This is a genomic window from Rhodococcus wratislaviensis, assembly GCF_041228765.1.
GTDB lineage: Bacteria > Actinomycetota > Actinomycetes > Mycobacteriales > Mycobacteriaceae > Rhodococcus_F > Rhodococcus_F wratislaviensis.
The window spans coordinates 463,316-520,986 of the sequence record NZ_CP150488.1 but is presented as its reverse complement, the minus strand read 5'-3'; the positions used below and the strand labels follow the sequence as shown (position 1 = coordinate 520,986).

The window sequence follows — 57,671 nt, the reverse complement described above, 5'->3', positions numbered from 1 at the left end:
CGCAGCCTCGACACCGCATCGATCGAGCGGGCCCGGTCGCTGATCGGGTTGAAAGGCTATGTCACCAACATCCCCGCCACCCTGATGGAACCCGGCGAGGTGATCGGCAAGTATCACGACCTCTGGCACGTCGAGCAGTCGTTCCGCATGTCGAAAACTGACCTGAGAGCCAGGCCGATCTTCCACCGCACCCGCGACGCGATCGAAGCGCACCTGACCATCGTGTTCGCCGCCCTGGCGGTGTCCTACCTGGCCCAACACCGCAGCGGACTAGCGATCGGCAACGTCCTCAAACGACTCCGACCTCTCCGCTCGGCCACCATCGCGATCAACGGCACCCGACACACATTCCCACCCGAACTCGACCCCGACACCCGCGACCTCATCGACAAGATCACCGGACCCGGACTCACGCACTAACGAAATGAGCCAACTCAGGAGACTTGATGAGTGGGCTCGACCCGTCGAGCCCACTCAAGCGGATGCGCTGCGCGCTGAGTATGTCAGCGGATGGTACGCGGGCGGATGAGGAATGTCCGAAGACCTCCCTCGCGATTTCAACGAATCGGTCCTTGGACTTCCTCGTTCCTGCGTCTGGATCCCAGTCCTCGGTTTCGTTCAGGACTGCAGCTTCTGGAACTTTGCCATCCAGGTAGTAGGTGTTGTCACGTGCCCACAACAGTATGTCGCGAAGATTTCTCACCACGCTATCGTCATCGACATCCTTCCCTTTGGTATTGGCGAAGTGCTTAGGCACGCAACCAAGAAGGTTCTTGGCCAGTTCTTGCCATCGTTCGCGGTTATCTCCCGTAGCAGGAATCCGGTCGCATTCCGTCCAGTCGGCGGTGTCGATGCGCTGATCACCGTCGAGGAGTAGAACGACATCGGTGGCCTTGGCAAGCGCGAGGGCAGGAAGAGAATGCATCACAAGGTTTCCGGAACCTCCGGGGAAGATCACCGGCGAAATTGTGCCGCGCAAATCGTCGCAGTGGATGGTGATCGCACGGGAGACGATCTCGGCGGCAAGAGCGTCCTCGACCATGATCCGCTTTGTTTTCAGCCCTGTCGTATGACCGATATGGAAGAAAGCCTGGCTGGGGTGGGTCTCGTCCGAGATCAAAGAGACCTCGCCCGTCACGGGATCTGCACCGAGGAGCTTGATCGCTTCCGCGGGGAGCTCTTCAACGATTGACGGGGAATGAGTCGAGAGGACGACTTGAGTCCCCTTCTTCACAACTTGGTCTCGCAGAAACTCGATGAGACACTTCTGGGCGCCGGGGTGGAGGGAAACTTCGGGTTCGTCGAGCAGTAATAGTCCGTTTCTCTCCATCTTGGAGATTGCGTCGACAAGTCGGACAATCGCGAACTCGCCACTGCCGGCATGTGCTTCGGAGTACCCGCCGTCGGCCAGACGCATCACCGCGGAAAACCCGGTCGAGGAGTAGAAGGTGTGCTCGACCAGCTTGATGGATGCGAAGCTCTTCCCGAGGATTCGGGAGATGTTCTTGACCACATCTGGCTCGAGCTCGCGAACTCCCTCGACGATTGATTCTCGGTCACGAGCGCGGGGCTGGCCGGCGAAGGCGCGAGCAAGCCCTGCCGACTTTCTCAGGATTCGGAACTTCTTGCCATTGGTCATTCTTGTCCATCGGTCCACGGGCGCGTGGTACAGATACTTGTCGTACGCCGACAGTTCCGATCGGAAGTCGAGGTACTCGACCTCCTTGGCGACGGGATTCCAGCGGTCCTTTGTGTCGGAAACCAGATTGGCTATCGCATCGTCAACGGGAATCTCGGCCATGGCGTCGACTGCGACGCGCTTCGTCGGCTCCCAGTAGTCGGGATCCTTTTTCTCCGCAAAGTCGCTGGGCACGTCCGCTTGGCGATACTTCTTTCGTCCACGTGCCTTACGGCATTCGCCGATAACTGGGCCCTGCTTTGTATGTATCCGATACTTGTAGATGAAGCGCTGAAGGGTGTTCTTGTCGGCGCGAATACGACCGTCGATGTCATCCATGGCTGTTGAGAACCAGAAGTCGGACAGGCTTTTTCCTGCTGGGGCGCCGTAGAGGGCATGAAGTATCGAAGACTTGTTGGATCCGTTCGGTCCGACAAGTGCGGTGATAGGGAAGGAAAACGTGATGGTCAGATTCGGGGCCAGCGCCTTATAGCGTGGAAATCGGATCTCGGTGATGACGGGATCGACCGCCTTGTCGGCGAACCGCTTCCGAAGGTCATCGTTACTTGGAGCCCCCATGCCCGTCAATTCCTTGTCTCGTTCTCGTTCAATTAACAGCTCGTCGAATCTAGCAGTGGTGGGCACACGTCGCGCCGTTCGTTGACCCGCGTTCGAGTACCGGCGGTATAGCTCACGCCGAATCGGAAGGCTGACCATTGTGTGGCCCAGGCTTTGATCGTCTGCGCGCCGACCGGGTGTTCAGACGCTCGGCAGCAGCATGTGCATATACCCACCCGCGGGTGGCAAGTGCTCGTCCACCGTCAAGCGACATTGCTGAAGTGTCGCCGCACCCCGGCCCTGTCGGAAGGACATTCCAGTCTGCTGGAATGTCAGGGCGTTCGCCGACCCATTTCTGGTACCCGCGCAGATCGTCACGCTGAAAGCCGGTCTGAACCTCCGGAGGCGAGCCGGCAGTGACAAGGTTGAGCACGCGGGCGAGGTCGTTAACGTCGTCTGCGGACAGCACCGTCTCGCCGTCAGTTGGGGAGACCACGTCGACCAGAGCGAGCGCGAGTGAACGACAACGCACAAGGGGACGGTGAAGGTAGCTGTTTGGCAAGTCCTGTCGGATGAAGGCGCGGACCACCGGCTCGTAGTCGGCGCCGTTGCGGAACAGCTCGGCGCCCCACCACAAGCGTGCGAGTGCCTGCTTGTGTATCTCTCCGCGCCAACGGTTCTCGGCGATGCCTTTGCGGCCCTCCCAGCGCCACTCGATGTATGAGTGAAATCGGACAGCCAACCACGCCCACACGTCGGGATCCGATGCTTCGGCGCGGCTCAGGCGCAGCGCGAAATGGATGCGCGGCGCAAGCCACCTGTCGCTGGTGGACGGGTCCGCCCAGCCGTCGAGTCGGTCGGAGAACTCCTCCATCAGCGCAGTGAGCACGGCGATGTCGATTGTGGTGCCGTCACGGCGTGTGACGGACTCCGAGTCACTGTGCCACGCATAGTCTGCGATGAGCTGCGATCGGGTTAAGGGGTCCAGTCGGCGAACGTAGCGCCGCAGTATCTCGTCAGCCACGCCGGATCTCCTCTGTCACCATCGCGAGCGTGTTCGGAATGCCCGCGAGGACGTCAATCGCGACGTCGATGTGGGTCCACAGCTCCGCGGATTCGGCGCGTTTGCCGTGCGAGTCGTGGAGTCGGTGATACAGCTCGTCAGTGGAGGCGAAGTGAGGGATGGTGTCTGCAACTGCCTCGCACACCTGACGGAACAACGGGTCGGATGGCGGCACTGGCTCGTCGTCTTCGCTCGCGATTTCCACTGCGGCTGCCCGGAACAGCGTCGCCAGCGTGTACCGGGCGATCTGCGACCCGAGGAGCTCCCGCGTCCGACGGCGTTCCAGCTTGGCCGTCTCCGATGACAGCAGATCCTGGAATCCGGGTATCGCGCTGTTCAGCAGCAGCATCGGTTTGGCTGCGGACAGGTCCAGCACAGACGGAGCCTCGGGACTCTGCCGCGCAATAAGCGGCGAATCGAGCGCACCGAAATCGATCCACGACTGAGAAATCGGCGGCTGACCTGGCTTGACGGGCGCCGAGCCGGGCTCGATTACGATCGTCCACGGAATCGAGCGACCCACGATGCGGGGTGCGCCGCGGTACTCCGCCGCGATCTCTGCTATCAGAGTTGCTGTTCCCGCGACATCGTCCCGCGAGATGTCGATAGTTCCGTGTAGTTCGTTCGGGGTCTCGCCGCGTGCGGCGAGAGGGAACGGAATGCGGATTCTCGTGGAAGTGCATGACAGCAGGGCATACCCGGTCAGTTCGCTGTCGAGGCCCTGCGGGCTCTTCTCGTCGGTACGTGCGGTGAGCGTGAGCGACAGTGTCGCCCAGTCGCCCACATCAGCGAGGCTCACGCGGAACGAGTCTGAGTCGATCGCCGGCTCACGAGGAAGGTCGAGGTCTACTTCGGTTATGCTGCAGAGCCATTCACCGTCGTAGGTCGGCCACGCATAGCGCGCAGTCACGCAGTCGCTCCCTTCCTACGAGTGTTTGTCACGTTCCGGAGCTGGACGTCGACTGCGGAATCCTCCGCGGGGATCGGCAGGTCCGCCACCGACACGCCGGTGACCGTCGCCTGCACGAACCTGCCCTTTTCCTTCGCTTCGAGTAGCACCGCGCCGTCCTCGATTCGGGCATCATCCGAGCGCAAGCTGTCCCACGCGACTTCCTGACCCCCGCCGTCCAGTCCGATGAAGTAGAGGGCAGGGCTCAGTGCCCAGCCTCCGGGTTCGTTACGGGCCTTGACGCGGAACGTCAGGTGCCAGTGACCGTCGACGACCTTCCATTCGGTTATGTCGATGGTCGGCTTGCGGCTCGTCGTTCCGGTGGCGCCGCCCTCGCCGGCCTCGCCTCGCAGGAAGCTGAGGTGTTTGAACACCGCGGTCGGGGGTTTGCTGCCCGTCGGCGGGGGAGCTCCGAACAGATCGAGCAGCTGTTCGGCGACACTCTTCTCGATCGCCTGCAAATTTGGCACCCACGGTGCGACATAGTGCGCGCTCAGACTCGACTGCGAGCTCTTGTTCCGGCCGCCCCGAGGAATCCACTGATCGTGAGCGGGTGGTTCCGCGAAGCGTAGGAAGTCGTCCGCCCATCGATCCTCCGCCGACGATGAATCAGGATTGACCGCACCGCCTGCGAGCAGGAACGCGTGGTAGGTGTGGTTCTCGAACGTCCGGTCGAGTGTCTGCACCACCATCTCTGGCTGACGCAGCAGGCATACCTTGTTCTCCAGGGGGTCCTTCTGCTTGTCGGACTTGGTGACAACTAGCTTCGCGTTGTGAACGAACTTTGCGTGACCGGCGCCGGATTTGCGTTTCGAGATCGAGATCGGGATATCTCGAGCAACAACCGAATACGTCTCGTCGAGCGTCTCGTCGAGGTCGCCGCTGTCGAAGCGTCTCAACGCGCGGACGAGTTCCGTGTAGGTGTCCTCTGGATCGACGACGGTGTCGAGTTCACGAGCGCAGTCGTTGACCACCTCGATCCGCACCTGCAGTCGCCGGCGGGCCAGGAGTGGCCAGAAGCTCTCCTCGATCCCGGAACGTAGCTCCTCCGCCATCTTGATCAGACCATCGACGGTGTCGCCGCGATCGGGTTCGTCGGGATCGTAGAAGCCGACGATCATCGCCGACGTTCCGGGACGGTTCCCGGCGCGCTGCAGATGAAGGGACTCGACGACGCTTTCACTCGCCCACGTCGACGTGACGCTTCCCTTCTTGCGGGGCACGCCAAAGTATCCGCGGCCCTGGAATGACTTCGTTCCCACACGATGAACGACGCCTTGATTGACGCCGAACAGTCGATTACGGGTGTTGCCGTCCACCGCATCCGAATCCGCGACCATCGAGTTGAAAAGCACCGTCTGGATGCGAGAGAACCGCCAGTACACGGCTTTGCCGAGGCCGAAGCTGCCGCCCGAGGTCTCGTTCTTCCCGCTGAACAGGTCCAGCCGGCACAGTTTGATGAAGTTGCCGAACCGTTCCGAATCGATGTCGGAGAACTCGGGACCGGTGAGCCCGCGGCAGCCGTAATCAGAAACCTTGAGCAGAACGAGGGGGTCCGGCTGGGCCATAGCCTCGAGCCCGGTCTTGATGTGGCCGGCTGTCACGGCGCCCGCCGACTCACTGCTCATCGCACGCAGATGCGGCTCGAGTTCGTCGGACCAATTCAGCGTGCGCAGGAAGTCCGATCGCGCCTCGCCGCTCAGCCGAATGAAGGTGTAGACCAAACTGGGGTTCTCCTCGGAGCGGGCGTCATTGGTGTTCTGCGTGCTCTCCCGAGCGAGCGAGGCGAGCCCAGCATTCACAGTCCACTGGTTGGCGTTTCCGTAGTTGCCGTACGTGCTGCTCTGCTTGTCCCACTCCCAGGCCAACTCGGCCACAATGCTCCCTTTGGGTCAACTCGTTTGGTGTTCGGACGGGCGGTGGACGGTGCGTCGCTACAGCAACTTCACGTTGTCGAAGTATTCCGAATGACCCGACACCTTCGCCGAGACGTTCCGATCCTTGATGTTCGTGTATTTGCACTCGAATCCCCTGAGCCCTACCGCGACACTGCCCGCCTGAGCTGCGGCGTACATGTACTTGAGTACGCCGTCCTTGGTCGAGTAGTAGTTGTTAACGGTACCGGTCACCGCTTCGCTCAGCGGCCGCCAGTCCGCCTTCTTGCCCTCCGCCGCACCGAGAAGGTGAACCGTGTCGATCCGTGGGGCGTCCTTGCTGGTCCCCATCGTCTCGGCCGCCGTGATCATGGCCCGAGCACCGAGACTGTGACCGACGAGGATGTAGCTCTCTACCTGCGTGCGGGCGAGGATGCCGGCGAGTGCGACACCGGTCCGATCGGCACGCACCACCGCGGTGTGCCAGGGGTTCGTGAGGAGGTCCGAAGCCAACAGTGCGGGTGCGATTGGACCGAGCTTCTGCGCGGCCACCTTGCCTGCCCGAGCCGCTGCACCACCTGCGGCGGCCATGGCCTGCTTCACTCCGACGTTCTTCACCGCCAGCGCCGCCAGCTTGCTGAGTTCCTTGCTTCCCCAGTGCAGCCGGTAGATCGGGGAGTCGGGATATCGCTTCTCGACCATCTGCATGGCCGACTTCCAGTTCGGGTCCTTCTCGGTCGTGAAACCCCGCGCCACGATCACCGGGATACCCGGTCCGTCCCGGAACTTCCTGATGGCGAAGGACTTGTCCTCGCTGACGTACGCGTTGGTGATGCTGGCACCGAGCGCCGTACCCAGGGCGGCGCCGGCGGCGGCAACGACATACGTCCCGCCCACCATTCCGAGCCCGCCGGCTGCTACGGCGCCGCCGCCCAGCATCGCGAGTCCGTAGCTGGCCGCCGCGGCACCGGCGTAGCCGCCGACCAGGGTGCCGATCGCGCCGCCGACTGCGGGCGCGGCCAACAAACCACCGGTGCCGACGACACCGGCCGCGAACGCACCGGCCATCGCGTACTTCGAACCGCGGCTCAGGTTGCTCTTGTCGAACACGCGGAGCTGCTCGTAGTCGTCGACCGTCGCGATCTTGTCGTCGGCGCGTTCGAAGCTGGGAAGCTCGTGGCGATGCTCCGCGCAGAACCGCGGGATACGCACCGAACCTGAGCCACGTGTGGCCATATTGTCGCACTGCGGTGCCGCACATTTCAGGGTCGGCCCTCCGCATGTCTCGCACAGGTAAGCGGAGAGGCTGATTCGTCCGGTCTTCACCTTGCGGTGAGTGGTTCGGGCGTAGCATGCCGAGCACCAACCGGGCCGGGTGTCGTCGCCGAGTCCGTCGACCAGCTTTGCGATCTCTGCTGCGACATCTGCGTGTGCATCGGCCCGCTTGCGGTAACTCTGCTTCTTCTTCTCGTCCTTGAAGCGGCGGAAGAGCTTCTCGTTCTTTGCGTAGGCCCACGCATTGTGGATCAGGGCAAGGTTGCCCGTCATCGCGGGATCACCCTCCACCGTCGGCTCGACTGCGGTGATGGTCCCCTCGAGTCGCAACAGCAGCCCGAACGGTGACCGGACCTCGCAGATCATGCCCTCGTGCGAGACCGGCTTGAAGATCACGGCATCTGTGGTCACTGTTCCCCCTGTTCATATCGGCTATTCGCAGAGAAATGAAGTTGCTCCGGCTAACCCGGGGTTGTCAGAGTCTAGGCCGAACCGCAGCGGCACAGCGGATCGTTGGACTGTCGTTTGCAGATGGCGCACGGCTGGTAGTAGAGGTGTTCGTCCACCTGCATCTGCGGCGGGTTCTTCGCGCGGCTGAAGTAGGTCGAGTTGTAGGTGTAGAGCAACTCGCCCGGAACGCAGTGGTTGTCCTTCTCCACGGTTATGTTCGCGCGCACGACGATGCTTCCGAGCTCGGCCGGGATGTTCTCAGTGTCCAGCGGGCCGGGATCGTCGGCGATACCCGCGGCCTTGTCAACCGATCCGAGGGTGATCCCGAACTCCAGGTCGTGCAGCGACGTCGCCTCACGGTGCCTCTTCAGGTCGGACATCGCCGTCGCATGGAGGACGCCGTCTGCGTCGATCACACTTCGGAGCGTGAGCCGTTCGACGAACGGTCGTGCGGCACTGTCGACGCCGAGGCTGATATTCCCGATCTCGTCACGAGGGTCCGACCGCTGAGCGTTTCCCCCCGGCCGCATCGGGGTACAGAACTGGAACTTCGCACGCCCGTCCCGCGGGTCTGCGCAATACAGCTCGAGTGCCTCGTCGGCCATTTCCTGACCCTCGAAGGGCACAGGAGTGCCTGCCTTCAGCACACGGTGGTAGGAGCCGCGGGCCAGCTGCACCTCGATGTCCTTGGCCAGCTCGAGCTGCTGCCGGTCGTAGGCAATCCACGCCGCACCCTGGGCGATCAGGGTCGCGCTGTTCTTCGACACCTCGACGCGATGCGCGCCGAGGCACTCACGCAGCCTCGCCGAGATGGCGGGCATGCGCGACATGCCACCGGTGACGAGGCACAGGGCCACCTGCGATTCGCTGATGTGCGCGGCATCCAGCAGCGACACGACGTGGTCCATCGCCCGGTCGATGAGCGGCTTCGCGAGTGTCTCGAGTTGGGAGCGCGTCATCTGATAGGTAAGCGGAGACCCTGTCGTCGGATCGAAATTCCTGATGTAGAGGGTGGCCGACTCCTCCGACGACAAGTGAATCTTCAACTGCTCGCACTTGTGGCGGAGCTGCCGGCGCCGCTCCGGGTCCACGTCGACAGCCCCCTCCGTCGCATGCGTGAGGACCCAGTTGCGGAGAGTGTCGTCGAAGACGTCGCCGCCGAGATCGCCGGTGCCACTGTTCTGCAGTTGCACGACCCGACCGTCCTCCAGACGGCACAGCGTGAGGTCCAGCGTGCCGCCGCCCCAGTCCACGACCAGGATGTTCTTGCGATCATAGCGCCGCACGAAGTCGGTTCCCATGTGAGGACGGAAGTGGCCATACAACGCAGCAAACGGCTCGTGAACGAACTGCACGACGCGAATTCCGGCGCGTGCATAAGCATCTCGGAGTGCGCTGCGACGGGGACCGTTCATGTCCACTGGAATGGTCGCCACGGCATCGGTGATGTTCGAGAGGTACCCCGCGTTACGCACGGATGCGACGGCACGTTGACGAACGTGGTCGATGACGTCCTGGGTGACGTCGATGGGACTCCTGTCGACGCCTCCGACCGAGATGGTCTCGTCGCCGAGGTACGTCTTCGGGGACTTGACGAAGTTGCCGTGCACCCCAAGCCCGATCGCGTCCAGCGCTTCCTTGGCTTCCCGCCCGACAACTGTGCGGACGCCCTCGTACTTGACCACGGACGGGACGGGTTGGCCGTCGTCGTCGACGAGGTCGTACACCCGCTCGTTGTCGACCACTGACACCAAACTGTTGGTGGTGCCGAAGTCGAAGCCTACGACGGTCATGTTGTCTCCCCCTGAGAATCAGGTGTGGTGCGTGGTTGAAGCTTGGTCAGACTGCCTCGTAGATTATTGACTGCACGTCCGACAAATTCCTCGGTGATCTGGTGCTGACCGTGGCCGAGCGCGTCGATGGCATCCTCGAGCGCGTCGATCTGCTGTGCGATGGTCCGTGCGGTATCGACGCGGAGCACCTCGAAATCGGAGGTGGCGCCCATCCGCTCGCTGACACGGGCGGACACCTCCGCCTGGAGTTGTGCACGGGCACCGTCGAGTTGCTCTCCGAGTTGATCGGCCCGCCGACGTTCGGTCTCGAGTTCCGCGGTGAGTCGCTCGACTTCGGCACGCGCGGCCGCAGTGCGTGACACCGCAGCTTCGAGTTCGTCCTCGACGACGCGGCGCTGGGCGCGCGCGTGCTCGACGATCAGCGACGCAACCTTGCGCGACGCCTTGGGGAGCGCGACCAACTTCTCACGGTGTGTGGTGGATTCGGAGACCGCGGTGCCCGCACCCCACACCTCGTCGGCGAGGGCATCGATCAGCTTCGTGGAATCCCACTTCGCCGCCGCAGCAGTAATGAGCACGGCGACATGTGCCGCGTTGTCCTGCAGGGCAGCCAATGCGGGCGGCTTGAGGCCCGACTTGCCGTCGAAATCACTGTCGAGAAGGTTTCGAAGCCGGGTGATAAGCCGGGGCAAGGTGTCGTCGTCGGCGTCGCCGGGCAGCAGGCGCGACAACCGCTCTTGGAAGACGGAGTCAGCGGAGAACGCCGAGTGTCTGCCCAGGATTAGGGCCGCGAGTTCGGTGAGATTCCGTCGCGCGAATCCGGTGAGGTCTGATCTGTCGGCGGTCACCATCAACGACAGCGGGGCCGTGAGTTTGACGTCGCGCGCAGCGATGCTGTCGATCTCATCGGCGAACTCTGCGAGGTTCGCCTGCTTAGCGATCGCGAGCCGAGCGGGTGAGCTCTTCTTCAGCTCCATCGGTTTGAGATCGCCGTCAGCGTCGACGAGAAATCTGACGAAGTCGGCAAACGACTCCACAGCCCCGATCGACATCTTCTCGGGCGGTGCCTCAGCATCCGGGGCATCGGCCGGTGCTGCCTGCCCGCGGCGCTCGCTCACAGCGGACGTATCTTCGGATGTCGGCTGCGAGTCCGGCTCGCGGACATCGGAACTCATCGAATTTTCGGCCGGGTCGGTGTCCTCACGTGATGGGGCCGAGTCCAGTTCGGCTTCACCTGAGCCCTCGGTGCCTGGCGAGTCCACGGCCTGCTCATGCCCGAAACTAGCGTTGGATGCAGCCGTGTCCTCCGGGACGGCCGGGGCCGCGTAGTCGACGGCGCCCTCGACGCGGGTTTCTGCCAGAGTTCCGGCGGCATTCGTCGGCTCGATTTTCCTAGCGTTCGGCAGCGATGCAGGCGCGCTACTCGTGCGGTCGTCGGTCATTCTCGTTCCTACTTCCACCAGGGCAGGAGTCGGGTCCACCACGACCTCCTGTGTGGTTCGGTTCCCTCGGTCGTTTCGCGGCTGACGTCGTTTTGTGTTTCGAGGGTGCTGGCGGTCTCCCACGGCGGTGTGTCGGATACCGGGGGTGTTGTGTTGGCCGGATTGGTCGGGCTCACCTGTCTGCCTGCTCTGGCGACCACCGCGGTTCCGTCCGCTCGGCTGCCCGTCGATGAAGTCGATGAACCCGCGCGGATCGGCGTAGGGGCGCCGGCGCCCCGTCCCGCTGGATTCGTTCCCGCTGCCGCGGCGACGGGCGGTGTTGTCACGCTGCCCGTTCGCGCGGCTGCCGCCGGTGCTATCGGATCGATCGGCGCGGTCCGGGGCGCTCGCGGCGTTCCCGGCTTTGGTGCTGCGGTCGTCGCGGTGCGCTGAGGGGTGGATGCGCTGGTCGGATTTGTCGGAGGTTTTGCGCTTCGGCTTGTTCGTCCCGCGATGGTGCTGCGGCGACTGGCTGCCGGACGAGGCGTCCTGGTCCCGGTTTGGGGTACTGCCGCTCGTTCCTTTGCGGGCGCCGTGGTCGCCGCTGCCGTGTGCCATATTGGTCCTTCGTTGGTGATGAGGTCGAGACGGGTGTTGACCCAGTGTTCGGGCAGACCATTCTGCACTGCAGTTCGGACAAGCTGGGATGCGCGTGGATCGCCCGTGACCAGGTGATGCTCGGAGATGAAGAGGACAGCCTTGAAGCGGTCGTAGGAATCGAGGGCGACTGTCCCGAAACCCGCGACCTGGTCTGTGGTCGCCCGGTCGAGCGGCAGGCTGCACAGCGACACGAGCGAGGCAGTCCGATCGTCCATCAAGAGTCTCTCGATGTGCGCCAGGTCGCCGTCGATTCCGGACCGCTCCGTCTGCCTAGGCGTGGCGCCGAGCATCTCTCGAAGACGTGCAGACACCGCGCGTAGGCGGGGACTGAGGGCACGCTGTTCGGCGTCGCCGAAATGGTTGAAGTGGAATGAGATCAGGCTGGTGATTGCATACGCCGCCGACCGGTCTATATCGCGGAGAAGGTCTGCCGCCCGGTTGAGTTTGTCGCGGTTGCGGGCATCCGTTTCGGGATCACTCGTGATGCCGCGGGCGGCCAACCAGTAGAGGTAGTCGGCGATGCCACCTGCGTAGTTTCGTGCCGACGAAAAGGTCTGCGCACGTTCGAAGAATCGGCTGATCGAACTCGATGTAATGTCGCCGCCCTCGATCAGGTGCACCAGCGCCGCGTCGACACCTTCGAGATCCTCGACGGTGGAGATCGAGAAGTCGAACTCGAAACGCCTCTCCGACCGATCGTTTCCGAGGAGGACGTCCACCACGCCACGCAGACCTGACAGCTGTGCGGCGAAGTCCGCGATCGGAATTTCGACCCCGTTCAGCCGCGCCCACGTGCAGTTCGTCGTTACCCACTCCGCCGGGGTGGTCGCACGCTGCACGAGCAGTCGGGCGTCACCGCACAGCCGACCGCGGTGAAGCAGCGCCGGACGCGAAATCGGGTGGTGTAGCAGAACATGCTCGCGAAGTTCCGCCAACTTCGAATAAGTTGCAGCGCAGTCTGCGCAGCGCAACTGCAGAGGTGCGGGTGGACCCGGCGGTGGGGCGAACAGTTCTTCGTGAAAGTCGGCGTAACCCGACGACCAGTGAGCCAAGGCGTGTCGATCCTTTGTGAAGGGGGGCGTGGACTGTCGCGGAGTCTCGGTCTACCTCACGGGCTCTGATCGCTGGTCACGAGCCGGCACGATACAGAGTTCCAATGCGGATCAGGCGTCCGTTCCGAATACCCAGGTCCAGGCAGGCTTCCAGTCGGTCTCGGCTGGGTCCGGCGAGGCGTTTCTGGTTGAAGACGGCCATTGTCTCCCGCATGACCGCTTCGGTGTCGAGTTCGCGGCCTGTGCAGACGGCGTTCATCGCGTTCAGGATCTCTTCGGGCGCGATGTCGTTGAGTGAACGCGTGACATCGTCCGGGGTGGTGCGGTAGCCGCGCCAGGTGATGCTGTCGATCTGGCGGGGCCACACGAAGCTGCCGAGCGGGTCGGTGTGGATCAGTTCGGCGGGCACGCAGGAGATGACGAAATCCTTCCGCGCCGCGGACACCCGGTCGAAGCCGAACCGCCGCGCGACGTCACGAGCGAGCCGTCCCAGTTCGACCGGGCCTTCGGCGTCGACGGTTTCCCTGGCCGCGTCGGTGATGACGCGGCGCACGGTCGCCGAGTTGACGCGGTCGAGGTCGTCGCGGCCTCCGAGCGGAGTGATCGGGGCCGTGGCGTAAAGAACTCCACGACCGTTCCAGTCGCGCTCCGCGACCCGCGGCGGATCAATAGTGATGTCGAGGTCGGGGTCGGTGGTCACTGCTGCCTTCGCGACGAGGCGCGGAGTGTCGGTGGGAGCGTCAGCGACGCCAACCTCGAACGTGCTGCCCCACTCGAGATCCGGTTCCGTGACGTCCGTTGCGCGGGCCGCCGACAGCGTGTCCACCTCGGCGGCGGCACGAGCTTCGGCCTCGGCGATCTCAGCGGCTCGCGCTGCCGCCGCGGCTTCCAGTTTTTCCTCGAACAGGCGCCGACGTTCCTTCGCGCATTCGACGGCGGCATCGACTCGGGTGAGAACGGTGTCGGGGTGGTCGATCCAGTCCGGCAGCCACACCCGAAGGTACGCACCCCAGTTCATCAACGACTCGAGAAGCTGGGGCGTCAGGTCGCGGTCGGACACCGTCGGGCGTTCGGCCCACTGCGGACCGTCGAGGAGAACTGCCACCTGCCAGTGGTCGGCGCCGGGTTCGCGCACGACGATGTCGAGGACGAACTCGGAGAGGCCGTAGTTCGCTTCGACCTCTTAGCCGCGTGCTTCGAGGGCAGCGCACACGCCGGCTCCCACCACGTCGTCGTCAGTGCTGCTCCTGCTGTGGCCGGCCTCAGTGCCCTGGTCGGCCATCTCGAGGTAACCACGCAGGTGGGCCAGACCGACGGACCGGGTTCGCGACAGGTCGATGTCCGACGGGTCGAAGGATGTGAACACAACCACCTTGCGGCGCGCCCGCGTGACCGCGACGTTGAATCGCTTCTCGCCACCGGATCGACTGAGCGGACCGAAGTTCAACGGCAGCTTCGGTTCACTCGGCTTCTTCGAGAACGCAGTCGTGAACAGGATCACGTCTCGTTCGTCACCTTGCACGTTTTCCAGGTTCTTGACGAAGATGCCTTCCTCGGTCTCGGGTCGAAGCTGTTCCCGCACCAGCGGGTCTTCGCACTCGTCGAGCAGGTCCTGCACGAGGGTTCGCTGCTGGGTGTTGAATGTGACGACTCCGATGCTCTGGCCGGCCAGATGCGGTGTCGACAAGCGCATCCGGATCTCGTCGACGATCGCCTCCGCCTCGACCCGATTCGTGCGGAACTCGGTCTTCTTGTTCTCCCTGTTGAAGTGGCCGTGCAGCCGCCGCCACTCCACTCCCGCGGTCGAGTCACCACCCGGGGACGGCAGGCTGGCAAGGCGGCCCTCGTAGTACTTCTGGTTCGAGAAGTTGATCAGTGACTCGTCCTGGCTGCGGTAATGCCACGACAACCACAAGCGAGGCACGCCCGACTCGACGCATTCGGTGAGGATGCTGTCGAGGTCCTCGGGAGCGAGCTCGCCCTCCTCGTCCGCCTCGTCATCATCGGCGGCGGTGACCTGACCGAATGACGTCGGCGGCATCTGCTGTGAATCTCCGACGATGATCGCGGACCGTCCCCGTCCGAGCGCCCCTATCGCCTGGGGAACCGTCACCTGCGATGCCTCGTCGAACACGACGAGGTCGAAGGTGGCCGACCCGGGCGGAACGAACTGTGCGAGTGACGCCGGGCTCACAAACACACACGGCGTCGCGGCAAGAATATGTTCTGCGTAGCGCGACATCAGATTTCGGAAGGTGGCTCCGCCACGCTTGCGGTCGAGCAGTCTTCGCAGTTCCCCGACCTCGCCCTTGAGTGCTCCGGCCTGGAACGGGCGTCGTCTCAGGAGCGCGGCGGGAAGCGCACGGACCTGCTCGGCGCGCATGGCGTTCGCCGCGCGGACGAAGTCGTCGATTTCGCCGTCACGAAGTGCGGTGTCGAAGTTCGTCAGCCCGTTCGCGTTGCGTCGTTCGGTCATCGACGCCCGCGCGGCACCACGGAGGAACGCGACCTCGGCGTCATACGACGAGATTCCGCCCGAAAGGAGTAGATCCACGAACTCGGACAGTCCAGCACGGCGAAGCGGGGCGAGAAACGCGGACATTCGGGACCAGCCGAGGAACCGTTTGCCCGCGGAGTGTTCTACCTCCTCGGTCCACGTTGCGGTGTCACGCTCCCACGCGGCGAGCCAGTGCTCGCCGTGTCGCCACCGGGCATCGTCATCGCGAGTGGTGCCGAGGCATCCACGCCACTGCGACCACGACTCCGCTACCTCCTCGAGAATCTCGGTGTCCGGGCCGGTGGGGAATCCGACCGATGCGAGCAGGTGCCACAACTCCGGCATCCCGTCGGCAAACGCCACTGTGGCAGAGATGTAGTCGATCACCGGATCGAGCTCGCGCGCACTCCCCGGTGCGAGAGGATTCCAGACCGGCGGCGCGAACGGGCCGAGGAGGCTGTGCGCGAGACCCTGAATTCTCGCGATGTGCTCGCGGGCAGTGGGAATGGCACGCAGGAGTGGGAGGACGGTGTCCGGCGTCAGATCGACGTCGGGATTGGCGAACGGTGCGATGTTCTTCTGGAACTGTTCGACCTTCTTCTTCTTGCCGAACAGGCCCTTGCCGCTCTCGTCGGCCTCCGTGATCAATGGCTGGACGTCCCCCGACTCGACAAACAGCGGAGTGAAGGTGGACAGGAGTGGTGCGCAATACTGCTGCAGCCGCCCGATCTCGGCGATCAGCGACTCGCGCGTAGCGGCGAACTGCGGACCGCGCATCCACGCAAGTGTTGCGCCGTCCGGTACGGGACGACCCAGCTGCCGCTTGGCCTGGGGCAGGAGCGAGGCAAGGACGGACGGGTCGTCGATCCGTGTGAGAAGCGCCCACACCCGTGACACGGATCGAGCTGCGTCGAAAGCCTGCGCCAGACGCACTGCCACCGAGGGGATCTGATCGCGGGCCGCGCCGTCCGGGATCTCACCGGCGATCGACCACGGGCTCCCGGAGCGCACCTCGATCGACTGTGCTGCGCGCGAGAACTGCCCCAGGGCATCGGCGATCGTCGAGAAGGACTCACCCGGATTCGCGACGTAGTTCGCGGGGATCGGCGCGGCAACCCCGTCCCCGACCGTCAGGATGTCCTCATACGAAGTCCACAGCGACTGCTCGGCACCGTTGCGGTCGTGGATTTTCGCGGGGTAGTCGGCGAGCGGACCGTAGCGGGACCGGAAGTCGGCGAGCTTTGCGGTCCACGCGTTCTGGTTGTACCGGCTCGTGTTGTCGATCGCGATCTTGAGCTGCTCGCGGATCTCCCTCGGGCTCTGACTCTTCCCGTGCAGGTCGAGGGTGAAATCGGCGAGCCCGACCTTCCCGAGGCGCTTCTTGACGACGTCCAGAGCCGCCTGCTTTTCCGCTACGAACAGGACGGTCTTGCCGTGATCGAGCGCGTGAGCGATCAGATTGGTGATGGTTTGCGACTTGCCCGTGCCGGGAGGGCCCTCCAGGACGAACGTGCGACCGGCAGCCGCCAGCGCGACGGCCCGCAACTGCGAGCCGTCCGCGGGGATGGGGACCGGAACGGACGTCTCGTCCACGTCGATGTCGTCGAGACCAAGGTCGCCGGTCACATGGGGGTCCCGGAACGATTCGCCCGCGTTGTGGGTGAGATGTCGGACGATGGGGCTCCGCTCGAGGACGTCCCAGTGGTCGGTGAGGTCCTTCCACATCCCGAAGGTGCCGAACTGGCAGATCGAGATCGTTGCCAGCTCGTCGATCCGCAGGTCTAGGTCGTTCTCTACGAGTGCCGCTCGGATACCGCGCAGCGCCTCCGTAATGTCCAGTCCGCTCTGGTCCAGCTTCGGCTTCTCCAGCGCGTCGATCGACACGTTGTGTTTGAGGCGCAGCCACTCCACGAGGCAGTAGTTCGGGGTGGCCACCTCAGAGGTGTCGACGACGATCTGGAAGGGGCTCCGCCCGGTGCCACCGGTGATCCTCACAGGCAACAGGAACAGGGGTGCGCGTGCCTCCCTACCCGTCGATGTGTGATGGATCAGTGCACCGAGCGTCAGATACAGGTTGGAACTGCCGGTCTCCTCGAGGAGCGTGCGTGCGGTTCGTCCGAGCTCCTTGAACCGGCGGGCATAGGACGACCGGGTGACGGCGGCGAACACCTGCCGATCCTTGGAAAGGTACGACAGGAGCAATTCCGGCTCGATGTCTGCGGCCTGACGGGCCCCTTGGAGCTGGTGGATGGACGACAGGTCGTCATTCGGTGCCAGCGTGATGGACTTGCCCGAGTGAATGAGGTCGTCGAGGAGCGGCAATCCCGCGGTGGGCACGTGGAGGTCGACAACCTGAGCCGAGGCCTTCAGGTTGAGGAGCCGATTCCGGGTACTGAGATCGAGCAGTGAGCGCTTCCACTTCCGAACTCGAGCGGGTGAGGTGTCCGTCGGGTCGAGCACAGCGTCGCGATCCGAGTCTCGGGACAGCAATTCGGCGGGCAGCGAGAGCGTCCGGTCGGTCAACGGCGTCGGTTCGCTCACCTGTGTGGGCGCAATCGCGTCGGCCGTGGGAAGCGGAAGCATGCCGTCCTTACGCGCGGTGGACACTCCGATCACGCCGTCGAGCGTGTGCGGAGCCGCGAAATGCCTCTTCGCGGTCGCGACAGCAGATCGGAAGTCTCCATTCGGGGAATCGTCGTAGAAAATAGCCTCCACCGGCACCGCGATCCCGGATTCGACCAGATTGACGAGCGCGTTCTGTTCTGTGATGGACGTATGCGTCAGCTTCTTGTCCTCACGGAGGAAGCCGGCGAAGGCGTGCCCCGTCGTCAAGAAGATCAACGGGTGAAGTCCGGTCGCCTCGAGACATGCCGCGTAGGTCACGGCCAGGTCGATACATGTTCCGAACTGCTCGTCGAGGACCTGCGCCGTTGTGCGGACCTTCTGGCCGGTCCGTTCGAACGAAGCCGGTGGGTTGATGTACCGAATCCCACGCGATCGGAGCGACTCATACACCGCCGCGGCGATCAGGGCGGCGCGCTCGGTGCCACCCTGGTAGCCGCCGAGGGAAGAATCGCCGGTCTGGGCGAGCAGGAGGTCCGACGCGCCATCGAGCACCGACCGAACCGATGCGGTGTTCGGCTGCACGAACGCCGCGAGCGAGTCGAAGAAGACCGGTGCGTTGAACCACTCGTTGTGAGCGAGGACCTTGATCGGCGCGGTGACGTGAATGTCCGCGCCCCACAACCGGGAAACGGTGACGGTGATCGTCGCGGGATGGCTCTCGTTCAGTGCCCGCAGATAGGGAGTCGAGGGGACGAAGTCGCGGAAGTCGTCCCAGGACGCGACGCCCTTGTCGGGCAGATCACCGTCGAACGTCTGTGTCCACGGTGGAACGAGTTCCTCGCCGTTGCCGTGGAGACCCATCGTGACCGTCAGATCGACGATCGAGACGCCGGAGTTGTTGGTGACACGCAGACTGGACAGCAGCGGAACGCTGTTGTGGACGAGGGCGAGGTTGATGGCCGGTTGCGCCAACACCTCGACGGTCAGACCGGAGTCGCCAGCCGTGGTCACGTCCCACACCGGTTCAGTCGTCACCTGTTCCTCCACAGTTTCGAGGACTTCCAGTCCACGCGGTAAACGCCGGGCAACCCGAAATGTGCCAGCGATCGGATATCGCTGCGGGCAGGGCAAATGTGACATTCGAGTCGGAATCGGTCGAAGGCGCTGCCGGTCGATCGGGCTGGTGATGCGCCGATGACCAGGCGACTCTGATTGTCGCTCGCATGCTCTCTAAACCGATCCTCGCTGCTGTGCGTGTCCGTTTTGTTCGAAGCTTCAACGATCTTCGCAGGTGGGTGAGCGGCCGTCGGGTCGGGGTCGCGGAATCGATCAGCTATGTCATGCGATCGAATGACAGGCATCTCGGATCGATGGTGCAGGTCGACGCGATCGGCACGCGCAGCGCGCCCACCAGCTGCCGGCGAAGTGGCCCTGGGCTGGCCGGCCGCACCGGAAGCCTGGCGCTGCTGGGTCGGCGGGTGAGCCGCAGAGTATTCACGACGAGGTTGGGCGATACTGTGCCCGAATGACCTCCCCGGTGAACCTCGCATCGATCACACGTCCAGCAGTCCTGCAGGCGATCGCGGAGTACGACGAGCTGGGCCAGGCAGAGTTCCTGCGCCGGCGAGGCTTCGGGGAGTCCCGCAACTTCAGGCTGGTGTACGGGGGTCGCTTCTACGACTCCAAGGCCATCGCCGGCGTCGCCCACGGGTATGCGACCGGACGGTTCGTCGACAACTCCGAGTTCTCCGGCGGCTTGGCGACGGTCGCGGAATCCCTGAACAGCCTCGGATTCGTCGTCGACCACGGTGGCAAGCACGCGCGGGGCGGACTGCTGTGGGACCTCGAGAACACCACAGTGTTCACTCGCGGCGGTAAGAGCGCCGCATACAAGTTTGTCGTATTGCGCTGGGCCGTAGACGGTCCCGACCCGCAACGTGAACCGGTTCCGCTGTCCAAGGTTCGCGTCGAACTCGCCGCGCTCCTCTCGCCGTTCGCGGTCGGCGACTCCGCGCCCCACCCTGCCGATCCCCGGGTGGCCCTGCGCAGCAGTGGGTGGTGGACGCTCGAACTCCCCGACGGCGTCAAGGAGGAAGGCCTCACCCATCAGCAGTTGCGCAGACTCGCCATCAAGGAGGACCTGGCGGCCGGGCTGAACGAGGGCGTCCGGGAGAAGCTCCGCGACCCGCTGTGGCGGGACGAAGCGACGGCGGTACTGACGCGCAGGATCAGTGAGCTGGCCGGTTCGTCTTCAGCCTGACAGTCGGAATGCTGCGTGGCGACGCCATAGGGAACTCGGGGTCGGCAACCGCGTCGAGCGCTCACTGCTCCCGATGTGTCGTGCTCTTCGATCGGCGAGCAGGTCGGGGACCGGGTTGCGCCGAAGGGGGACGGTATGGAATCCGAGTGGACCGTGATCGATCGATCGGCCGGGGCGCGGTGAGCTTCTACGTAAATCCGGAGGCACTGGAATCGCTCTCGCAGTTGAGGGCGAGTAGTACGCACTGGTGCCGCAGCCTCCGGACCCCCGCACTCCACGATGAAACCGGGCGCGGCACTCGGCGGAAGGGGTCGCGTCGGTGACCGCGTCGAGCGCGGCCCGGCTGGCGCTCCACCGCGACGGCTGCTGAGTCGTCTCCCTCGGCACCGTTCGAGGCGACTCGGGTGAAACGGGCATATCGGGAGTGGCGGCTGCGCCTAGACTCCGAAGATGGTGCGCAACGCGAAGGCTGCACGTCAGCAGCCCACCGATCAGCGTTCGGCGTTCGACAGGTTCGTCGAGCAGATCGAACTCCGGGTCAGCCAGGCGCCGTTCTTCGGGATCTGCGCGGGAGTCGTCGCGCTGTGGGTCGTCAGCATCCCGCTGTGGAAGGACCTCCACGAGTGGCAGATCGCCATCCACACCGCCGGTGCCGTCTTCACGTTGCTTCTCGTGGTCCTGCTCGAGAATGCCAGCCGCCGCGCCACGGAGGCTCTGCAGGAGAAACTGAATGTCATCGCCGAGGCGCTCGCCGCCCTGCTCGATTCCTCCGCCCAGGACAACCCGGAGCTGAAGAAGGCGGAGGAGAAGCTGCGGGAGGCCGTCGGGCTCGAAGACCGGCACTAGCCCATCCACCCCTGTGACTTGGCACACCAAGCAGGTAAGTTATGTGTAACCGCAAAAACTACTAACCAGTAGGGGTACGAAATGCCTGTTCCGACCGCCGCCACGTTCGCGCGGCTCGCCGACCTCATCGCCATCCCGGATGCGGCGGATCGCCCGACGCGGTCCGTCGTCGAGGCGTTCACGGGTAAGGAACTGGCCACCGTCCCGGTCGGTACCGCTCAGGACGCCAAGGACGCGATCGCACGCGCCCGGGTGGCGCAGAAGGAATGGGCCACGCGTCCCGTCACCGAACGCGCCGCGATCTTCCACCGGTACCGCGACCTGGTGCTCGAGAACCGCGACGCCCTGATGGACATGGCTCAGGCCGAGACGGGCAAGTCCCGCGCCGCCGCGCAGGAGGAGATCCTCGACATCTCGATGACCGCCCGCTACTACGCGCGCGTCGCCCCCAAGCTGCTGCGTCCCCGCCGCATGTCCGGCATGCTGCCCGGCCTCACCAAGACGGTCGTGCGGTACCAGCCGAAGGGCGTCGTCGGCGTCATCTCGCCGTGGAACTACCCCATGACCCTCGCGGTGTCCGACGCCGTCGCCGCACTCCTCGCCGGCAACGCCGTCGTCCTCAAGCCCGACAGCCAGACCCCGTACTGCGCCCTTGCCTGCGTCGACCTGCTGTACCAGGCCGGGCTGCCGCGCGACCTGTTCGCCGTCGTCCCCGGACCGGGCTCGGTGGTCGGCACCGCCCTCGTCGAGAACACCGAGTACCTGATGTTCACCGGGTCCTCGGCCACGGGTCAGCTCCTCGCCGAGCAGGCCGGTCGCCGTCTCATCGGCTTCTCCGCCGAACTCGGCGGCAAGAACCCGATGATCGTCACCGCAGGCGCGAACCTCCGTGAGGTCACCGATGCCGCCGTCCGCGCCTGCTACTCCAACTCCGGGCAGCTGTGTATCTCGATCGAGCGGATCTACGTCGAGGAGTCCATCGCACCCGAATTCACCCGGATGTTCGGGGAACGCGTCCGCAACATGAAGCTCGGCGCCGGCTACGACTTCGGGATCGAAATGGGCAGTCTCGTCTCCGAGGCGCAGGTCAAGGCCGTGTCCAGCCACGTCGACGACGCCGTCGTCAAGGGCGCCACCGTGGTCGCCGGCGGCAAGGCGCGCCCCGACCTCGGACCCCTGTTCTACGAGCCGACGGTTCTGACCGGTGTCCCCGAGGACGCCGAGTGCTACCGCGACGAGACGTTCGGACCGCTGGTCTCGATCTACCCCGTCGCCGACGTGGACGAGGCGATCGAACGCGCCAACGACACCGAGTACGGCCTGAACGCCAGCGTGTGGGCGGGAACCAAGGCGGAGGGAGAGGCCATCGCCGCACGGATCCACGCCGGAACCGTCAACGTCGACGAGGGTTACGCCCCGGCCTGGGGCAGCACCGGTGCGCCGATGGGCGGCATGGGAGTGTCCGGTGTCGGGCGCCGCCACGGCGACGACGGGCTCCTCAAGTACACCGAACCGCAGACCATCGCCACCACCCGCATACTCAACCTCGGCGGTCCGCGGGGACTGTCACCGAAGGTGTGGGCCAAGATCATGCCGCCTTTCGTGAAGGCGCTGCAGTGGATTCCGGGCCGCTAGGCGTGGACCGCGCGAGCATCCTGATCGACGTCCCGCCCGGCACGGTGTGGGACGTGGTGACCGACATGGAGGGCATGGGCCGGTTCAGCCCCGAGAACACCGGGGCGCGCTGGACGTCGGGCACGCCCGCGACGGTGGGGGCGCGGTTCGTCGGCGCCAACCGGCACGGACCGGTCCGCTGGAAGACCCACTGCACCGTCGTGGATGTGATTCCGGAACAAAAGTTTTCGTTCGAGGCGGACGAGCCGAAGGCGCGCTGGACGTATCACCTCGAACCCTCCGGTTCCGGCACGCTCGTCACCGAGACCCGGGAGATCTACGCGACTCCCGTGTGGTGGGTGCGGCTGGTGCAGAAGTCGAAGGTGCTGGGCAGCGACCGCGACCAACTGATGCAGGACGGGATGCGGCAGACCCTCGAGCGCATGAAAGTCGCCCTCGAGAGCTGATTTTCCACCCTGGGGTGCCGATTCTTCACCCTAGGGTGGCTGTCGCCGGCGCGCGCAGGGCCCGAGACTGAACGGTGTCCACACCTCTCGGAGGCGTCTCCCATGAATCCTCGGCCGACACCCGTCGAAGCTGGTCGGTCGTGCCCTGACGTCCGCCGTGAGGACGTATGGTTCTCCTCGCGGGGACAGCGCTGCGCCGCCTGGCTGTACCGGCGCCGGTCCGAAACTCCCACAGCAGCACCCTGTGTGGTGCTCGCGCACGGCTGGAGCGGCGTGCGTGAGCAGAGACTCGACGCGTTCGCGGAACGGTTCGCGGCCGCCGGAGTCACGGCGCTGGTGTTCGACTACCGCTACTTCGGTGCCAGCGAGGGCGAACCCCGCCAGCTGCTCGACATCGACAGTCAACTCGACGACTGGGACAGCGCCGTCGCGTTCGTGCGCAGCCGTCCGGACATCGACCCCAGCCGGGTCGCGCTCTGGGGAACGTCACTGTCCGGCGGACTCGTCCTGACGGCGGCGGCGCGGGACCGGCGGGTGGCCGCGGTCGTGTCGCAGGTTCCGTACGTCGACGGTCTGACGAACCTTCCCCGACTCGGCATCGCCGGGCTCGGTCGCATGGCGGTCGCCTACCTGCGGGACCGGTATGCCCAGCTGCGGCACCGGCCGCCGTACATGTTTCCCGTCGTCGGGCCACCGGGCTCGTTCGCGGCCATGACCACACCCGACGCGGAGGCGGGATATCACGGAATGGATCCGCCCGGTTCGACGTGGCGCAACGAAACACCGGGGCGGGTGGCGTTGCAGGCGGCGCTGTACCGGCCGACGAGGACGGTCGCGAAGATCGCCTGCCCCGTCTACTTCGCCATCGCCGACCACGACGTCGTCACGTTCACCCGCACTGCGCGGAAGGCTGCGGCCAAGACCCCGGGCGCCGAGGTGAACGTGTACCCGGGCGGTCATTTCGACCCCTACTTCGGCGAGCTCTTCGAGCGGGTGGTCGCGGACGAGACCGACTTCCTCGTCCGCCGTCTCCGTCCACCGCCCTAGCTACTCACCGCGCCGAACTGTTCGCGCAGAACACCTTTGACGACCTTGCCGCTGGCGTTGCGGGGCAGTTGGGGAAGGACCTCGACGAACTTGGGCCGCTTGTAGCGGGCGACCCGGCCGTCGAGCCAGTCCGCGAGGGCATCGACCTCGAGCGCCGCCCCGGCCCGCGGGACGACGACCGCGACAGGAACCTCACCCCAGCGCTCGTCGGCACGCCCGATCACGGCGACGTCGAGGATGTCCGGGTGGGCGGCCAGGGCATTCTCGACCTCGGCGCAGTAGATGTTCTCCCCACCCGAGATGATCATGTCCTTCTTGCGATCCACCACGTACACGAACCCGTCCGAGTCCACCCGCACGAGGTCGCCGGAGTGGAACCAGCCGCCGTCGAACGCGTCCGCGGTGGCCTCAGGGTTCCGCCAGTACCCCTCCATGAGTCCCGGCCCACGGTAGACGATCTCACCGATCTCGCCCTGCGCCACGTCGTTCATCGCCTCGTCGACCACGCGCATCGCCACGGTGTCGATCGGTTTCCCGACCGACCCGATCTTGCGCACGGCGTCCTTGCCGTCGAGCATGCACGTCACCGGGGACATCTCGGTCTGCCCGAAGAAGGCGACGATCGCGGCGTCGGGGAAGGCGCCGTACAAGCGGTCGAAGAGTGTCGGGGTGGCGGGCGCGGCTCCCCAGCCCAGCACCCGCAGGGCCAGATCCCGCTCCTCGGGGCCGGCGTCGTCGAGGATGGCCTGCCACTGGGTGGGCACCATGAACACGCTGGTCACCCGCTCACGCTCGAGCGTGTCGAGTAGCTCGGTCGCCTCGAACGCACCGGTCGGGTGGATCACGATGGTGGCGCCGATCAGCAGGAACGGTCCGACGCTGCCGAGGGCGGCGATGTGGAACAGCGGGGACGAGACCAGGTTGACCTCGGACTCGGTGTCGAACAGTCGCCATCCCCGGATGAGGGTCAGCGCCTGCGCCTGCAGATTGAGGTGCGACAGCACCGCGCCCTTCGGACGCCCGGTGGTGCCGGACGTGTACATGATGGCGGCGGGGGAGTCTTCCGCCACGTCCGCGATCGGGACGTCGGGATCGGCTGCGCGCAACTGCGTCTCGAGCGCGACGTCGTCGGAGGCGTCGCCGACCACGAGAACCGGCACGCTGTCGTCGATCTCCGCGGCGAGACCGGTGAGTGAATCCTCGACGACCACGACGGTGGCGTCGCTGTCGGCGACGATGAACCGCACCTCGCCGGGGCTGAGCCGGAAATTCACCGGGACCGCGATCGCACCCAGGCGAGTCGCGGCCAGCATCACCTCGAGGAACTCGGGGCGGTTGGTCAGCAGCAGCACGATGCGGTCGCCACGGCCGACACCGCGGGCGGCGAGGACCGCCGCGGTCCGCGCGCTGCGGTCCTCGAGCTCACGCCAGGTGGTCGAGGTGCCCCGAAACCGGAGCGCCACGGCATCGGGTTTCGCGAAGGCGTGCCGGGCAACATGATTGGCCCAGTGGATGCGCCGGGCGGCGAAGGGCTGAGCGTTCGTCGTCGCTGTCATCGGGGATGCCCTCAGCCGTGGCCGAACACGGCCGGTCGCTTCTCCAGGAACGCCGCGACGCCCTCCCGGAAGTCGGGGGCGGCGAGGAGGTCGAGCTGACCCGTGCGCTCGCGGGCGAACGCGTTGTCGAGTTCGACGAGGGTGGCGTCGTTGACCGCGTCCTTGGTGAAGTGGAACGCCTCCGACGGTCCGTCGGCGAGACGTCGCGCGAGGGCGTCGACGGTCGCGGCGAACTCGTCGTCGGGGAACACGTCGGCGATCAATCCGGCCGCGAGAGCCTCACGTGCAGGCAGTCGTTCGGCCAGAAGCGCCATCTTCAATGCGCGGGCGCGGCCGATCGACGCGGCCACGAGTGCGGTGGCACCACCGTCCGGCATCAGGCCGACCTTCGTGAACGCGAGCAGGAAATAGCTCGACTCGGTGGCGATCGTGAGATCGCAGGCCAGGGCGAGAGAGACCCCGACGCCGGCGGCGGGACCGTTGACCGCGCCGATCACGGGCCGGGGGAACGCGCGAATCGTGGCCGCCGTCCGGTTTGCAGCGTCGATCGTCGCGGCCGACGGCGGACCGGACGTCGTCTCGCCACCCAGGTCCGCGCCCGTGCAGAACGCGCGACCGGCGCCGGTGAGGACGGCGGCCCGGACCTCCGCGTCGCCCGCATGCTTGTCGAAAGCGTCGCTGACGGCGTCCAGGGTTTCGGTGGTGACCGCGTTCATGCGAGCGGGACGGTCGAGGGTGACGCGGAGGACGCCGTCGTCGACGGTCGTGTCCACACCGGGAATGTCGGAGCTCATGGGGATCCTTTGTCAGGAAGGGCGGACGGAGAGTGCGATCTTGCCGGTGGCGGACCGGGTTTCGAGCGTCCGCAGTGCGTCGACGGCGTGCTCGAACGAATAGACGGTGGGTTCGGTGATTCGAAGTGCCCCGGATTCGACGAGTGGGCTCAGGGCGGCCCACTGCCTGTTCGTGTAGCCGGGGTTGGTGCGCGCGTACTCGCCCCAGCCCGCGCCGAGTACCGAGATATTTCGCAGGAGAAGGCGATTGACCTTGACGGTGGGGATCTCGCCGCCGGTGAAGCCGAGGACGACGAGTCGCCCGTTGGGAGCGAGGCTGCGCAGGCTGTCGGTGAAACGGTCGCCGCCGACCGGGTCGAGGATGATGTCGACTCCGCGGCCTCCGGTGAGGTCGCGGACCCGGTCCTTCCAGCCGTCCACGAGGACGACGTGATCGGCGCGGTTCGCCTTCGCGATGCCGGCCTTCTCCTCGGTGCTGACCACGGCGATCGTCTCGAGCCCCAGCGCGGCCGCGACCTGCAGTCCGGCCACCCCGACACCGCCCGCGGCCCCGTGCACCAGCACGGTCTCACCGGTGCGGTAGCGGGCCCGCTCGTCGAGGGCGAAGTGCACGGTCAGGTAGTTCATCAGGAAGCCCGCCCCGGCTTCGAGCGACACCGAATCGGGCAGCGGGAACACCGAGTCCGGCTCCACCGCGACGGTCTGCTGCCACGCTCCGTCCGACGCGAGGACGGCCACCCGCTGTCCGGCCCGGAGGTCGCTGTCCGCCGGTGCACTACGGACGACGCCCGCGCCCTCGACTCCGAGCACGAACGGCAGTTCGCGGACGATCTGGTAGCTGCCGGTGGTCTGCAGCAGGTCGGGAAACGAGACTCCGGCGGTGTGCAGGTCCACGACGACGAGGCCGGTTCCGTCGGGTTCGTCGATCTCGGCGAGCTGCACTCCGGCGGGGCCGGACGCGGTGGTCAATTGCTGGGCATACACGTGGTGATCTCCTCCGTCGGTCCCTGAATATCCATACCAGACGCAACTGAACGGGCGCTAGATAAATTCGACCATTGACCGTGTCGGTGACGCCGTGGTACTAACTTTAACGAGCGATCAGTAATCATGGCGAGGCGGAGGACGAGACGTGCCAGAACAGACGGAGACGACGGAGGCAGCCGCACTGTGGGAGCGGCGCGGAGGCATCGGCATCATCACGCTGAACCGCCCCAAAGCGCTCAATGCGGTGAACGGCGCGTTGTCGACCGCAGTGGGCAATCTGCTCGAGCAGGCCGAGAACGACCCCGACGTACGGGTGGTCGTCGTGACCGGGTCCGGCCGCGCTTTCTGCGCCGGCGCCGACCTCAAGGCCCTCTCCACGGGCGGGAACATCGCTGCGGAGGGTCACCCCGAATGGGGCTTCGCCGGATACGCGCAGCACTGGATCAGCAAGCCGACCATCGCCGCTGTCAACGGCTTCGCCCTCGGCGGCGGCACCGAACTGGTGCTCGCCAGTGACCTCGCTGTCGTGGACGAGGAAGCGAAACTCGGATTACCCGAGGTCAAGCGCGGACTGTTCGCCGCCGCCGGTGGCGTGATCCGCCTGCAACAGCAGATCCCGAAGAAGGTCGCGCTGGAGATCGCGCTGACCGGCGAACCGATCACCGCGGCGCAGGGGAAGGAACTGGGCCTCGTCAACCGGGTCGCCCCGGCGGGCACCGCCCTCGACGTCGCGCTCGAACTCGCCGAGCAGATCGCCGCGAACGCTCCGCTGTCGGTGCGCGAATCGAAGGCCATGATCCACCGCACCGCAACCGAACCCGACTGGGGCGACCGGGCATGGGAGGCGAACAACGCCGCCATCGCCACCATCTTCACCAGCGCCGACGCCAAGGAAGGCCCGACGGCCTTCGCCGAGAAGCGCCAGCCGGTCTGGCAGGGCCGCTGACCCGTGAGTACTTGTTAACGCCCCGCGGTTAATAAGTACTCACGGGCGGCGCAGCCGCACACTCTCTCCTCCTCGAAAGGGAACATCATGACCAACGCTGTCATCGTGGACGTCGTCCGCCTCGCCTCCGGCAAGGGCAAGCCGGGCGGCGCGCTGTCCGGTACGCACCCGGTCGAATTGCTCGCGCACGTGCTGCGCAGCATCGTCGAACGCAACGGCATCGACCCCACCCAGGTCGACGACGTCATCGGCGGCTGTGTCGGTCAGGCCGGCGAGCAGGCACTCAACATCTCCCGGACGGCGGTGCTGTCGGCCGGATTCCCGGATTCGGTTCCCGCGACCACCGTCGACCGCCAGTGCGGCTCGAGCCAGCAGGCGGCGCACTTCGCAGCCCAGGGCGTCATCGCCGGCGCCTACGACATCGTGATCGCCTGCGGTGTGGAGTCGATGTCCCGTGTTCCGATGGGCACGACCACCATCGGGCAGGACGCGTCCGGCCCGGGCATCGCCGCCCGCTACCCCGAGGGACTCGTCAACCAGGGCATCTCCGCCGAACTGATCGCCGCCAAGTGGAAGTTCGACCGCGACACCCTCGACAGTTTCTCCGCGCAGTCGCACCAGCGTGCCGCCGACGCCTTGTCGAAGGGGTTGTTCGACAAGGAGATCGTCCCGATCTCGGTCACCAACGCCGCCGGTGAGACGGTGACGCACACCGCCGACGAGACCGTGCGCGCCTCGACCACGGCCGAGGGACTGTCCGGGCTGAAGTCGTCGTTCTACTCCGAGAAGTACGCGGCCCGGTTCCCCGAGGCGCAGTGGCACATCACCCCGGGCAACTCCTCCCCGCTGACCGACGGCGCGTCCGCGGCGCTGATCATGAGCGAGGAGATGGCGTCGAAGCTGGGCCTGACCCCGCGGGCACGGTTCCACTCGTTCGCCGTTGCCGGTGACGATCCGGTCTTCATGCTCACCGCGCCGATCCCGGCGACGAAGAAGATCCTCGCGAGGTCGGGGCTGAGCATCGACGACATCGACGCCTACGAGGTCAACGAGGCGTTCGCGCCGGTGCCGCTGGCGTGGGCGCACGAGTTCGGGGCCGACCCGGCCAAGCTCAACCCGTGGGGCGGCGCCATCGCGCTCGGACACGCACTCGGTTCGTCGGGCACCCGCCTGCTGAGCACCCTGGTCAACAACCTCGAGGCCACCGGCGGACGCTACGGCCTGCAGACCATGTGTGAGGGCGCGGGCATGGCCAACGCCACCATCATCGAACGCATCTGACCCACTTCCCCGAAAAGTCCTGCTTCCGAAAGGTATAGACATGATCGTCAACGACAGCGTCGCACTCGTCACCGGCGGTGCCTCGGGCCTCGGCCTGGCCACCACCAAGGCCCTGCTCGCCGACGGCGCCAGCGTCGTCATCATCGACCTGCCCTCGTCCAACGGTGAAACCGTCGCCAAGGAACTCGGCGACCGCGTGCGCTTCGCTGCCGGCGACGTCACCAGCGAGGCCGACGTGTCCGCCGCACTCGATGTCGCGGAGTCGCTCGGACCGCTGCGTGTCGCGGTGAACTGCGCCGGCATCGGCAACGCCATCAAGACCGTGAGCAAGAACGGCGCGTTCCCGCTGGCCGACTTCACCAAGATCGTCACCGTCAACCTGATCGGCACGTTCAACGTGATCCGCCTTGCTGCCGAGCGCATCTCGAAGAACGAGCCGATCGACGGCGAGCGCGGCGTCATCATCAACACCGCCTCCGTCGCCGCATACGAGGGCCAGATCGGTCAGGCCGCGTACTCCGCGTCCAAGGGCGGCGTCGTCGGCATGACCCTGCCGATCGCCCGCGACCTCGCGTCGCTGCTGATCCGCGTCAACACCATCGCGCCCGGCCTGTTCAAGACGCCGCTGCTCGGCTCCCTGCCGGAGGCGGCGCAGCAGTCGCTCGGCGGTCAGGTCCCGCACCCCTCGCGTCTCGGCGACCCGTCCGAGTACGGCGCGCTCGCCGCGCACATCGTCAGCAACCCGATGCTCAACGGCGAGACCATCCGTCTCGACGGCGCCATCCGCATGGCACCGCGCTGATCGGCGAACTGTGACGCTGCGCGAGGACGGGCCGACCGTGACGGAGCCGGTGTACGCCGACTGGCGGACGTTCGAGGCCCTGCCGCTGACGCCCATCCTCGAGCAGGCACTGGATCTGTTCAACGAGAACGGTTACCACGGCACGACGGTGCGGCAGATCGCCCGTAGTGTCGGGGTGACCGTTCCCGCCCTGTATTACCACCACGAGAGCAAGGAAGCCGTTCTCGTGGCCCTGTTCGAAATGCAGATGCGCGAGCTGAACGACCGCGCCGAGGCAGCCGCCCGCGAGGCCGGCGACGACGCGGTGGCGCAATTCTCCAACGTCGTCGAGGCGATCGTCCTGTACATGACGTACCGGGTGCGGCACGTCTCCCTCGACACCGAGTTGCGGCACGTCTCGGCCGACAGCCGCAGCCGCTACGCCGCGTCCCGCAAGCGGCTCGAATTGATGTTGGTCGACCTCGTCGCCGACTGCGTCGCCCGCGACGTGTTCCACAGTGGGGACGTCCCCGAGACCGTGCGCGCGCTCCTCGGGATGTGTCAGTCCATTCCACGCTGGTACCAGCCGGGCGGGGCACTGACCCCCGAGCAGGTCGCCGACCGCTACGTCGACATCGCCCTACACACCGTCGGGTATCAACCCGCCCACTGACATCGCGCCGGGTCCACCGAGCCGGACGAGCTCGTCCCGGCGACAAGGAGAGACCATGCAGCGCACCCTTTTCGACAAAGACCACGAAGCGTACCGGGAGACCGTGCGCGAGTTCCTCGCCCGCGAGATCGAGCCGAACTACGAACGGTGGGAATCCGAGCGGCTCATCGACCGCTCGGCATGGCTGGCGGCCGGCAAGTCCGGGATCGTCGGACTCGGTGTACCCGAGGAGTTCGGTGGCTCAGGCGTCACCGACTACCGGTTCCGGTACGTCGTCGCCGAGGAGATCGCCCGCACCGCGACGACATCGTTCGGTTCGGGACTGTCCCTCCAGGACGACATTGCCATCCCGTACATCGTGAACCTCGGCACCGACGAGCAGAAGCAGCGGTGGCTGCCCGGCATGGCCGCGGGCGAGCTGATCGGCGCGATCGCGATGACCGAGCCCGGTGCCGGCAGCGACCTGCAGGGCGTGAAGACCACCGCCGTGCGCGACGGCGACGAGTGGGTGATCAACGGCCAGAAGACGTTCATCACCAACGGCATTCACTCCGACCTCGTCATCGTCGTCGCGCGCACCGACCCGAACGCCGGTTCCAAGGGCTTCTCCCTGCTCGTCGTGGAGCGGGGCACGCCCGGCTTCAGCCGTGGCCGCAAGCTGCACAAGGTGGGCCTGGCCGGTCAGGACACGGCCGAGCTCGTGTTCGAGGACGTGCGGGTACCCGCGAACAATCTGCTCGGCACCGAGGGTCGCGGATTCGTTCATCTCATGGAAAACCTGCCCCTCGAACGCATTTCGATCGCGGTCAACGCAATCGCCGCAGCGAAGGCCGCCTACCGGTGGACGAGGGACTACGTGTTCGAGCGCAAGGCGTTCGGCAAGCCGATCGGCGATCTGCAGAACACCCGGTTCGCGCTGGCGGAGATGCTCACCGAGATCGAGGTGACCGAATCGCACATCGACCGGTGCGTACTCGCGTTGAACGCGGACGAACTCACCGCCGTCGACGCGTCGAAGGGCAAGTGGTGGGCCAGCGAGCTGCAGAAGCGTGTCGTCGACCGCTGCGTCCAGTTGCACGGCGGCTACGGCTACATGATGGAGTACCCCATCGGCCGCGCGTACGTCGACAGCCGGATCCAGACGATCTACGGCGGCACCACCGAGATCATGAAGGAAATCATCGGCCGCGATATCGCGGCAGGATAGGCGGCTCCGCCGCCCGTGCGTGGTTGACGAGTCTCTGGACTCCTTAACCGCGCACGGGCGCGAAGCGCCTAGAGCAGGCGAGCCCGCGCGTCACCGTATTCACGGGTGAGGCGCTCGACGATCTCCGCTGCCGGGACGACGGCGTCGACGGCGCCGATACCCTGTCCGGCGCCCCAGATGTCGCGCCAGGGCTTGGCCTCCGACTTCGCGGCAGTGTCCGCGTCCTCGCCGACACCGAAGTCCATGGCGGACGGGTCCGACACGGCGAGGTTGTGCGGGTCGAGTCCGGCGGCCTCGATGCTGCCGCGCAGGTAGTTGCCGTGCACACCGGTGAACAGGTTGGAGTAGACGATGTCGGACGCGGTGGAGTCGACGATCATCTGCTTGTACCGCTGATCCGCGTTGGCCTCTTCGGTGGCGATGAACGCGGAGCCGATGTAGGCGAGGTCGGCGCCTGCGGCCTGCGCGGCGAGGACCGAGCGGCCGTGGGCGATGGACCCCGACAACAGGACCGGTCCGTCGAACCACTCGCGGATCTCCTGGATCAACGCGAACGGCGACAGGGTGCCCGCGTGTCCGCCGGCGCCGGCCGCGACGGCGATGAGGCCGTCCGCGCCCTTCTCCACGGCCTTCTTCGCGAACTTGTTGTTGATGACGTCGTGGAGAACGATGCCGCCGTAGCTGTGGATGGCCTCGTTGACGTCGGCGCGGGCGCCGAGGGACGTGATGACGATCGGGACCTCGAACTCGACGATGGTCGCGAGGTCCTCGTCGAGGCGGTCGTTGCTCTTGTGGACGATCAGGTTGACCGCGTAGGGCGCGGACGGTGTCTCGGGGTTGTTGGCGTCGTGCTTGGCGAGGGCTTCGGTGATACGGGTGAGCCATTCGCGCAAGACGGGCTGCGGGCGGGCATTCAGGGAGGGGAAGGAGCCGACGATGCCCGACGTCGACTGGGCGATCACCAGGTCGGGACCCGAGACGATGAACATCGGCGACGCGACCACAGGCAGGCGAAGCCGGTCTTGCAGGATGGGGGGCAGGCTCATGAATTTCTCCTTGATGCAGTGGTTTACGACGGGGAGAGCTGGGCGGCCATCAGCGGGATGAGCGCCTGCAGGCCTTTCACGGGACGGACCATCACCTTGAACGACGTGATCTGGTCGCGGTCGTTCCAGTGGACGAGGTCGATGCCGTTGACGTGGATGCCGTCGAGTTCGGTGGCGAATTCCAGAACCGCCGAACGGTCGCCGTACCACTCCTCGACGTAGTGGAAACCGGTGCCGTCGAAGACGGTCAGGGCGGCGCGGAGGTACGCGAGGACCTTCGCCTTCCCTTCCTGTGGAGTGAACACCGCGGGTGAGGAGAACACGGCGTCGTCCGCGATCAGGGCATCGAGGGCGGCGAGGTCGCGATGTTCGACGACGTGGTGCCAGCGCTCGACGACGCCGGGGCGGGCCGGCAGTTCGGCGGTCATCCGCGGAACGCCGGGGTCGGGAGGTCTTCGCCGAACACGTCGGGCAGGTCGTCGCGCACGCTGTCGGGGAACACGGCGGGCCGTTTCTCGAGGAACGCGGAGATGCCTTCGCGCGCGTCCGGTCCGATGCCACGGATGTTGATCCCGCGTGTCTCGACCCGGTGCGCGATCATCGGATGCTCGGCGCCGAGTGCCCGCCACATCATCTGGCGCGACAGCGCCACCGACACCGGGGCGGAGTGCTCGGTCAGGCTTCGGGCCAGCGCGTACGCCTCGTCGAGCAGGAATTCACGCGGGTACAACTTGTACACGAGGCCGGCGTCGAACGCTTCCGTGGCAGGGAACACCCGGCCGGAGTAGACCCAGTCGAGGGCCGTCTGCATGGGGACGAGGCGAGGCAGGAACCAGGTCGAGCAGGATTCGGGGACGATGCCGCGGCGGTTGAAGACGAATCCGATGCGGGCGTCGTCGGCGGCGAGACGGAAGTCGGCGGCGAGGGTCATCGTGATGCCCACTCCCACAGCCGGTCCGTTGATCGCGGCGATGATCGGTTTGCGGGATTCGAACATCCGGAGCACCACGCGGCCGCCACCGTCGCGGCGGGCCTCGGTGTCCTCGTCCTCGTCCTGCCAGTGATCGAACGTGGCGGCACCGGCCGACAGGTCTGCGCCCGCGCAGAACGCTCGTCCGGCTCCGGTGAGCACGATCGCCCGGACGGAATCGTCCGCGTCGAGTTGGTCGTACGCGGCGATCAGCTCGTTCTCCATGGTGGTGGTGAACGCGTTGAGCTGGTCGGGCCGGTTCAAGGTGATCGTCGCGATGCCGTCCGCGACGGCGAGTCCGATGTGATCCACCGCCCCAGCATGACATTGTTACCGAACGATCGCTAGAGCGGGTTCTGTGACGGGACCCACTACCCTGGAGTGGTCGTGTGACGATCGGAGCGGGGACGGAGACCGAGGGATGTGCGCTGCAAAGGTGGCCGCCGTGGCAACGGGTACCGGGCGGCAGGTGATCCTCGACTCCGCGGTGGCCAACATGAACGAACGCGGCTATCACGGCACGTCCATGCGCGACATCGCCCGCGGCGCCGACATCACCGTCGCCTCGATCTACCACCACTTCGCGTCGAAGCAGGAGATCCTGCAGGACATCATGGTGCGCGCACTCCACGACGCCATCGCGATGACCCGCGGTGCGCTGCTCCGCTCGGGGGGCGCCCCCGCCGACCAGCTGCAGGCGCTGATGCGGGCGTGGGTCATGTTCCACACCACCCGGCAGCTGGACGCAATGGTCGGTGCCACCGAGATACGCAGCCTCGACGACGCCGGCCGCCGGCTCGTCGTCGCCCTCCGCGACGAGCAGGAGCACCTCTTCCGCGACGTCGTCGAGCGGGGTGTCGAGGAGGGTGACTTCGCGACCGAATTCCCGCGGGACGCCGTCCGCGGCATCATCAACATGGGTCAATCGGTGTGCACGTGGTGGCACGCCGACGGTCCGCTGAAGCCCGAGGAACTCGCCGAGCGCTACGCCGACCTCGCCCTGGCGATGGTGAAACCGACCGTCTGATCGCCGCCGCCGCGTCCCGGGCAGAATCGGGGCAGCGGTCGCCGCGGAAACGGAGCGTGAGATGAAGTTCGCCAGACGGCTCGACGCTCTCCAGCAGAGATACCCGGCGATGGGTTTCCCGATCGCCGTCACGTACAAATTTCTCGACGACCAGGGTGTGTACCTCGCGGCGTTGATCGCCTACTACGGGTTCATCTCGCTGTTTCCACTCCTGCTTCTGCTGTCCACGGTGCTCGGTTTCGTGCTGTCGGGGCACCCCGAACTGCAGCAGGACATCATCGACTCGGCGCTCAGCCAGTTCCCGGTCATCGGCGCCGACCTGGCCGACCCGCACCGGATCGGTGGCGGGGTGACGGGCCTGGTGATCGGACTCGTGGGTGCGCTCTACGGCGGCCTCGGGGTGGCGCTGGCCAGCCAGAACGCGATGAACACGGCGTGGTCGGTGCCCCGCAACATGCGGCCCGATCCGATCCGCGGCCGGCTGCGGGGACTGCTGCTGCTCGGGACGATCGGACTCGCCGTCCTCGGCACGGCCGCGGTCGCCGCGGTCGGCGCCGCGACGCACCTGTCCGGATCGTCCAGCGTGCTTCTCATGCTCGCCGCGATCACGATCAACTCCGCGATCTTCATCCTCGCGTTCCGGCTCGCCACTGCCCGGCCGCTGTCCGTCGCCGACGTCGCGCCCGGTGCCGTCGCGGCAGCCGTGTTGTGGCAGGTGCTCCAGTCGTTCGGTGCGTATTACGTGAGCAAGGTGGTGAGCACGGCGTCCGTGACGAACGGGGTGTTCGCCGTCGTGCTGGGGTTGCTGGCGTTCCTCTTCCTCGCCGCCGCGGCGATCGTGGTGTGTGTGGAAATCAACGTCGTCCGCGTCGACCGGCTGCACCCGCGGGCGCTGCTCGGGCCGTTCACGGACAAGGCCGACCTCGTGGAGGGCGACAAACGGACGTTCACCGACCAGGCGAAGGCGCAACGCGCGGTACCGCACGAGGGCATCCACGTCACGTTCGACGAAGTTTCTGCGAAGATGGACAGGCCTGGACCGCCCTCGAAGGAGGAGCCATGACCGAACCGATCTTCGACAAGTCGGAGCAACTGAAGCAGGTCCAGCAGGGCATTCTTCCCGGCGAGACGATCATCGCCGTGTACGACTGCATCGGCGCGGGCACCGGCTTCCTCGGGATCACGAACCTCCGCGTCGTGATCCAGGACAAGAGCTTCGTCGGCAAGCGCACCGCGATCACGTCCGTCCCGTACAAGAACATCCGGTCGGTCTCGTTCCTCAGCAACAAGTCGTGGGCCGGCCAGTTCTTCTCGTCCAGCAGCATCGCCGTCAACGTCGCCGACACCACGTACGAGGCCGACTTCCGTGGCATGGACAAGGCCCACCACGTGCACACGGTGATCCTCGAACACATCACGTGACGTAGGTCGCTCTGCTCCGGTGCGTCGCCCCAGGTCACGGCGACGCACCCACACGCCGCGCCGGTGAGTGGAATCACGCCCGCGCGGATTATCAATTCGCTTGCGGCCTCGCCCATACTGGTACGAGCCGGTGTGCCACTCTCTCGGCCCGGTTCATCCTCAGGCGAGTCCATTGGACGTGCTCGCCGATCCTACGATCAGCCCGACGGGAGTCTTGCTGCCATGACGCCGCCTGCAGTTCACCTCACCGAACCTGCGGTCACCGCTCGTCCGTCTCTGCGTCCGCGGATTCCGTCACCGAGTCGGCGGGGCGCGATGCTGGCGCTTGCCCTCGGCGGGTTCGGTATCGGCACAACGGAATTCGCGTCCATGGGCCTGTTGCCCGCGATGGCCGCGGGGACCGGGGTGTCGGAGCCGGTGGCCGGGCACTTCGTCTCCGCGTACGCGCTCGGCGTCGTCGTCGGGGCGCCCACGATCGCGGCGCTGGCCGCGCGCGTCGAACGGCGCACGCTGCTCATCGCGTTGATGGCCACGTTCGTCGTCGGCAATCTCGCGACCGCCCTCGCCCCCGGGTACGAGTCGCTGCTGGCGGCGCGGTTCCTCGCCGGGCTGCCCCACGGTGCGTACTTCGGGGTCGCAGCGTTGGTCGCCGCGCACCTGGCGGAACCGGGCAAGCGTGCCAAGGCGGTCGCGACCGTGATGATGGGCCTGTCGGTCGCGAATGTGGTCGGGGTGCCTGCGACGGCGTTCTTCGGCCAGATCCTGGGCTGGCGGTCCGCGTTCGTGCTCGTGGTGATCATCGGAATCGTGACGCTGGTGGCGTTGGCACGCCTCGTTCCGCCGCTGGCCGGGGTGCACGTGAGCAACCCGGTCGCCGAACTCGGGGCGCTGACCCGGGTGCAGGTGTGGATGACGCTGATCTTCGCAACGGTCGGGTTCGGTGGTTCGTTCGCCGTGTACACCTACATCAGCTCGACACTCACCGACGTGTCCGGGTTGCCGCACGCGATGGTTCCGGTGGCGTTGATGCTGTTCGGTTCGGGGATGATCCTCGGCAACGTCGTGGGTGGCCGCATCGCCGACAACGCGGTGGTCCCCGGGCTGTTCGGGTGCATGATCGCCCTGATCTGTGTCCTCGCCCTGTTCATCGTCGCCGCGCACAACCCGGTGACGGCGCTGGTCGTGCTGTTCTTCATCGGCATGGCCGTGACCGCGATCTTCCCGTCCGTCCAGGCGCGGCTGATGGACGCGGCGGGTGACGCGAAGACGCTCGCGTCGACGCTGATCCACGGCGCGTTCAACCTCGCCAACGCAGGTGGTGCGTGGATCGGCGGCGTCGTCATCGCGGCCGGGTACGGCTACACCGCCCCGGCCGCTGTCGGCGCCCTCCTCGGCGTCGCCGGACTGATCGTCCTCACGATCGCGGTCCTCCTCGACCGCCGGCGGGCGACGGCTCAGGCGGGAACTCCCGCGGAATAACGGTCCCGGAGGGTGCCCTTGACGAGTTTCCCCGTGGGGGTGCGGGGCAGGTCGTCGCTGAAGACGACGTTCCGCGGGACCTTGAACCGGGCGAGCCGGCCCCGCACGTGGTCGAGGAGTTCGGCGGCCAGCGCGTCGTCCCCGCTCACGCCCGGAACGGTCTGGACCACGGCCAGCACCGATTCACCCATCTCCTCGTCGGGGACCCCGATCACCGCCACGTCCAGGACGGCGGGGTGTTCGGTGAGGGTGTTCTCGATTTCCTGCGGATAGATGTTGACGCCGCCGGAGATGATCATGAACGACTTCCGGTCGGTGAGAAACAGATACCCGTCCTCGTCGAGGTAGCCGACGTCGCCGGTGGTGGTCCACGCCGGGTGCTGTGGATGCTGGGCGTCGCGGGTCTTCGCGGGGGCGTTGTGATATTCGAACGGCAGGGTGTCCCGCTCGAAGTAGAGGGTGCCGATCTCGCCCGGTGCGAGGTCGGCACCGTCGTCGCCGCAGATGTGGGCGACGCCGAGCACGGCGCGGCCGACGGTTCCGGGCTTGCGCAGCCATTCGTCCGAATTCACGAGGGTCATGCCGTTGAGTTCGGTGGACGAGTAGTACTCCGACAGGATCGGACCCCACCACTCGATCATCTGCCGCTTCACCTCCACCGGGCACGGGGCCGCGGCGTGCACGGCGACGCGCAGGCTGGAGACGTCGTACTTCTCCCGGGTCTCGGCGGGCAACTTCAGCATGCGGACGAACATCGTGGGCACCCACTGGCTGTAGGTGACCCGGTACCGCTCGATGTACGCGGGCGCCTTCTCGGCGTCGAAGCGGTCCATCACGACGACCGTGCCGCCGAGGGCCTGCACCGATGCGCAGGTGCGGAGCGGTGCCGCGTGATACAGCGGGGCGGGTGACAGGTAGACGGTGTCCGGCGTGACTCCCCATACCGTCGCGTTCATGCCGGTCATGGTGTCGCCCGGTTCCTGGATCTGCCGGGCGGGCAGTTCCGGTTTGATGCCTTTCGGGCGCCCGGTGGTGCCGGAGGAATACAGCATGTCCGCCCCGCGGGGCTGGTCGGCGAGCGGGACGTCCGACTCCGCGGCGGCGGCCTGGTCGAGCGAGTCGTAACCGGGAATCGTTCCCCCGAAGGAGAGTCGGTGCTCGGTGGCCGGGGTGAGGGTGGGGAGTTCACGCGCAACCGCGTCGAGTGCGGCGTCGACGATCAACGCCTTGGCGCCGCAATCCTCGACGATGTAGGCGATCTCGGACGCCGTGAGGTGCCAGTTCACCATCGTGAGGTAGAGCCCGGAACGCATCGCTGCCCAATAGACGTCGAAGATCGCGGGAGTGTTCGTGGCCAGCACCGCGACGTGATCTCCGCGGCGCAGTCCGAGGGAGAGCAGGTGGCGGGCGGTCCGGATCGAGCGGGACTCGAGTTCGGCGAAGGTGACCGTCTGCCCGGTGCCTGCCATGATCACGGCCGGCTTGTCGGGTGTGGTGGCAGCATGAGCGCCGGGATACATGGTTACTCCAATTCGTGGTGGAACGCGAGGGGTGAATCTGTTCGGCCGTCAGCCGAGTTGCTCCTGCGCGACCTTGGACCGGCGGGCCACGCCGGCCACCGACATCAGTCCGATGACCGCCGCCACGATCACGAAAACGGCGGGGGAGAGGACGTTTCCGGTCTTCTCCACCAGCCAGACGGCGACGAAGGGGGCGGTGCCACCGGCGATGACGACGCCGAGGTTCCAGCCCATGGCGACACCGGTGAAGCGGACGTCCTTGTCGAACAGCAGCGGCATCAGCGTGTACGACCCGACCTGGGTTCCGACGGTGTTGACCATGATCAGGAGGTAGGCGATCGCGGCGATCCACAGGCTGTGGTGCATGACGGCCATGGCGGGGTAGGTGATGATCGCGAATCCGGCGAGGCTGATCACGGTGAACCGTAACCGTCCGATGCGGTCGGCGAGCATGCCCCCGAGCGGCATCGCGAGCGCGACGACACCGATGACCGCGGTCGCGATCCAGTAGACCGGGGTGCGTTCGTAGCCGAGGCTCTTCATCAGATGGATGCTCATGTAGGTGAGGCCGATGTAGGCGGTTCCGTTGCACGCCAAACTGATTCCGACCGACTGCAGGAGGGCCAGCGGCTGCCGCCGGAAGACGGCGACGACGGGCGCCTGGGCCGGTCCGGAATCGGCGTCCTCGCCGTGCGTCTCCTCGACCCGGGTGCGGGCCCACAGGCAGAGCAGCGTCAGCGGCAACGCGAGCAGGAACGGGACCCGCCACCCCCAGCTTTCGAGTTGCGCGTCGGTGGTCAACGCCGACACCGTGCCCGCGACCGCTGCGGCCATCGCGAATCCCATCGTGGATCCGAGCGGGGTGAACGCCCCGTAGGTGGCCTTGAGATGCCGCGGCGCGGATTCGGAGATGAACGTGGCCGAGCCGCCGACCTCACCGCCGGCCGAGAATCCCTGGACCATCCGCACGACGACGAGGAGCACGGTGGCCCAGATCCCCGCTTGCGCGTGGGTGGGCAGGAATCCCATCGCCATGCTGCCGAGGCCCATGCAGACGAGCGTCGCGAGGAGGGCCTTCTTCCGCCCGAGCCGATCGCCGATGTGCCCGAACACGATGCCTCCGAGCGGACGCATGAGGTAGGCGGTGCCGAACACGGCGAGTGCCGACAGCAGTGCGGTGGCCGGGTCGCTGCTGGGGAAGAACAGCGGCGCCATCACGATCGCGAGGTAGCCGTACAGGCTGAAGTCGTAGTACTCGATCAGGGTGCCCACGCCGCCCGCGATCGCGGCGCGACGCGCTCGGATGCGGTCTTCGGTCCGCCATTCGGTGGTGGCAGCAGAACCGGTCAACTGGTCCGTCATAGGTGTCCTGACCTTTCGGAGGCGGATGAGACGTGCATCACGTCTCGTGGATCATGCCAAGCGAACGATCGATTGGCAAGGTGTTCGATTGACAGGCTCTTCATGTCGCCTCATCGCCTCTAACTGCTGAATATAGAGATATTGACTTCTGGCTCGCGTTCGGTCGATGATGAGAACTGGCCGAACGAGCGTTTGGCTACAGATCGACGTACTCGAAAGGACGCAGCGGATGACGACGTCCCACGCCGAAGCGGACACCCACGACCGGGAGGACTCGGCAGGCGTCGACCTCACGGCCCTCGCCAAGTACCTCGACGGCGCACTCGAGGGCGGTGTGACCGGCGACCTCGCCGTCTCGCTCATCAGCGGTGGCCGATCGAACCCCACCTACCGCGTCGCCGACGCCGACCGGACGTGGGTGCTGCGGCGTCCCCCCTACGGGCACGTCCTGCCCAGCGCGCACGACATGCGGCGCGAGTTCACCGTGATCAGGGGACTGGCGGGAACGGCCGTCCCGGTGCCCGACGCGGTGCTGCTGTGCGAGGACGAGGACGTGCTCGGCGCGTCGTTCTACCTCATGGAACTGGTGGACGGACGGCCCGTCGGGACGGTCGAGCAGGCGTCGGCGCTCACCCCGGACGACCGTCGCCGGCTCGGACTGGATCTCGCCGACACCCTGGCCGCGCTGCACGACGTCGACCCGGACGCGGTCGGGCTCGGCTCGTTCGGCCGCCCCGACGGATACCTCGAACGCCAGCTCGACCGCTGGTCCCGGCAGTGGGAGGCCTCGCGCACCACCGATCGTCCGGAGGTGTCCGTGCTGCTCGACAAGCTGCGCCGGGCGCTGCCCACCTCGCACTTCCCGGGCATCGTCCACGGCGACGTCAAACTCGACAACGTGCTCGCGTCCCGCGACGACGCCGGGAAGATCGTCGCCGTCCTGGACTGGGAAATGGCCACGCTCGGCGACACCCTAGCCGACGTCGGGATCATGCTGAGCTTCTGGGACCAGCCCGGCGCGGTCGACAACCCGGTGACCAAGGGCCTTGCCCGCCTCGACGGATTCCCCACCCGCGCCGAACTTCTCGACCGTTACGCCACGCAGCGCGGCATCGACATTCCCGACATCGACTGGTACACGGTGTTCGCCGACTTCAAGATCGCCGTCATCCTCGAGGGCATCAACGCCCGGCACGCGCAGGGCGACACGGTCGGCGGAGGTTTCGACGACGTCGGCGACATGGTCGGCCCGTTGTTGCACCGTGCACTCGACCTCGCCGCCGCGTCGCCCGTGTCCGAACTCCGCCGCTGACCGCGGCACCACCGAACAGATTGGAGCCACGGAAGTGGATTTCGACTACAGCCCGAAAGTGCTGGAACTGCAGGCGAAGCTGACGAAGTTCATGCAGGAGCGGGTGCTGCCCGCCGAGACGATCGCCGAAGAACAACTCGCTTCCAAACCGGACCACTGGGGTGCGCCGCCGATCGTGGCCGACCTGAAGGCAGCCGCGAAGCGCGAAGGCCTCTGGAATCTGTTCCTGCCCGCGCGAGAAGGTGCCGGCCTGACGAACCTCGAATACGCGCCCCTCGCGGAGCTCACCGGCTGGAGCCCGCTGATCGGGCCCGAGGCGTTCAACTGCAACCCGCCGGACACCGGCAACATGGAACTGCTGCACCTGTACGGCACCGACGAGCAGAAGCGGGAATGGCTCGAACCCCTGCTCGCGGGCGAATTCCGGTCGTGCTTCTCGATGACCGAACCCGACGTCGCGAGTTCGGACGCCAACAACGTCCGGCTCGAGATCGCCGAGGACGGCGACGACTGGGTGCTGACCGGCCGCAAGTGGTGGTCCACCGCGGCGTTGCGCGACGACTGCCGGGTGGCGATGGTCATGGGTGTCACCGACCCCGACGCCCCGGTCGGCAACCGGCACAGCATCGTCCTCGTTCCCATGGACACGCCCGGTCTGACCATCGTCCGGTCCACGACGGTGCTCGGCTTCACCGACCGCCATGAGGGCGGGCACGGCGAGATCGTCTTCGGCAAGGTCCGCGTCCCCCAGGCGAACCTCCTCGGACCGCGCGGCAAGGGTTTCGCGGTCGCGCAGGCGCGCCTCGGACCGGGGCGCATCCACCACTGCATGCGGTTGATCGGCATGGCCGAGCGGGCGATTGCGCTGATGACCGAACGCGCTCGCACACGTGTGGCGTTCGGCAGGCCCCTCGCCGACGAGGGTGTCGTGCAGGCGACCGTCGCGGACGCGCGGATCCACCTCGACGCCGCCCGGCTGCTGGTGCTGAGGGCCGCCTGGCGGATGGACGTCGAGGGCACGAAGGCGGCCCGTCACGACATCGCGGCCGCCAAGGTGATGGTCCCGCTGACGGTCAAGCAGATCGTCGACGACGCGATGCAGATCTTCGGCGGCGCCGGCCTGTCGCAGGACACGATCCTGCCGGTGCTGTACGCGCAGGCCCGGTTCCTGCAGATCGCCGACGGCCCCGACCAGGTGCACCGCCGCTCCCTCGCCCGAGCCGAGTTCGCCGCCACCCCGGTGCTGAAAGAAGTCCGCGGGTGAACGAGGACAGGACGCGCGCACGGCAGCAGAGCATCGGCGACATTCCGCGGCGGTCCGCGGCGCGTTTCCCGGACAAGCTCGCCGTCGTGCATCGCGACGTCCGGCTCACATTCGCCGAATTCGACACCCTGATCGACAGGGTCGCCGCGGCCCTCCACGCCGAGGGGCTGACGCGGGGCGACCGGCTCGCACTGTTGTCGCACAACTGCTGGCAGTACCCGGTGCTGAACTTCGCGACCGCCCGGCTCGGAGTGGTCCTGGTGCCGATCAACTTCATGCTGACCGGCGGGGAGATCGGATACATCCTCGACGACTGCGCAGCCGACGCGTTCGTCGTCGAGGACGCCCTGGTGCCTGTTGCCGAGAAAGCACTCGCGGAATCGAAGGGAAGCGTCCGGTTGCGGGCGACGATCCCGCTCGGCGACACGGCAACACCGGACGGCTGGCATTCGGTGACGGACTGGGTGGACGGCGAATTCGGTTCGCCGCCCGAGGTGTTCGTGGCGGACGACGACGTGGTCCGCATCATGTACACGTCGGGCACCGAATCACGACCCAAAGGTGCGATGCTCACCAGCCGGTCGCTGATGTGGCAGTACATCAGCTGCATCGTCACCGGCGGCATGAGCAGCGACGACGTGGAGGTGCACGCGCTGCCGCTGTACCACTGCGCTCAGCTCGACAACTTCCTCAGCACCGACATCTATCTCGGCGCGACGAGCATCATCGTCGACGGACCCGACCCGCAGGTCCTGCTCCGCACCATCGAGGCGGAGCAGGTGACCAATCTGTTCTGCCCACCGACGGTGTGGATCTCGCTGCTGCAGACGCCGGAGTTCGAGGGCGCCGACCTACGATCGCTGCGCAAGGGCTACTACGGGGCGTCGCCGCTACCGGTGGAGATCCTGCGCGAAATGAACCGCCGGTTGCCCGGCATCCGGCTGTGGAACTTCTACGGGCAGACGGAAATGGCGTCACTCGCAACGGCTCTCGGGCCGGAAGACCAAGAGACGCGCGGTGGTTCGGCAGGCAAACCCGCCCTCAACGTGGAGACACGCATCGTCGACGACCGGGACCTGCCGGTTCCGGCGGGCGAGGTCGGCGAGATCGTGCACCGCAGCCCGCACGCCACCGTCGGCTATCTCGGCCAACCCGAGAAGACCGCGGAAGCGTTCGCGGGCGGATGGTTCCACTCCGGCGACCTCGGCTACCTCGACGACGACGGGTACCTGTGGGTGGTCGACCGCAAGAAGGACATGATCAAGACCGGCGGGGAGAACGTCGCGACCCGGGAGGTCGAGGAAACACTCTACGAACTCGACGGTGTCGGTGAGGCCGCCGTGTTCGCGGTGCCGCACCCACGGTGGATCGAGGCGGTTGCCGCAGTGGTGGTTCCTTCCGCCGGCGTCCAACTCGACGAGAAGGACGTGGTGGAGCACTGCCGCGGACGACTCGCCGGCTACAAGGTGCCCAAGTACGTGATCGTCGCCGACTCCCTACCGAAGAACCCGAGCGGCAAGATCCTCAAACGCGTTCTCCGAGAAACATTCGGTTCCATTGCCCAGGCCTGAGCAGGAGACCACCATGCCCACCGATTCCGACACACGCCGCGCGGGCAAGCCCCGGGCCGCGCGCGCCTCGTTCGCGGCTGCCATCTCGACCTCACTCGAGTGGTACGACTTCTTCATCTACGCGACCGCCGCCGCACTCGTCTTCAACACCACGTTCTTCGCGACCGACAGCCAGGTCGTCGCCGCCCTCAACTCGTTCGCCACCGTGGCGGTCGGTTTCATCGCCCGGCCCGTCGGCGGCGTTCTCGCCGGCCACTTCGGCGACAAGGTGGGGCGCAAACCGGTTCTCGTCGCGGCCATCGTCATGATGGCAGTCGCGACCGCACTGATCGGCCTCGTGCCCAACACCCAGCTGGTCTGGCTCGCACCCACGATCCTCGTGACCCTGCGGATCTGCCAGGGCCTCGCCGTCGGAGCGCAGTGGGGCGGTGCCGTCCTCCTCGCCACCGAGAACGCGCCCGCCGGACGCCGCGGGTTCTACGGCAGCTTCGCGCAGCTCGGCGTGCCCATCGGCGTCGTGCTCGGAAACGTCGTCTTCCTCGTCATCACAGCGGTATTCGACTCCGAATCGTTCCTCGCGTGGGCGTGGCGGATCCCGTTCTGGATCAGCCTCGTGATGCTCCCCGTCGCCTTCGTCATCCACCGCTACCTGGAGGAGACACCCGAGTTCCAGGAACTGTCGAAGAAGCTCGCCGAGGCTCCGGTGGCGAGGAAGTCGCCGATCCTGCAGGTGCTGCGCAAGAATCCCGGCACCGTGCTCACCGCGGCCGGTGCGAACGCCATCGGCGTCATCTTCTTCTACACGATGATCACGGGGTCCGTGCAGTTCGCCACCACATATCTCGGGATCGAACGCTCCACCGTGCTCGGCTTCATCCTCGCCGCCTGCGTCCTGATGATCCCGCTCGTCCCGCTGGCCGGATACCTCTCCGATCTCTACGGCCGGAAACTGATCTTCGGAATCGGCACCGCCGGGATGCTGCTGTGGGGAATTCCCATGTGGCTCATGATCGGACACTCGAGCCAGGGCACCCTGTGGCCGTTCGCGCTCGCCGTCTTCGGCGCCGTGATCGTCATGTCGTTCCAGACCGGAACTCAGGGGACGCTGTTCGCCGAACTGTTCCCGCCCGAGATCCGATTCTCCGGTGCCTCCCTCGGCTACCAGATTTCCGCCATCATCGGTGGCTTCTCGCCGATGGTCATGGTGCTCCTCATCAACGGCGACGCGTCCAACGCCTGGCGGGTCGGCGCCTTCCTCGCCGGCGCCGGAGCGATCGGTCTGCTCTGCCTCGTCGCGATCGTCCGGAAGTACTCGCCACCGGACGTCCACCAGACACCTGCCCGCCGGTCCACCGTGGCGGCCTGAGGTGACGTGAGTGGCAAAGTGTGCTGGCGCACGCTTTGCCACTCACCTGGGATCGGAGGGCGAACATGAGTACCGAGTCCTGGAAGGACGTGCTGTCGCGATCGCAGCTGCACGGGATCCTCGAGGTTCTCGAATTGTGCAGCGAGATCGACGACGCCGACGACTACAAGCGGACCGTCGTGGAATCCATCGCGACGGTGTTCCGCGTCCGCGACGTCACGTTCTTCTTCGGGCCGACGTACGCCGACATCTTCGCCGACCCGCAGCCGCTGCTGACGGGCGCCGCCTCTCCGCTGCTGAACGAGTATCACACCCGATGGCGGGACAAGGACATCTTCGCGCTCCCCGAGGCACGCCGCTCGCTTACCGATACCGGGTTCATTTCCCTGGACCACCTGCACACGCTGCCCGCGCCGCAGCGCTCCTACGTCGAGGACTACCTACACCCCCACGGAATGGGAACGGCGTCGGCGCTGCACCTCCGGCTCGCCGACGGTGAAGCGTTGGTGGGCATGTTCGATCGTGAACGGAGCTGGGATGCGAGCGAGACGCTGGCGGTACGGGTTCTCGCCCGCCAGCTCCGCGCCCAGAGCAGGTCTATACGGTTGGCGGGGGCCGGAGATTCCGACACCCCCGACCCGCTGAGCAGCCTCACTTCGCGCCAGATGCAGGTGGCCGAGTTGGTGAGCGACGGTTTGAGCAACAGCGAAATCGCCGAGGTGCTCTCGCTGTCCGAGTTCACCATCAAGAAATACGTGAGCCGAATCTTCGAGGCCACCGGTCTCCGGAACCGTGCCTCGTTGACCGCGTGTGTGCTTCGGCGAGATCGGCGTCCTACTGCGTGAGCGGCGAATATGCGATGACGGTCAGTCCGTGGGGCGAACGAAGGACCACACGGCACTCGTGGTCGCCTACGGTCGGCTCACCCGCAGTCCACCCCGCCTCTCGCGCGAGTGCCGCGGCCGCATCGACGTCGTGTGTCCTCCCCAGCAGACACCAAGACGGCACGTCAGTCTCGTCGGACAGGCACAGAGTCGTCGTGTCGGTCGGAAACTTCGCCCACGCGCGACCGTCGCTGAACCCGGCGGGTCCGAGAACCTCAGCGAGGTCGTCGAAGGCCCCCGCCCAGTGCGGGGTCGAGTGCATAACGGACATCTTCTCGAACACGTGACTCAGGCGGGAACGTTCCATGACTTCTCCTGTGCGTGGGTAAGGTTGTGGCCCAGCCGATCCCGCTTGGTCGAAAGGTAGCGGGAGTTGTCGTCGTTCGGTGCGGTCTCGAGAGGCGTGGTGTGGGCGACGGTGATACCGGCCGCAGCGAGGCCGGCGGTCTTGGCAGGGTTGTTGCTGAGCAGGTTGATGCGGTCGATGTGGAGGTCGCAGAGGATTGCTGCGGCGTCGGTGTAGTCGCGGGCGTCGACGGGCAGCCCGAGTTGCAGGTTGGCGTCGACGGTGTCGAGACCCAGTTGGTCCTGCAGTTGGTAGGCGGCGATTTTCGCGGCAAGTCCGATGCCGCGGCCTTCGTGCCCGCGAAGGTACAGCAGGACGCCGCAGCCGGCGTCGGCGATGCGTTCCAGTGCGGCGGACCGTTGTGGGCCGCAGTCGCAGCGCCGTGAGCCGAGGACGTCGCCGGTGAGGCATTCGCTGTGGACGCGGGTGAGGGCGGTGGTGCCGGCCGGGTCGCCGAACACCATGGCGAGGTGCTCGACTCCGCTGGTGGAGCGGTAGGCGACGGCCGTGAAGGCGCCGTAGTCGGTGGGGATGATGGCGTCGGCGCAGCGGACGACGGACGGGACCGGCTCCACCGTGTTCATGCGGGGCTCGCGGGGGTGAGCTGATGGAAGGTGGAGGTGTAGAAGAGCAGCGGGTCGGGGGTGTCGGTGGCGCCGAGTTCGACGACGCGGCCGACGACGAGGTCGTGGTCGCCGACGGGTTGGACGAGGTCGATGTGGCAGTCGATCCAGGCGTGGGCGCCGCTGAGGCGGGGTGATCCGGTGGTGGCGGGGGTCCAGTCGATTCCGTGGAACTTGTCGCTGCCGCTGCGGGCGAAGGTGCGGCCGAGTTCGTGTTGGTCGGCGGCGAGGATGTTGGCGCAGAAGCGGCCGGAGGCGGAGACCTTGGGGAAGGTGGTGGAGGTGTGGGCGACGAAGAAGGCGACGAGGGCGGGGTCGAGGGAGACGGAGCTGAAGGAGCCGACGGTCAGTCCGATGGGGTTTCCGGTGTCGTCGAGTGCGGTGACGGCGACGACGCCGGTGCAGAACTTTCCGAGGACGGTGCGGTAGGCGTCCGCGATCTCTTCGGGGGTGCTGGCGGTGATGTGCGGTTCGGTGGTGGTTCGCATCGGTACCTTCTTCGGGTGGTGTTCGTTCGGAGTCCGCCGAACAGAAGCGGACTCCTCGTTCGGAGTCCGCCGAACAGAAGCGGACTCCGAACGAGGTCTATCCGCGGACGGAGGGATTCGAGACGATGGTCGACAACTCTTTGAGCGCAGCGCGATAGATCTCTTCGATCGTCGCCGCCAACTCCGATTCGACCTCCTCCGCTTCAGCGGAGAACGTCGCGGTCCAGTCGACCGTGCACGCCTCGGACGTCGCGTCGAGCACAGAGATGGTGGACCGGTACTGCTTCAACGGCAGCGGGCCGTCGATGTACTCGTAGGTGTATCGGCGGTCGCGGTCGCTGTGCTCGGCGATCCGTTCACGGGCGGGCTGACCGTCGGCGAAGACGAGATGGCGGATCTCCTGCTCCATCCGCGCCGTCGCAACCGACGGAATCCAGTCGGCGATGGCGCCCGGGTCGCCGACCTGCGCCCACACCGTCTCGGCGCCGACGGAAAAATGCTGCTGAACCTTGATTTCAGCCATCGTCCTACACCCGGCCCAACTCGGCCTCGTACTTCTTCGTCATGTGTTCGACGGCCTTTCTATGCTCGTCCGCCTGTCCCTCCCGCACGCGGCGAGCCCGCTCGTCCGCGTCGAGGAGCGGCTGCGCCTGGCCCTGGAAGAACGGCATGACGTCCTGGGCGAACAGCTCGTACGAGCGGGCCGTGGCCTGTGGGTTGGCCCAATCATGCCCCTGCAGAAGGAGAGTGCCGAAGCCGCCGGACTGATCGAGCAGACGCTGAACCTGCGCGCGGGCATCTTCGGCGGTGCCGATGACGCCGATCCCGGAGTTGTTGATGAAGTCGATCATCTCGCGCTTGTTCTCGCCCTCGACCGCCATCTGCGGGAACGCGGCAACGTGCTGCAAGTACTTGAACCAGTGCTCGATGCCGTGCTCGACGTCGCGATAGGCCTGTTCCCGGGTCTCGGCAAGGTGGAAGGGGCCCACCAGCCGCCACTTCGAGCGATCGACGTCCTCGCTTCGGCCCGCCAGCGTTGCGAATTCCTCGAGCATTCCCCAATGGTGTTGCAGAGCGCTGAATCCGTCCGCAGTCAGCGTTGCAGCGATCGAGAGCAGACCGATTCCGTGGTGGCCGGCCAGGCGCGCTCCCGTCGGCGAAGCGATCGCGGCGACTACCACGTCGAACAACGGAGATGAATACGGAGCCATTTGAATTCGAGCATCGATGAGCGTATGGGTCCGCGTCTGTGCGCTGACCGTCTCGCCTCGAAGCAGACGCATGATGATGTCGGAGTTCTCCGCAAGCAGTTCTCGCGTGTCGATCTGCGACAGGCCGAGCATCGCCGCATCGGTCGGCAGAGATCCGGGACCGAGGCCGAACATGGCCCGACCGTGGGTCAGATGGTCGAGCATCACCATGCGCTCCGCCGCCCACAGCGGATTGTGGTACGACACCGACGTCACGCCCGTGCCCAGCTTGATTCGACTGGTCCGTTCGCCGGCCGCGGCGATCATGATCTCGGGGGACGCATAGATTTCGGAGCCCGCCGAATGGTGTTCCCCGAACCAGGCCTCGTCGTAGCCCAGCCTCTCGAGCAACTGAACCAGCTCCAGGTCGCGCTGCAGCAGCAACGTCGGATTCTGTCCCGGGGTGTGGATCGGTGCCAGAAACGTTCCGAACTTCAACTTGCTCATGATCACTCCTGTGTGACGGGGGTAACAGTGAGTGAAACGGTATGGCCGTGCGCACAGCGGGTGTAGTCCTCAAAAGAAGACACTTCTCACCGCGCGGGCGATCAGCGGGACAGTCGGCGCTGCCTCGCGTTGGCGGCGCCGACGAGCGCGCGCAGTGCCTGCGGTGCCCGCTTCGCGGTGCGCAGGATGGCCTGGTCGATCATGCTCAGCTTCGGCGCGAGTCGCGGAACGGTCCGGGGCGCGTGGTCTGCGTCGGTGAGGGAGTAGAGGGGCCAGCGGTCGGGCACGCCCTTGAGTGCATGTTCCCCGGCGTCGGCGAACCGCAGTCCCGAACCCACCACGAGATCCCGGACGGTCCGCGACACCAGCACTTCCCGGGCGCGGGCCGTCGCGGCGATGCGTGCGCCGATGTGGACGGTCATGCCGCTCACGTCGGGACCGTTGCGCTCCACCTGCCCCGTGTGGACGCCGGCCCGCACCTCCAGCCCGAGTTCGCCGGCGCCGTCGACGACCGCCCGCGCGCACCGGACCGCGGACGCGGGACCGTCGAAGATGCTGAAGGTGCCGTCGCCGGCCACGTTGAGGAGCCGGCCGCCGGCCTTCTCGATCTCGTCGCGGACCTGCCACTCGTGCGCGGCCCGCAGGTCGCGGTAGGCGCTGTCGCCGATCCGTGCGAGTACTTCGGTGGATCCGACGACGTCCGTGAACAGAACGGAGGCCAGGTACCGGCCCGCGTCGGATGCCGGGTGCCCACCGGTGGCCAACTGCTCGACGTGGTCGATGATCGGTTTCCACGCCTCCCCGAGGGACGCGCCGGGCGGCGACTGCGGCAACAGGTGGAAGCTGCCGCGGGGGATACGGTCGGCGACGTACTGCGAGGCGGCCACCGGCACCGGACTTCCCGCGACCAGAAGCGCGCGCGCCGGGCACTGGATGGACGGCAGCATGTCCGAGTAGTCGAGCCGGAAGATCCACTCGAGGTGGGCCTGTGCGACCGCGGGTGTCGCGGAATTGCGTTCCAGCATGGCCATCAGCCGACGGTTGAACGCCGAGTCCTCCTGAGGATCCCACAGGGGTACCGTGCTGCCCGACCCCCAGTTCCGGGTGGCTGCTCGCCACCCGTCGACGAAGTTGTCGCGTTCGGCGGCGCTCCATCCCACCGGATCGTGGTTGCCGCCGACCAGCCGCTCGGCGAACGGCTGGATCAGGACGACGCCGGTGACACGCTCCGGCGAGCGGGCGGCGACGAGTGCGACGGGACCGCTCGCGCTGGCCACACCCACCAGCAGCGCTTCCCGCATCCCGATCTCGTCCATCACCGCGACGATGTCGTCGGCCTGCTCCTCGAGTGTGGGCAGGTGCTCGACCGGGTCGGACAGTCCCAGCCCTCGTTGCTGGAAGTATGCCGTGCGGGCGAACGTGCTGCCCCGTTCCATCAGGTAGTGGATCTCGGGGTCGGTCCACATGAGGTCGAGGTGCATGTTGATCTCGAACAGCCACACCACGTCGCGTTCACCCGCGCCCACCACCTGGTAGGCCAACGCATGTCCGTCCCGCTGCACGTACCGGACGGCAGGTGGGTCCATTTCCCCAGCGTAAACGCATGTGAGTGGCAATGTGTGCGTCCGCACACATTGCCACTCACCTGGGGATGGTGCCCAGCTCGCGGGCCCGCGCGATTGCGGACGTCCGGGACTTGACGTCGAGTTTGCCGAAGATGTGGACGAGATGGGACTTCACGGTGGTCTCGGAGAGAAAGAGTTCCTTACCGATCTCCCGATTGGACCGCCCGGCAGCCACCAACGTCAGCACCTGGATCTCCCGTGGGCTGAGGCTGGTGGCAGGTCGGCGTACGCGCGTCATCAGTTTCGACGCCACGGCCGGGGAGAGGACGCTGTCGCCGGCCGATGCCGCGCGGACGGCGGCGAGGAGTTCGGGCGGGGGAGTGTCCTTCAGGAGATACCCGGCGGCGCCGGCCGCGACCGCGTCGAGGATGTCGGCGTCCGTGTCGTAGTTGGTGACGACCAGCACGTGCGGTGGGTTCGGCAGGGACCGCAGGTTCCGGGTGGCGTCCACGCCCGAGGTACCGGGGCCGAACCGGAGGTCCATGAGCACGAGGTCGACCGGAGTCGTCGCGCACAACGCCACGGCGGCGTCCGCGGTGGCTGCCTCGCCGACCACCTCGATGTCGTCCTCGTGCTCGAGGAGGGCGCGCAGGCCCGCGCGAACGATCGCGTGGTCGTCGGCGAGCAGCAGTCGGATCATGCGCCGACCTCGAGCGGGAACGACACCGCGACCGCGGTCAGTCCTGGTTCCGACTCCACCGACATCGACCCGTCGAGCAGCTCGACGCGTCGGCGAATCGAATTCAGCCCGAACGCCTTCGACGGTTCACGGTCGAGGAGTTCGACATCGAAGCCGACGCCGTCGTCGACGACGTCCAACCGGACCGCGTCCTCGTAGTAGGTGAGGGTGATCGCCATCCGGGACGCGTGTGCGTGCCGGACCACGTTGGACACCGCGCCCTGCGCAATCCGCACCAACGCCGCCTCGACGGGCATCGGCAATCGCACCGGCTCCCCCTCGACCACGGCAATGGTGTCGAACGTGTCGCTCCTCGCCTGCGTGCAGATCCGCGCGAGCGCGTCCACGAGTGACTGCCCGTCGAGGACGGCGGGTGTGAGATCGCCGATGAGCTGACGGGTTTCGGCGAGGCTGTCGGCGGCCGCCTCCCGCGCCAGCCGGATGCGGTCCCGGGCAGGATGGTCGGGGGCGGCGCGTTCGACCGCGTGGAGCAGCATCTGAATGCTCGACAGATCCTGCGCGACGGTGTCGTGGATCTCGCGTGCGAGCCGCTCACGTTCGGCCAGGGAGCCGGCGGCACGTTCCTGCTCGGCGAGTTCGGCTCGGGTTCGGGTCAATTCGTCGATGAGGCGATCGCGCTCGACAGCCTCCCGGTACAACGCCCGGTAGCCGAGGCCGATCGCCACCGCGACGCACGCACCGATCACCGGACCGACGACACCCGCGACGCTCCAGCCGCGGTGCATGCCGGTACCCACGACCGCAACGACGGTCGCGGCTGCGACCGCCAGGACTCCCCAGCGTCGCGGCAGCAGATGCAGGTACAGGAAGAACAGCCCGAACGCGAGATAGGCGGCGTCGGGGGCGAGGACCATCAGCGCCACCCACAGAGCCGTCAACGCTGCGAGCCACCACGTCCCGCGCAGACGACGCGTCGCTCCCGCCGCGTACACCGCGAGAAACGCCACCGACAGCACCACGATCGCCGGTGCCTGTGGTGCGTCCGGAAGGACGGCGCGCAAGATCACGACTGCAGTAAGCGCCGCGATCAGCGCATGCAGTCCCAGTTGGAGTCCCGCGAACACGGGCGTGAGAGGGGAGCGGTGCACCCCGCCCAGCTTATCGACGCGAGCACACCGGGCATCCATCGAAAGTCGGAACGCGCACCCGACCTTCGACCACCGAGAATTCCACCCCACGTGCGATGGAACCGTGTCGTGTCCGGGGCACGGTGAGTTCGGAGGCCGTGAGCGCCGCCCCGGCCCGCATCGACTGCGGAGTCGGTCGTGATCTGGAGAGGACCACCTGTGTTCGTCGCATCGAGAGACCTGCGTGCCGCGCGTGGTCGCTTCGCGCTGATATCCGTCGTCGTGGTGCTGATTGCGCTGCTCGTCACGTTTCTCAGCGGTCTCACGGCCGGACTGCGTCACCAGAACGTGTCCGTCGTGGAACGCATCGACGCCGAGTCGGTGGTCTTCGCCGCCTCCGGCGACGGTCCGTCGTTCGACGAGTCCGCGCTGACGTCCGAGCAGGTGGCCGTCTGGCGGCGGAGCGCCGACTCGGTGCAGCCGATCGGCGTCGGACGAGGCTCGGCGTCGGCCGTAGGAGGTGTGGCGAAGGGGGTGGCACTGGTCGGCGCGGACAGCGGTGTGGGCGACCGTGCACCGTCCGCGCCGGGAACCGTGATCCTCGGGGCCGGCGCGGCGCGATCCCTCGGCGTCGGCGCCGGCGACCGTCTCACCGTCGGCGACGTCACCTTCGCGGTGACCGCGGTCCGCGGCGACGACTGGTACGGCCACAGCCCGGCCGTGTGGATGACGCTCGCCGACTGGCAGCACGCGAACCCGCGCGGGGGTGCGGCGACGGTGCTCGCGGTGTCCGGCGGGGACGACGCCACGAACGCCGTCGCGGGGACGACCTCCCGAAGTGTGGCCGACTCCTTCTCCGCCATCGGCTCCTATGCCTCCGAGAACGGGTCGCTGACGTTGATGACGGTGATGCTGTTCGCGATCTCCGCGCTGGTGATCGGCGCATTCTTCACGGTCTGGACCCTGCAGCGCACCCCCGATGTCGCGACGTTGAAGGCGCTCGGCGCGTCCACCGGGTCGCTCGTGCGGGACGCGCTCGGGCAGGCGTTCGTCGTCCTGCTCGCCGGCGTGGGTGTCGGTGTCGGGACGGCGGCGGTGGCCGGGTCGATGATCGGCGACGCCGTGCCGTTCGTGCTCGACGTCTCCACCACTTTCCTGCCTGCCACCGCCCTCGTCGGGCTGGGCCTCCTCGGCGCCGCGTTCGCGCTCCGCTTCCTGTTCACCACCGACCCCCTCACCGCCCTCGGGAGCACACGATGACCACCCCCGCCCTCACCCTCGACGACGTCACCCTCACCTACCCCGACGGCGCGGGACGCGTCACCGCCCTCGACTCGGTGTCGCTGACCCTCGGCCGGGGTGAGATCGCCGCGATCACCGGTCCGTCCGGTTCCGGAAAGTCGACGCTCCTCGCGGTGGCGTCGACACTGATCCGGCCCGACTCGGGCTCCGTCCGGCTGGGCGCCACCGAACTCACCGCGCTGAGCCGGCGGGAGGCGTCCACGCTGCGCCGCGACCGGATCGGCATCGTGTTCCAGCAGTCCAATCTGGTGTCGTCGTTGACGGCCCTCGAACAACTGGAGGTGATGGCGCATCTCGGGCAGCGGTTGTTCGTGCCGCGGCGGTCCGGGCGCGCGAAGGCTCGCGACCTGCTCGACGCCGTCGGGCTCGCAGACCACGCCGGGAAGAGGCCCGGGCAGTTGTCGGGTGGGCAGCGGCAGCGGATCAACCTGGCCCGGGCGCTGATGAACGATCCGTCGCTGCTGGTCGTCGACGAGCCGACCAGCGCGCTCGACCAGGAACGGGGCGCCGCGATCATGGATCTGCTCCTCGGTGTCGTGCGAGAGCGCAAGGTCGCGACGCTGCTGGTGACACACGACCGCACGCATCTGTGCAGAATGGATGCAGTCCACCGCGTAGTCGACGGCTCCGTCACCCGTGAGCACTTGTTAACCGCGGAAGGTTAATAAGTACGCACAGGTGTGAACAACATGTTTCTTTCAAAGTCAAGGGTTGACGTTTATCGTGTGCGTGAGATTACATCTTAGCGGTAAGCCTTTGAGGGCTTAAGTAAATGCCTCGACCCGACCCTGAGGATGCTCATGACGACGGTATCGCCCGCCATGGCTGCCACAGCTGAGATGATCAGCGCCCGACTCGAACGCCTGCCGATGAGCAGGTGGCATATCAAGGCACGCGTCATCGTCGGCGCCGTCACGTTCTTCGACGGCTTCGACCAGTTGATGATCGCGTACTCACTCCCCGTCCTCATCCCCAAGTGGGGTCTGACCCCCGGCGACATCGCCTGGGTGATCGCCATCGGCGGCATCGGCATGCTCGTCGGCGCGCTCGCCGGCGGCTGGTTCGCCGACCGCGTCGGCCGGCTCAACGTCATCATTTTCTCGCTCGCGCTCTACGCCGTGATGAGCCTCGGCATGGCGTTCACCGACAGCCTGATGCTCTTCCTCGTCTTCCGATTCGTGCAGGGCATCGGCCTCGGCGCCGAGGTCCCGGTCGCGGCGAGCTACATCGGCGAGATCACCAAGGCCCACAAGCGCGGACGATTCGTGCTGCTCTACGAGGTGATCTTCCCGATCGGGCTCGTGATGTCGGCGATCGTGTCGGCGTGGGTGGTCCCCAACTACGGCTACAAGATCCTGTTCGCACTCGGCGCGCTGCCCGTCCTGCTGCTGCCGATGCTGTGGAAGCTGCCCGAGTCGCCGCGCTGGCTCGCGTCGCGTGGGCGCTACGAAGACGCACACAAAGCCATGACCCGCATCGAGAACGAGATCACCGAGAAGTCAGGCAAGACGCTTCCGGCTCCGCAGCCGCTGCCCGCCGTCGCCGTCGACGTGCGCCGCGGAACCTTCGCGGAGGCCTTCCGGGGCATCTACCTGCGTCGCACCCTCATGCTCGCGGCCATCTGGGGCTGCGCCTACTTCGTCAACTACGGCATCGCGTCCTGGCTGCCGACGCTGTACCGGTCGGCGTTCGACGTCAGCGTCGACACCGCGCTGCACTACAGCATCGTCACGAGCGTCGCCGGCCTGATCGGATGCATCCTCGTCGCGTTCCTCATCGACAACCTCGGTCGCCGCATCTGCATCACCGCGTCGATGGTCCTGTGCTCGTCGCTGCTCTTCCTGCTCGCCGCCTCCGGCGCCGACACCGCGACGAAGGTCCTGTTCTGGTCGGCCGGATCCGCGCTGTTCGTCTTCGCGGTCAACATGGCGCTCTACGTCTACACCGCGGAGCTGTACCCGACCCGGATGCGAGCCATCGGCTGCGCGATCGGCGGGGCGAGCGGACGTCTCGGCATCATCGTCGGCCCCCTCGCCGTCGGCGCCATCCTCGACGGGGGCGGCACCCTCACCGTCGTCTTCGGAATGTTCGCCGCGGTCGCAATGATCGGTGCCCTCGTCGTCGGCTTCTTCGCCGTCGAAACCCGCGAAAAGACCCTCGAGGAGATCTCCCAGTGACCGTCCTCGACACCGCACCACAGACACTGCCCTTCGTCCCGGTCGCCGACCGGATCCTCGTCGCCGGACAGTGGCGGCAGGCGAACGGACCCGCCTTCGCGGTCACGGACCCGTCGAACGGCGAAACCC

General features: G+C 66.6%; 50 protein-coding genes (2 of these 50 running past the window's edge). 24 read left to right on the top strand and 26 right to left on the bottom strand.

Translation table 11 applies throughout. The features are described 5' to 3' along the window. Positions 1-420, top strand: partial view of an IS1634 family transposase gene (locus WKC72_RS02410; protein ID WP_370180103.1) — the 3' portion only. Its footprint begins 1,209 nt before the window's first position; the window shows 420 of its 1,629 coding nt (coding positions 1,210-1,629); its start codon lies off the left edge, out of view; the stop codon is at positions 418-420. Here WKC72_RS02410 and WKC72_RS02405 read toward each other — a convergent pair. The 10 genes from WKC72_RS02405 to WKC72_RS02360 form a co-directional block, all read right to left on the bottom strand. Continuing rightward, complete coding sequence (locus WKC72_RS02405) at positions 410-2,323, bottom strand: ATP-dependent endonuclease (RefSeq protein WP_370181631.1); 1,914 nt, start codon at positions 2,321-2,323, stop codon at positions 410-412. The two genes, WKC72_RS02410 and WKC72_RS02405, sit on opposite strands and share 11 nt — an antisense overlap. Positions 2,324-2,369: 46 nt before the next feature. Beyond that, entirely contained in the window at positions 2,370-3,260 is an 891-nt protein-coding gene (locus WKC72_RS02400; RefSeq protein WP_370181630.1) for a DUF6339 family protein, read from the bottom strand. Then, a complete protein-coding gene (locus WKC72_RS02395; RefSeq protein WP_370181629.1) occupies positions 3,253-4,098 on the bottom strand; it encodes a hypothetical protein in 846 nt (281 codons plus the stop codon). The genes WKC72_RS02400 and WKC72_RS02395 overlap by 8 nt, the downstream gene beginning before the upstream one ends. A gap of 107 nt (positions 4,099-4,205) precedes the next feature. After that, a complete protein-coding gene (locus tag WKC72_RS02390) occupies positions 4,206-6,125 on the bottom strand; it encodes a hypothetical protein (RefSeq protein WP_370181628.1) in 1,920 nt (639 codons plus the stop codon). A 57-nt stretch (positions 6,126-6,182) separates the two neighbouring features. Next, positions 6,183-7,808: a DUF726 domain-containing protein gene (locus WKC72_RS02385; RefSeq protein WP_370181627.1), complete on the bottom strand. Its 1,626-nt coding sequence runs from the start codon at positions 7,806-7,808 to the stop codon at positions 6,183-6,185. A gap of 71 nt (positions 7,809-7,879) precedes the next feature. Further along, entirely contained in the window at positions 7,880-9,640 is a 1,761-nt protein-coding gene (locus tag WKC72_RS02380) for an Hsp70 family protein (RefSeq protein ID WP_370181626.1), read from the bottom strand. Beyond that, the gene (locus WKC72_RS02375; protein ID WP_370181625.1) at positions 9,637-11,082 is read right to left on the bottom strand and encodes a hypothetical protein; all 1,446 of its coding nucleotides are present in this window, start codon (positions 11,080-11,082) and stop codon (positions 9,637-9,639) included. The genes WKC72_RS02380 and WKC72_RS02375 overlap by 4 nt, the downstream gene beginning before the upstream one ends. Positions 11,083-11,090: 8 nt before the next feature. Next, positions 11,091-12,656, bottom strand: coding sequence for a hypothetical protein (locus WKC72_RS02370; RefSeq protein ID WP_370181624.1), 1,566 nt, complete (start codon positions 12,654-12,656; stop codon positions 11,091-11,093). 193 nt (positions 12,657-12,849) lie between these two features. Then, the gene (locus tag WKC72_RS02365; RefSeq protein WP_370181623.1) at positions 12,850-13,908 is read right to left on the bottom strand and encodes a hypothetical protein; all 1,059 of its coding nucleotides are present in this window, start codon (positions 13,906-13,908) and stop codon (positions 12,850-12,852) included. Between the two features lie 48 nt (positions 13,909-13,956). Further along, positions 13,957-18,870 (bottom strand): DUF4011 domain-containing protein, encoded by a 4,914-nt coding sequence (locus WKC72_RS02360; protein ID WP_370181622.1) that lies wholly within the window; start codon positions 18,868-18,870, stop codon positions 13,957-13,959. A 490-nt stretch (positions 18,871-19,360) separates the two neighbouring features. On the opposite strand from WKC72_RS02360, the gene WKC72_RS02355 reads away from it, so the two are divergent. The 5 genes from WKC72_RS02355 to WKC72_RS02335 all read left to right on the top strand — a co-directional run bounded on the left by WKC72_RS02355 (position 19,361) and on the right by WKC72_RS02335 (position 24,069). Further along, positions 19,361-20,095: a hypothetical protein gene (locus tag WKC72_RS02355; protein ID WP_370181621.1), complete on the top strand. Its 735-nt coding sequence runs from the start codon at positions 19,361-19,363 to the stop codon at positions 20,093-20,095. Between the two features lie 450 nt (positions 20,096-20,545). Then, entirely contained in the window at positions 20,546-20,941 is a 396-nt protein-coding gene (locus WKC72_RS02350) for a low affinity iron permease family protein (RefSeq protein WP_005248960.1), read from the top strand. Between the two features lie 81 nt (positions 20,942-21,022). After that, positions 21,023-22,576 (top strand): succinic semialdehyde dehydrogenase, encoded by a 1,554-nt coding sequence (locus WKC72_RS02345; RefSeq protein WP_370181620.1) that lies wholly within the window; start codon positions 21,023-21,025, stop codon positions 22,574-22,576. Between the two features lie 2 nt (positions 22,577-22,578). Further along, a complete protein-coding gene (locus tag WKC72_RS02340; RefSeq protein WP_037228401.1) occupies positions 22,579-23,022 on the top strand; it encodes an SRPBCC family protein in 444 nt (147 codons plus the stop codon). A 102-nt stretch (positions 23,023-23,124) separates the two neighbouring features. Continuing rightward, the gene (locus WKC72_RS02335; protein WP_370181619.1) at positions 23,125-24,069 is read left to right on the top strand and encodes an alpha/beta hydrolase; all 945 of its coding nucleotides are present in this window, start codon (positions 23,125-23,127) and stop codon (positions 24,067-24,069) included. Here the strand turns inward: WKC72_RS02335 and WKC72_RS02330 are convergent. From WKC72_RS02330 to WKC72_RS02320, 3 genes are read right to left on the bottom strand one after another with little or no spacing between them, the layout of a single operon-like run. After that, positions 24,066-25,625: a long-chain-fatty-acid--CoA ligase gene (locus tag WKC72_RS02330; RefSeq protein WP_370181618.1), complete on the bottom strand. Its 1,560-nt coding sequence runs from the start codon at positions 25,623-25,625 to the stop codon at positions 24,066-24,068. The two genes, WKC72_RS02335 and WKC72_RS02330, sit on opposite strands and share 4 nt — an antisense overlap. An 11-nt stretch (positions 25,626-25,636) precedes the next feature. Continuing rightward, a complete protein-coding gene (locus tag WKC72_RS02325) occupies positions 25,637-26,419 on the bottom strand; it encodes an enoyl-CoA hydratase (RefSeq protein ID WP_370181617.1) in 783 nt (260 codons plus the stop codon). A gap of 12 nt (positions 26,420-26,431) precedes the next feature. Beyond that, positions 26,432-27,403, bottom strand: a complete 972-nt coding sequence (locus WKC72_RS02320; RefSeq protein ID WP_370181616.1) for an NADPH:quinone oxidoreductase family protein — start codon at positions 27,401-27,403, stop codon at positions 26,432-26,434. Between the two features lie 148 nt (positions 27,404-27,551). Here WKC72_RS02320 and WKC72_RS02315 point away from each other — a divergent pair, with 148 nt between their 5' ends. The 5 genes from WKC72_RS02315 to WKC72_RS02295 all read left to right on the top strand — a co-directional run bounded on the left by WKC72_RS02315 (position 27,552) and on the right by WKC72_RS02295 (position 32,294). Then, entirely contained in the window at positions 27,552-28,352 is an 801-nt protein-coding gene (locus WKC72_RS02315) for a crotonase/enoyl-CoA hydratase family protein (RefSeq protein ID WP_037228391.1), read from the top strand. A gap of 87 nt (positions 28,353-28,439) precedes the next feature. Further along, positions 28,440-29,633, top strand: coding sequence for an acetyl-CoA C-acyltransferase (locus tag WKC72_RS02310; protein WP_370181615.1), 1,194 nt, complete (start codon positions 28,440-28,442; stop codon positions 29,631-29,633). A 40-nt stretch (positions 29,634-29,673) separates the two neighbouring features. Further along, positions 29,674-30,435, top strand: coding sequence for a 3-hydroxyacyl-CoA dehydrogenase (locus WKC72_RS02305; protein WP_005264856.1), 762 nt, complete (start codon positions 29,674-29,676; stop codon positions 30,433-30,435). A 10-nt stretch (positions 30,436-30,445) separates the two neighbouring features. After that, on the top strand, positions 30,446-31,087 hold the full coding sequence (locus WKC72_RS02300; protein WP_370181614.1) for a TetR/AcrR family transcriptional regulator: 642 nt from the start codon (positions 30,446-30,448) through the stop codon (positions 31,085-31,087). A gap of 55 nt (positions 31,088-31,142) precedes the next feature. Further along, entirely contained in the window at positions 31,143-32,294 is a 1,152-nt protein-coding gene (locus tag WKC72_RS02295; RefSeq protein ID WP_370181613.1) for an acyl-CoA dehydrogenase family protein, read from the top strand. Between the two features lie 68 nt (positions 32,295-32,362). On the opposite strand, the gene WKC72_RS02290 is transcribed toward WKC72_RS02295, so the two are convergent. From WKC72_RS02290 to WKC72_RS02280, 3 genes are read right to left on the bottom strand one after another with little or no spacing between them, the layout of a single operon-like run. Continuing rightward, a complete protein-coding gene (locus tag WKC72_RS02290; RefSeq protein ID WP_037228381.1) occupies positions 32,363-33,340 on the bottom strand; it encodes a nitronate monooxygenase family protein in 978 nt (325 codons plus the stop codon). Positions 33,341-33,363: 23 nt separating this feature from the next. Beyond that, positions 33,364-33,768, bottom strand: coding sequence for a nuclear transport factor 2 family protein (locus WKC72_RS02285; RefSeq protein ID WP_370181612.1), 405 nt, complete (start codon positions 33,766-33,768; stop codon positions 33,364-33,366). Further along, positions 33,765-34,622, bottom strand: a complete 858-nt coding sequence (locus tag WKC72_RS02280) for a crotonase/enoyl-CoA hydratase family protein (RefSeq protein ID WP_370181611.1) — start codon at positions 34,620-34,622, stop codon at positions 33,765-33,767. The genes WKC72_RS02285 and WKC72_RS02280 overlap by 4 nt, the downstream gene beginning before the upstream one ends. Before the next feature lie 109 nt (positions 34,623-34,731). On the opposite strand from WKC72_RS02280, the gene WKC72_RS02275 reads away from it, so the two are divergent. From WKC72_RS02275 to WKC72_RS02260, 4 genes are all read left to right on the top strand, one after another. Beyond that, a complete protein-coding gene (locus tag WKC72_RS02275) occupies positions 34,732-35,337 on the top strand; it encodes a TetR/AcrR family transcriptional regulator (protein ID WP_011596490.1) in 606 nt (201 codons plus the stop codon). Positions 35,338-35,398: 61 nt separating this feature from the next. Beyond that, positions 35,399-36,400 (top strand): YihY/virulence factor BrkB family protein, encoded by a 1,002-nt coding sequence (locus WKC72_RS02270; protein ID WP_037228373.1) that lies wholly within the window; start codon positions 35,399-35,401, stop codon positions 36,398-36,400. Further along, a complete protein-coding gene (locus tag WKC72_RS02265; protein WP_037228370.1) occupies positions 36,397-36,759 on the top strand; it encodes a PH domain-containing protein in 363 nt (120 codons plus the stop codon). Before WKC72_RS02270 ends, WKC72_RS02265 begins: the two co-directional genes overlap by 4 nt. A 222-nt stretch (positions 36,760-36,981) precedes the next feature. Beyond that, complete coding sequence (locus tag WKC72_RS02260) at positions 36,982-38,238, top strand: MFS transporter (RefSeq protein ID WP_370181610.1); 1,257 nt, start codon at positions 36,982-36,984, stop codon at positions 38,236-38,238. Here WKC72_RS02260 and WKC72_RS02255 read toward each other — a convergent pair. Beyond that, the gene (locus WKC72_RS02255) at positions 38,214-39,758 is read right to left on the bottom strand and encodes an acyl-CoA synthetase (RefSeq protein ID WP_370181609.1); all 1,545 of its coding nucleotides are present in this window, start codon (positions 39,756-39,758) and stop codon (positions 38,214-38,216) included. The two genes, WKC72_RS02260 and WKC72_RS02255, sit on opposite strands and share 25 nt — an antisense overlap. 48 nt (positions 39,759-39,806) lie before the next feature. Next, positions 39,807-41,120 (bottom strand): MFS transporter, encoded by a 1,314-nt coding sequence (locus tag WKC72_RS02250; RefSeq protein ID WP_370181608.1) that lies wholly within the window; start codon positions 41,118-41,120, stop codon positions 39,807-39,809. Between the two features lie 229 nt (positions 41,121-41,349). Here WKC72_RS02250 and WKC72_RS02245 point away from each other — a divergent pair, with 229 nt between their 5' ends. The 5 genes from WKC72_RS02245 (at position 41,350) to WKC72_RS02225 (ending at position 47,478) form a co-directional block, all read left to right on the top strand. Further along, complete coding sequence (locus WKC72_RS02245; RefSeq protein WP_370181607.1) at positions 41,350-42,432, top strand: phosphotransferase family protein; 1,083 nt, start codon at positions 41,350-41,352, stop codon at positions 42,430-42,432. Between the two features lie 34 nt (positions 42,433-42,466). Continuing rightward, positions 42,467-43,696: an acyl-CoA dehydrogenase family protein gene (locus WKC72_RS02240; protein WP_370181606.1), complete on the top strand. Its 1,230-nt coding sequence runs from the start codon at positions 42,467-42,469 to the stop codon at positions 43,694-43,696. Continuing rightward, entirely contained in the window at positions 43,693-45,267 is a 1,575-nt protein-coding gene (locus WKC72_RS02235; protein ID WP_370181605.1) for an acyl-CoA synthetase, read from the top strand. The genes WKC72_RS02240 and WKC72_RS02235 overlap by 4 nt, the downstream gene beginning before the upstream one ends. Before the next feature lie 13 nt (positions 45,268-45,280). Continuing rightward, positions 45,281-46,633 (top strand): MFS transporter, encoded by a 1,353-nt coding sequence (locus WKC72_RS02230; RefSeq protein WP_370181604.1) that lies wholly within the window; start codon positions 45,281-45,283, stop codon positions 46,631-46,633. 65 nt (positions 46,634-46,698) lie between these two features. Beyond that, entirely contained in the window at positions 46,699-47,478 is a 780-nt protein-coding gene (locus WKC72_RS02225; RefSeq protein WP_370181603.1) for a LuxR C-terminal-related transcriptional regulator, read from the top strand. Here WKC72_RS02225 and WKC72_RS02220 read toward each other — a convergent pair. The 8 genes from WKC72_RS02220 to WKC72_RS02185 all read right to left on the bottom strand — a co-directional run bounded on the left by WKC72_RS02220 (position 47,468) and on the right by WKC72_RS02185 (position 54,084). Beyond that, positions 47,468-47,824: a hypothetical protein gene (locus WKC72_RS02220; protein WP_268792034.1), complete on the bottom strand. Its 357-nt coding sequence runs from the start codon at positions 47,822-47,824 to the stop codon at positions 47,468-47,470. The two genes, WKC72_RS02225 and WKC72_RS02220, sit on opposite strands and share 11 nt — an antisense overlap. Further along, a complete protein-coding gene (locus tag WKC72_RS02215) occupies positions 47,806-48,447 on the bottom strand; it encodes a GTP cyclohydrolase II (protein ID WP_370181602.1) in 642 nt (213 codons plus the stop codon). The genes WKC72_RS02220 and WKC72_RS02215 overlap by 19 nt, the downstream gene beginning before the upstream one ends. Beyond that, the gene (locus tag WKC72_RS02210) at positions 48,444-48,974 is read right to left on the bottom strand and encodes a flavin reductase family protein (protein WP_370181601.1); all 531 of its coding nucleotides are present in this window, start codon (positions 48,972-48,974) and stop codon (positions 48,444-48,446) included. Before WKC72_RS02210 ends, WKC72_RS02215 begins: the two co-directional genes overlap by 4 nt. Positions 48,975-49,071: 97 nt before the next feature. Then, positions 49,072-49,497: an SRPBCC family protein gene (locus WKC72_RS02205; protein ID WP_370181599.1), complete on the bottom strand. Its 426-nt coding sequence runs from the start codon at positions 49,495-49,497 to the stop codon at positions 49,072-49,074. A 4-nt stretch (positions 49,498-49,501) separates the two neighbouring features. Beyond that, the gene (locus tag WKC72_RS02200) at positions 49,502-50,671 is read right to left on the bottom strand and encodes an LLM class flavin-dependent oxidoreductase (protein ID WP_268792030.1); all 1,170 of its coding nucleotides are present in this window, start codon (positions 50,669-50,671) and stop codon (positions 49,502-49,504) included. A gap of 101 nt (positions 50,672-50,772) precedes the next feature. After that, the gene (locus WKC72_RS02195; RefSeq protein WP_012691024.1) at positions 50,773-52,257 is read right to left on the bottom strand and encodes an adenylate/guanylate cyclase domain-containing protein; all 1,485 of its coding nucleotides are present in this window, start codon (positions 52,255-52,257) and stop codon (positions 50,773-50,775) included. A 55-nt stretch (positions 52,258-52,312) separates the two neighbouring features. Next, on the bottom strand, positions 52,313-52,936 hold the full coding sequence (locus WKC72_RS02190; RefSeq protein ID WP_370181598.1) for a response regulator: 624 nt from the start codon (positions 52,934-52,936) through the stop codon (positions 52,313-52,315). Continuing rightward, complete coding sequence (locus WKC72_RS02185; protein WP_370181597.1) at positions 52,933-54,084, bottom strand: sensor histidine kinase; 1,152 nt, start codon at positions 54,082-54,084, stop codon at positions 52,933-52,935. Before WKC72_RS02185 ends, WKC72_RS02190 begins: the two co-directional genes overlap by 4 nt. 198 nt (positions 54,085-54,282) lie before the next feature. On the opposite strand from WKC72_RS02185, the gene WKC72_RS02180 reads away from it, so the two are divergent. The 4 genes from WKC72_RS02180 to WKC72_RS02165 form a co-directional block, all read left to right on the top strand. Further along, positions 54,283-55,323 carry an ABC transporter permease gene (locus WKC72_RS02180; RefSeq protein WP_370181596.1) on the top strand — a complete coding sequence of 347 codons (1,041 nt, stop codon included), beginning with the start codon at positions 54,283-54,285 and terminating at the stop codon, positions 55,321-55,323. Next, positions 55,320-56,030, top strand: a complete 711-nt coding sequence (locus tag WKC72_RS02175) for an ABC transporter ATP-binding protein (RefSeq protein ID WP_370181595.1) — start codon at positions 55,320-55,322, stop codon at positions 56,028-56,030. Before WKC72_RS02180 ends, WKC72_RS02175 begins: the two co-directional genes overlap by 4 nt. A gap of 129 nt (positions 56,031-56,159) precedes the next feature. Next, complete coding sequence (locus tag WKC72_RS02170; protein WP_012691029.1) at positions 56,160-57,542, top strand: MFS transporter; 1,383 nt, start codon at positions 56,160-56,162, stop codon at positions 57,540-57,542. Next, positions 57,539-57,671 carry the 5' end (the start) of an aldehyde dehydrogenase gene (locus WKC72_RS02165; protein ID WP_370181594.1) on the top strand. The gene runs 1,376 nt beyond the window's last position, so the window shows 133 of its 1,509 coding nt (coding positions 1-133); it begins with the start codon at positions 57,539-57,541; the stop codon falls past the right edge of the window. Before WKC72_RS02170 ends, WKC72_RS02165 begins: the two co-directional genes overlap by 4 nt.

Coding starts and splice junctions, on each gene's coding strand:
- WKC72_RS02380 (WP_370181626.1), bottom strand. CDS start 9,640: ATGACCGTCGTAGGCTTCGACTTCGGCACCACCAACAGTTTGGTGTCA.
- WKC72_RS02375 (WP_370181625.1), bottom strand. CDS start 11,082: ATGACCGACGACCGCACGAGTAGCGCGCCTGCATCGCTGCCGAACGCT.
- WKC72_RS02355 (WP_370181621.1), top strand. CDS start 19,361: ATGACCTCCCCGGTGAACCTCGCATCGATCACACGTCCAGCAGTCCTG.
- WKC72_RS02350 (WP_005248960.1), top strand. CDS start 20,546: ATGGTGCGCAACGCGAAGGCTGCACGTCAGCAGCCCACCGATCAGCGT.
- WKC72_RS02345 (WP_370181620.1), top strand. CDS start 21,023: ATGCCTGTTCCGACCGCCGCCACGTTCGCGCGGCTCGCCGACCTCATC.
- WKC72_RS02335 (WP_370181619.1), top strand. CDS start 23,125: ATGAATCCTCGGCCGACACCCGTCGAAGCTGGTCGGTCGTGCCCTGAC.
- WKC72_RS02330 (WP_370181618.1), bottom strand. CDS start 25,625: ATGACAGCGACGACGAACGCTCAGCCCTTCGCCGCCCGGCGCATCCAC.
- WKC72_RS02325 (WP_370181617.1), bottom strand. CDS start 26,419: ATGAGCTCCGACATTCCCGGTGTGGACACGACCGTCGACGACGGCGTC.
- WKC72_RS02310 (WP_370181615.1), top strand. CDS start 28,440: ATGACCAACGCTGTCATCGTGGACGTCGTCCGCCTCGCCTCCGGCAAG.
- WKC72_RS02305 (WP_005264856.1), top strand. CDS start 29,674: ATGATCGTCAACGACAGCGTCGCACTCGTCACCGGCGGTGCCTCGGGC.
- WKC72_RS02295 (WP_370181613.1), top strand. CDS start 31,143: ATGCAGCGCACCCTTTTCGACAAAGACCACGAAGCGTACCGGGAGACC.
- WKC72_RS02290 (WP_037228381.1), bottom strand. CDS start 33,340: ATGAGCCTGCCCCCCATCCTGCAAGACCGGCTTCGCCTGCCTGTGGTC.
- WKC72_RS02285 (WP_370181612.1), bottom strand. CDS start 33,768: ATGACCGCCGAACTGCCGGCCCGCCCCGGCGTCGTCGAGCGCTGGCAC.
- WKC72_RS02275 (WP_011596490.1), top strand. CDS start 34,732: ATGTGCGCTGCAAAGGTGGCCGCCGTGGCAACGGGTACCGGGCGGCAG.
- WKC72_RS02270 (WP_037228373.1), top strand. CDS start 35,399: ATGAAGTTCGCCAGACGGCTCGACGCTCTCCAGCAGAGATACCCGGCG.
- WKC72_RS02265 (WP_037228370.1), top strand. CDS start 36,397: ATGACCGAACCGATCTTCGACAAGTCGGAGCAACTGAAGCAGGTCCAG.
- WKC72_RS02260 (WP_370181610.1), top strand. CDS start 36,982: ATGACGCCGCCTGCAGTTCACCTCACCGAACCTGCGGTCACCGCTCGT.
- WKC72_RS02255 (WP_370181609.1), bottom strand. CDS start 39,758: ATGTATCCCGGCGCTCATGCTGCCACCACACCCGACAAGCCGGCCGTG.
- WKC72_RS02250 (WP_370181608.1), bottom strand. CDS start 41,120: ATGACGGACCAGTTGACCGGTTCTGCTGCCACCACCGAATGGCGGACC.
- WKC72_RS02245 (WP_370181607.1), top strand. CDS start 41,350: ATGACGACGTCCCACGCCGAAGCGGACACCCACGACCGGGAGGACTCG.
- WKC72_RS02230 (WP_370181604.1), top strand. CDS start 45,281: ATGCCCACCGATTCCGACACACGCCGCGCGGGCAAGCCCCGGGCCGCG.
- WKC72_RS02225 (WP_370181603.1), top strand. CDS start 46,699: ATGAGTACCGAGTCCTGGAAGGACGTGCTGTCGCGATCGCAGCTGCAC.
- WKC72_RS02220 (WP_268792034.1), bottom strand. CDS start 47,824: ATGGAACGTTCCCGCCTGAGTCACGTGTTCGAGAAGATGTCCGTTATG.
- WKC72_RS02215 (WP_370181602.1), bottom strand. CDS start 48,447: ATGAACACGGTGGAGCCGGTCCCGTCCGTCGTCCGCTGCGCCGACGCC.
- WKC72_RS02210 (WP_370181601.1), bottom strand. CDS start 48,974: ATGCGAACCACCACCGAACCGCACATCACCGCCAGCACCCCCGAAGAG.
- WKC72_RS02205 (WP_370181599.1), bottom strand. CDS start 49,497: ATGGCTGAAATCAAGGTTCAGCAGCATTTTTCCGTCGGCGCCGAGACG.
- WKC72_RS02200 (WP_268792030.1), bottom strand. CDS start 50,671: ATGAGCAAGTTGAAGTTCGGAACGTTTCTGGCACCGATCCACACCCCG.
- WKC72_RS02195 (WP_012691024.1), bottom strand. CDS start 52,257: ATGGACCCACCTGCCGTCCGGTACGTGCAGCGGGACGGACATGCGTTG.
- WKC72_RS02190 (WP_370181598.1), bottom strand. CDS start 52,936: ATGATCCGACTGCTGCTCGCCGACGACCACGCGATCGTTCGCGCGGGC.
- WKC72_RS02175 (WP_370181595.1), top strand. CDS start 55,320: ATGACCACCCCCGCCCTCACCCTCGACGACGTCACCCTCACCTACCCC.
- WKC72_RS02170 (WP_012691029.1), top strand. CDS start 56,160: ATGCTCATGACGACGGTATCGCCCGCCATGGCTGCCACAGCTGAGATG.